This is a genomic window from Bacteroides hominis, from assembly GCF_033042785.2.
In the GTDB taxonomy this organism is placed as follows: Bacteria; Bacteroidota; Bacteroidia; order Bacteroidales; family Bacteroidaceae; genus Bacteroides; species Bacteroides hominis.
The window spans coordinates 3,282,697-3,340,367 of sequence record NZ_CP178829.1 but is presented as its reverse complement, the minus strand read 5'-3'; the positions used below and the strand labels follow the sequence as shown (position 1 = coordinate 3,340,367).

Annotated in this window: 45 protein-coding genes and 1 tRNA gene (2 of these 46 only partly in view); 23 read left to right on the top strand and 23 right to left on the bottom strand. The window is 46.5% G+C overall.

Annotated features, from left to right (window positions below; all coding sequences use genetic code 11):
- Positions 1 to 302, top strand: partial view of a helix-turn-helix domain-containing protein gene (locus tag R3O62_RS13905; RefSeq protein ID WP_005777027.1) — the 3' portion only. The gene continues 538 nt to the left of window position 1, outside the view; the window shows 302 of its 840 coding nt (coding positions 539–840); the start codon falls outside the window, past its left edge; it ends in the stop codon at positions 300 to 302.
- A 116-nt stretch (positions 303 to 418) separates the two neighbouring features.
- On the opposite strand, the gene R3O62_RS13900 is transcribed toward R3O62_RS13905, so the two are convergent.
- From R3O62_RS13900 to R3O62_RS13885, 4 genes are all read right to left on the bottom strand, one after another.
- Positions 419 to 2,629 carry a heavy metal translocating P-type ATPase gene (locus R3O62_RS13900; RefSeq protein WP_005805402.1) on the bottom strand — a complete coding sequence of 737 codons (2,211 nt, stop codon included), beginning with the start codon at positions 2,627 to 2,629 and terminating at the stop codon, positions 419 to 421.
- A gap of 51 nt (positions 2,630 to 2,680) precedes the next feature.
- Positions 2,681 to 2,992, bottom strand: a complete 312-nt coding sequence (locus R3O62_RS13895; protein WP_005777023.1) for a heavy-metal-associated domain-containing protein — start codon at positions 2,990 to 2,992, stop codon at positions 2,681 to 2,683.
- Positions 2,993 to 3,042: 50 nt separating this feature from the next.
- On the bottom strand, positions 3,043 to 5,259 hold the full coding sequence (locus R3O62_RS13890; RefSeq protein ID WP_032536132.1) for a TonB-dependent receptor: 2,217 nt from the start codon (positions 5,257 to 5,259) through the stop codon (positions 3,043 to 3,045).
- 180 nt (positions 5,260 to 5,439) lie between these two features.
- Complete coding sequence (locus tag R3O62_RS13885) at positions 5,440 to 5,835, bottom strand: hypothetical protein (RefSeq protein WP_080720314.1); 396 nt, start codon at positions 5,833 to 5,835, stop codon at positions 5,440 to 5,442.
- Positions 5,836 to 5,973: 138 nt separating this feature from the next.
- On the opposite strand from R3O62_RS13885, the gene R3O62_RS13880 reads away from it, so the two are divergent.
- The 4 genes from R3O62_RS13880 (at position 5,974) to gcvP (ending at position 11,093) form a co-directional block, all read left to right on the top strand.
- Complete coding sequence (locus R3O62_RS13880) at positions 5,974 to 6,828, top strand: RsiV family protein (protein WP_005777018.1); 855 nt, start codon at positions 5,974 to 5,976, stop codon at positions 6,826 to 6,828.
- 94 nt (positions 6,829 to 6,922) lie between these two features.
- Entirely contained in the window at positions 6,923 to 7,543 is a 621-nt protein-coding gene (gene rsmG / locus R3O62_RS13875; RefSeq protein WP_005777016.1) for a 16S rRNA (guanine(527)-N(7))-methyltransferase RsmG, read from the top strand.
- 19 nt (positions 7,544 to 7,562) lie between these two features.
- Positions 7,563 to 8,201: an MBL fold metallo-hydrolase gene (locus R3O62_RS13870; RefSeq protein ID WP_005777014.1), complete on the top strand. Its 639-nt coding sequence runs from the start codon at positions 7,563 to 7,565 to the stop codon at positions 8,199 to 8,201.
- Positions 8,202 to 8,243: 42 nt separating this feature from the next.
- Entirely contained in the window at positions 8,244 to 11,093 is a 2,850-nt protein-coding gene (gene gcvP, locus R3O62_RS13865) for an aminomethyl-transferring glycine dehydrogenase (protein WP_250716990.1), read from the top strand.
- 115 nt (positions 11,094 to 11,208) lie between these two features.
- Here the strand turns inward: gcvP and R3O62_RS13860 are convergent, their stop codons facing one another.
- The 16 genes from R3O62_RS13860 to R3O62_RS13785 form a co-directional block, all read right to left on the bottom strand.
- Positions 11,209 to 11,778, bottom strand: coding sequence for a nitroreductase family protein (locus R3O62_RS13860; RefSeq protein WP_032540654.1), 570 nt, complete (start codon positions 11,776 to 11,778; stop codon positions 11,209 to 11,211).
- A gap of 27 nt (positions 11,779 to 11,805) precedes the next feature.
- Complete coding sequence (locus tag R3O62_RS13855; RefSeq protein ID WP_005805387.1) at positions 11,806 to 12,894, bottom strand: HpaII family restriction endonuclease; 1,089 nt, start codon at positions 12,892 to 12,894, stop codon at positions 11,806 to 11,808.
- 60 nt (positions 12,895 to 12,954) lie between these two features.
- Positions 12,955 to 13,572, bottom strand: a complete 618-nt coding sequence (locus tag R3O62_RS13850) for an IMPACT family protein (protein ID WP_022012706.1) — start codon at positions 13,570 to 13,572, stop codon at positions 12,955 to 12,957.
- A gap of 25 nt (positions 13,573 to 13,597) precedes the next feature.
- Positions 13,598 to 13,999, bottom strand: a complete 402-nt coding sequence (locus R3O62_RS13845; protein WP_032530868.1) for an FKBP-type peptidyl-prolyl cis-trans isomerase — start codon at positions 13,997 to 13,999, stop codon at positions 13,598 to 13,600.
- Positions 14,000 to 14,137: 138 nt separating this feature from the next.
- On the bottom strand, positions 14,138 to 15,385 hold the full coding sequence (locus R3O62_RS13840; protein ID WP_032536128.1) for a DUF1015 domain-containing protein: 1,248 nt from the start codon (positions 15,383 to 15,385) through the stop codon (positions 14,138 to 14,140).
- 11 nt (positions 15,386 to 15,396) lie between these two features.
- Positions 15,397 to 16,317: an NAD(P)-dependent oxidoreductase gene (locus R3O62_RS13835; RefSeq protein WP_005777001.1), complete on the bottom strand. Its 921-nt coding sequence runs from the start codon at positions 16,315 to 16,317 to the stop codon at positions 15,397 to 15,399.
- Between the two features lie 93 nt (positions 16,318 to 16,410).
- Positions 16,411 to 17,478 carry a 3-phosphoserine/phosphohydroxythreonine transaminase gene (serC, locus tag R3O62_RS13830; RefSeq protein ID WP_005776999.1) on the bottom strand — a complete coding sequence of 356 codons (1,068 nt, stop codon included), beginning with the start codon at positions 17,476 to 17,478 and terminating at the stop codon, positions 16,411 to 16,413.
- A gap of 742 nt (positions 17,479 to 18,220) precedes the next feature.
- On the bottom strand, positions 18,221 to 19,540 hold the full coding sequence (locus R3O62_RS13825; RefSeq protein ID WP_022012704.1) for a DEAD/DEAH box helicase: 1,320 nt from the start codon (positions 19,538 to 19,540) through the stop codon (positions 18,221 to 18,223).
- 19 nt (positions 19,541 to 19,559) lie between these two features.
- A complete protein-coding gene (locus R3O62_RS13820) occupies positions 19,560 to 20,684 on the bottom strand; it encodes a BF3164 family lipoprotein (RefSeq protein WP_317473024.1) in 1,125 nt (374 codons plus the stop codon).
- Positions 20,685 to 20,774: 90 nt separating this feature from the next.
- A complete protein-coding gene (nqrF, locus tag R3O62_RS13815) occupies positions 20,775 to 22,046 on the bottom strand; it encodes an NADH:ubiquinone reductase (Na(+)-transporting) subunit F (RefSeq protein WP_032536127.1) in 1,272 nt (423 codons plus the stop codon).
- A gap of 22 nt (positions 22,047 to 22,068) precedes the next feature.
- On the bottom strand, positions 22,069 to 22,695 hold the full coding sequence (gene nqrE, locus R3O62_RS13810; RefSeq protein ID WP_005776993.1) for an NADH:ubiquinone reductase (Na(+)-transporting) subunit E: 627 nt from the start codon (positions 22,693 to 22,695) through the stop codon (positions 22,069 to 22,071).
- A 28-nt stretch (positions 22,696 to 22,723) separates the two neighbouring features.
- On the bottom strand, positions 22,724 to 23,356 hold the full coding sequence (locus R3O62_RS13805; RefSeq protein ID WP_005805372.1) for an NADH:ubiquinone reductase (Na(+)-transporting) subunit D: 633 nt from the start codon (positions 23,354 to 23,356) through the stop codon (positions 22,724 to 22,726).
- Between the two features lie 16 nt (positions 23,357 to 23,372).
- Positions 23,373 to 24,050, bottom strand: a complete 678-nt coding sequence (locus tag R3O62_RS13800) for a Na(+)-translocating NADH-quinone reductase subunit C (protein ID WP_005805370.1) — start codon at positions 24,048 to 24,050, stop codon at positions 23,373 to 23,375.
- A 14-nt stretch (positions 24,051 to 24,064) separates the two neighbouring features.
- Positions 24,065 to 25,243 (bottom strand): NADH:ubiquinone reductase (Na(+)-transporting) subunit B, encoded by a 1,179-nt coding sequence (locus R3O62_RS13795; protein WP_005776987.1) that lies wholly within the window; start codon positions 25,241 to 25,243, stop codon positions 24,065 to 24,067.
- Between the two features lie 33 nt (positions 25,244 to 25,276).
- A complete protein-coding gene (locus R3O62_RS13790) occupies positions 25,277 to 26,629 on the bottom strand; it encodes a Na(+)-translocating NADH-quinone reductase subunit A (RefSeq protein ID WP_220390001.1) in 1,353 nt (450 codons plus the stop codon).
- Positions 26,630 to 27,174: 545 nt separating this feature from the next.
- Positions 27,175 to 28,572: a C1 family peptidase gene (locus R3O62_RS13785; RefSeq protein WP_032542417.1), complete on the bottom strand. Its 1,398-nt coding sequence runs from the start codon at positions 28,570 to 28,572 to the stop codon at positions 27,175 to 27,177.
- Between the two features lie 162 nt (positions 28,573 to 28,734).
- Here R3O62_RS13785 and R3O62_RS13780 point away from each other — a divergent pair, with 162 nt between their 5' ends.
- From R3O62_RS13780 to R3O62_RS13700, 17 genes are all read left to right on the top strand, one after another.
- On the top strand, positions 28,735 to 29,952 hold the full coding sequence (locus R3O62_RS13780) for a BamA/TamA family outer membrane protein (protein WP_032536126.1): 1,218 nt from the start codon (positions 28,735 to 28,737) through the stop codon (positions 29,950 to 29,952).
- Positions 29,953 to 30,087: 135 nt separating this feature from the next.
- Positions 30,088 to 30,837 carry a TolC family protein gene (locus tag R3O62_RS13775; RefSeq protein ID WP_005820002.1) on the top strand — a complete coding sequence of 250 codons (750 nt, stop codon included), beginning with the start codon at positions 30,088 to 30,090 and terminating at the stop codon, positions 30,835 to 30,837.
- A gap of 13 nt (positions 30,838 to 30,850) precedes the next feature.
- Positions 30,851 to 33,070: a GumC family protein gene (locus tag R3O62_RS13770; protein WP_032536124.1), complete on the top strand. Its 2,220-nt coding sequence runs from the start codon at positions 30,851 to 30,853 to the stop codon at positions 33,068 to 33,070.
- A complete protein-coding gene (locus R3O62_RS13765; RefSeq protein WP_032536140.1) occupies positions 33,060 to 34,409 on the top strand; it encodes an O-antigen ligase family protein in 1,350 nt (449 codons plus the stop codon). The genes R3O62_RS13770 and R3O62_RS13765 overlap by 11 nt, the downstream gene beginning before the upstream one ends.
- A gap of 149 nt (positions 34,410 to 34,558) precedes the next feature.
- Complete coding sequence (locus tag R3O62_RS13760; RefSeq protein ID WP_032536123.1) at positions 34,559 to 35,449, top strand: glycosyltransferase family 2 protein; 891 nt, start codon at positions 34,559 to 34,561, stop codon at positions 35,447 to 35,449.
- A 43-nt stretch (positions 35,450 to 35,492) separates the two neighbouring features.
- Positions 35,493 to 36,704: a glycosyltransferase gene (locus tag R3O62_RS13755; protein ID WP_217736833.1), complete on the top strand. Its 1,212-nt coding sequence runs from the start codon at positions 35,493 to 35,495 to the stop codon at positions 36,702 to 36,704.
- Between the two features lie 845 nt (positions 36,705 to 37,549).
- Positions 37,550 to 37,729 carry a hypothetical protein gene (locus tag R3O62_RS13750; RefSeq protein ID WP_317473025.1) on the top strand — a complete coding sequence of 60 codons (180 nt, stop codon included), beginning with the start codon at positions 37,550 to 37,552 and terminating at the stop codon, positions 37,727 to 37,729.
- 71 nt (positions 37,730 to 37,800) lie between these two features.
- On the top strand, positions 37,801 to 38,745 hold the full coding sequence (locus R3O62_RS13745; RefSeq protein ID WP_317473026.1) for a glycosyltransferase: 945 nt from the start codon (positions 37,801 to 37,803) through the stop codon (positions 38,743 to 38,745).
- A gap of 122 nt (positions 38,746 to 38,867) precedes the next feature.
- Positions 38,868 to 40,328 carry a lipopolysaccharide biosynthesis protein gene (locus R3O62_RS13740; protein WP_005776896.1) on the top strand — a complete coding sequence of 487 codons (1,461 nt, stop codon included), beginning with the start codon at positions 38,868 to 38,870 and terminating at the stop codon, positions 40,326 to 40,328.
- 27 nt (positions 40,329 to 40,355) lie between these two features.
- The gene (locus tag R3O62_RS13735) at positions 40,356 to 41,471 is read left to right on the top strand and encodes a glycosyltransferase (RefSeq protein ID WP_005805316.1); all 1,116 of its coding nucleotides are present in this window, start codon (positions 40,356 to 40,358) and stop codon (positions 41,469 to 41,471) included.
- Complete coding sequence (locus tag R3O62_RS13730) at positions 41,468 to 42,628, top strand: glycosyltransferase family 4 protein (protein ID WP_269109692.1); 1,161 nt, start codon at positions 41,468 to 41,470, stop codon at positions 42,626 to 42,628. The genes R3O62_RS13735 and R3O62_RS13730 overlap by 4 nt, the downstream gene beginning before the upstream one ends.
- On the top strand, positions 42,625 to 43,536 hold the full coding sequence (locus R3O62_RS13725) for an SP_1767 family glycosyltransferase (RefSeq protein ID WP_269109691.1): 912 nt from the start codon (positions 42,625 to 42,627) through the stop codon (positions 43,534 to 43,536). Before R3O62_RS13730 ends, R3O62_RS13725 begins: the two co-directional genes overlap by 4 nt.
- Before the next feature lie 4 nt (positions 43,537 to 43,540).
- Positions 43,541 to 44,692, top strand: a complete 1,152-nt coding sequence (locus R3O62_RS13720) for a glycosyltransferase family 4 protein (RefSeq protein WP_186992550.1) — start codon at positions 43,541 to 43,543, stop codon at positions 44,690 to 44,692.
- 3 nt (positions 44,693 to 44,695) lie between these two features.
- Entirely contained in the window at positions 44,696 to 45,550 is an 855-nt protein-coding gene (locus R3O62_RS13715; RefSeq protein ID WP_005776892.1) for a glycosyltransferase family 2 protein, read from the top strand.
- Positions 45,551 to 45,569: 19 nt separating this feature from the next.
- On the top strand, positions 45,570 to 46,775 hold the full coding sequence (locus R3O62_RS13710) for a glycosyltransferase family 2 protein (protein WP_005776891.1): 1,206 nt from the start codon (positions 45,570 to 45,572) through the stop codon (positions 46,773 to 46,775).
- 12 nt (positions 46,776 to 46,787) lie between these two features.
- A complete protein-coding gene (locus R3O62_RS13705; protein ID WP_317473027.1) occupies positions 46,788 to 49,475 on the top strand; it encodes an ATP-binding protein in 2,688 nt (895 codons plus the stop codon).
- A 149-nt stretch (positions 49,476 to 49,624) separates the two neighbouring features.
- Entirely contained in the window at positions 49,625 to 50,710 is a 1,086-nt protein-coding gene (locus R3O62_RS13700) for an endonuclease/exonuclease/phosphatase family protein (protein ID WP_032540613.1), read from the top strand.
- Positions 50,711 to 50,927: 217 nt separating this feature from the next.
- Here R3O62_RS13700 and R3O62_RS13695 read toward each other — a convergent pair whose 3' ends face one another.
- From R3O62_RS13695 to ettA, 3 genes are all read right to left on the bottom strand, one after another.
- Positions 50,928 to 52,823: a choice-of-anchor J domain-containing protein gene (locus R3O62_RS13695; RefSeq protein WP_317473028.1), complete on the bottom strand. Its 1,896-nt coding sequence runs from the start codon at positions 52,821 to 52,823 to the stop codon at positions 50,928 to 50,930.
- 22 nt (positions 52,824 to 52,845) lie between these two features.
- Complete coding sequence (locus R3O62_RS13690) at positions 52,846 to 55,635, bottom strand: TonB-dependent receptor (RefSeq protein ID WP_022011057.1); 2,790 nt, start codon at positions 55,633 to 55,635, stop codon at positions 52,846 to 52,848.
- A 195-nt stretch (positions 55,636 to 55,830) separates the two neighbouring features.
- Positions 55,831 to 57,519 (bottom strand): energy-dependent translational throttle protein EttA, encoded by a 1,689-nt coding sequence (gene ettA / locus R3O62_RS13685; protein ID WP_005776885.1) that lies wholly within the window; start codon positions 57,517 to 57,519, stop codon positions 55,831 to 55,833.
- 116 nt (positions 57,520 to 57,635) lie between these two features.
- Here ettA and R3O62_RS13680 point away from each other — a divergent pair.
- Positions 57,636 to 57,671: transfer RNA gene (locus R3O62_RS13680), tRNA-Lys, on the top strand; it runs 37 nt beyond the window's last position.

The window sequence follows — 57,671 nt, the reverse complement described above, 5'->3', positions numbered from 1 at the left end:
GCCGCGAATTGGTAGGATTGGTCACAGAGCATTATGCGGAGGAACGCCGTGCCCAGTTCTATGCAGACAAGTTGGGAATATCACTGCAACACCTCAGTACCACAGTCAAACAAGTGACAGGACGCAACGTACTGGATGTGATAGCCTATGTGGTCATTATCGACGCGAAAGCCAAATTGAAATCGACTCACATGACCATTCAGGAGATTGCCTATTCGTTGAACTTCCCCAGTGCTTCTTTTTTCGGAAAGTACTTCAGGAGATATGTAGGCATGAGTCCGCTGGAATTCAGAAACAGCTGACACCTTTCGTGGCAAAAAGATTTTCACCACAGAGGCCACAGAGTATTCATGTTGATCATCCATGACTTGAAGTTTACTCTGTGTCCTCTGTGGTGAGTTTGTTTTGAAAGGACTTGTTATTTTCTGGCCAGACTCAATGAATTCAGTACTACACTAACACTTGAGAATGCCATTGCCGCACTGGCAAGCATCGGGTTCAGCAACAGTCCGTTGATAGGGAACAGGATGCCGGCTGCAATAGGGATACCTATGAGATTATAGATAAATGCCCAGAACAGATTCTGGTGAATCAGTTTCACAGTCTGTCTTGACAACTCGAAGGCGCGGGGGAGCAACAGCAGGTCGGATGTCATCAACGTAACCATTGCTACATCCATGGCTATATCCGTCCCTTTCCCCATTGCTATGCTGACATCGGCCAGTGCCAACGCCTGTGAGTCGTTAATTCCGTCACCTACCATAGCTACGGTTTTTCCCTGCATCTGGAGTTCACGCACAAACTCTTCTTTATCATCCGGCAAAGCATCTGCCACAAAGCGGTCGATGCCCAACTTACCCGATACGGCAAGTGCCGTGCGTTGTCCGTCGCCGGTCAGCATACAAATGTCGATCCCCTGACGTTTCAACTCTTTCACAGCCTCGGCCGAAGTCGGCTTTATCTGATCGGCAATGGCAATTACGGCAAGCACCTCACTGCCACGGCCAAAGTATACAATGCTGTTTCCATCCGATTCGTATTGCACCATCATTTCGGCAAGCACATCAGAGAGCGAAGCGCTGAAATCTTTCAGTAACTTGTGGCTGCCCACCCAATAAGTCTCCCCTTGATAAACCACCTTGATTCCTTTTCCGGTGATACTCTCAAAGCTGTCCAGTTGGGCAGGAACTATTTTCTCCACTTCCTGCAGAGAAGAGACAATGGCTCCGGCAAGCGGATGTTCGGATTTAAGTTCGGCCGCCAACAAGACATTCTTGAAATGTTCTTCCTGCACCTGTGCCCAAAGCCATCCGGAAACCGTGGGATGTCCCTCGGTCAACGTCCCGGTTTTATCGAGCACCACTACATCTACTTTACGCATCTGCTCGAGGGCAACCGCATCCTTAATCAGGATATGATTACTGGCTGCTTTGCCTATGCCCACCATCAGAGCGGTAGGTGTGGCAAGTCCCAGAGCACACGGACAGGCAATGACCAGTACGGATACTGCCGAAAGCAGGGCGTGTGAGAAATAATCGGTACCTCCCACCAAAAGCCAAATAACAAACGTCAGCACGGCAATACAAAGCACGACAGGCACAAAGATTCCGGTCACCCGGTCTACGATGCGCTGTACGGGCGCTTTACTCCCCTGAGCCTCCTGCACCATGCGGATGATGCGTGCCAGCACCGTCTCGCTTCCTACACTGGAGGCTTTAATCACAAAAGAGCCTTTCTGGTTGATAGTTCCCGCCAATACACGGTCGCCCGTTTTCTTTTCTACGGGAATCGGTTCGCCGCTGATCATACTTTCGTCTACATAAGATTCTCCTTCGGACAACCGCCCGTCTACGGGAATCTGCTCACCGGGACGTACCACCACCAAGTCGCCTGCCTGCAACTGGTCTATCAGGATATCTTCTTCAACTCCTCCCCGAAGCACACGGGCCACACGGGGTTGAAGTCCCATCAACTTCCGAATGGCAGTAGAGGTATTCCCCTTGGCACGCTCTTCCATCAGTTTACCGGTCAGCACAAAAGCGATGATGACTACTGCCGCCTCATAGTAAACGTGAGGTTCAAGTCCTCGGTTATACCAGAATTCGGGAAAAAATGTGTTGAAGACGCTGAACAGGAAGGCGATGGAGGTACTGAGTGCCACCAGGGTATCCATATTACTCCTCCCCAAGCGTGCCTGCCGCCAGGCATTGACATAGAAAGAACCTCCGAAGAAAATCATCACGGGAAGGGCGAGTATCAACTGAATCTCGTTAGAGAAGGGCACATGCATCAAGACCATAGAAAACAGCAACATGGGGACAACGAAGATCCATGCACCGATGACCTGCCGCTTCAGCAGTCGGTAATGTTTCTCCTGGGCCTCCTCCTGACGCTCCTCTTTCAGGGCCTCTTCCACTATCAGGTCATAACCTGCGGCAAGTACGGCCGCACGGATTTCTCCGGGAGTCAGCTTGTCGGCTTCGTACGAAACGGACAGTGTGTTTGTGGCGAAGTTGACCGATGCGTCTACCACACCGGCCAATTTCTTCACTGTTTTTTCCACATTATTAGCGCACCCCGCACAGTGCATGTTCAGTACAGGAAACGCTTTCTTTATAATATTACCCATAATCTATTATTATATATACTATCTAATAAACAATGAGGTAAAGAACAATGTTCACTTCTTGTCCGTTTCCTTTGCTTCCTTTATGACTACAGCTTCGTATTTAAATTTCCGAAAGCCTTCTTTCAGTTTTTCAACATTCGTCTTTTCCGCATCGTAAGTGATGGTGACGGTTTGAGTTTTCAAATCAGTCTTAAAGTTTTTAAGTCCTTTTTCGAACTTGATATTGTTCTTCACCTTTCGTTCGCAGTTGGCGCACTCCATCTGTGCCACTTTGAAAACAACGGTACGAAAGTCTTTTGCCGCAACGGCAGTCACCGAAAGTAAAGCCACCACCAGTGTGGCAATCATTTTTTTAGTCTTCATGAATGTAAGTATTAGTAATCAATAATTTTAGTCGTTCGTTCTACTCTCTTTCAATCTCGTGCCAGGTTAAACCTCACTCCGATATATCCCTTTGCTCCATGTACCGGTCCCCATATCATAGTCGAGTCAAAATGATCTCCCCAAGGATTGGCTGCATCGATAATCGGATTCTTTTGTTTGAAATTTGTCAGGTTCTCACCTCCAATGTATACCGACCAGCGTCGGAAATAGCGCGTCACCTGTGCACTAAGCTGACTAAAGCCTTTATAACGGGCATCCCACGAAGGAGTGCCGTCAGCAAGTGTATACGGATCGGGCATACGTCCTCCTCCATTCATCTGCCAGGTGGCATCAAACTGCCACAAGCCCAGCGGAGTCTGATAAGAAGCGGTTACAAGTCCTTTGTATTTCCCGGTCAGCGGCTTCTCCATCAACCGATGATTGTAAGTCGTCTTGGCGTCTGTCCAACGATAGGCAGCTGTCAGCGAAAAACCCTGAAAGAACGGATAGGTAGCCTCCACCTGAAACACTTGTGAATACGACCGTCCGTCGAGATTGTAGAACGCCACCTCATGGGGATTCGTATCCATATCGACAACGACCTGTTTCAGGAAGTCGGTGTAATAGTATTCCAGATTCAGGTTCAGCGTTTTCCCGAAAAGCGGAATGTAACCCGATATACTTGCGCCATAGTTCCACGCTTCTTCCTGGTCGAGGTGACCGGCAATACTTACCTTCCGGCTACTTGCCATCAGATAATTGTTTTCGGCAAGCACGTGATTCGTACGATACCCTTTTCCGGCAGAAAGACGGAAATGAACAAAGTCATTGGGGTTGTATTTAATGTGGGCACGTGGAGTCACGAAAAAGCCGTACTCACTGCTATGGTCGCCACGAAGTCCGGCCATCACCACCAGTTTATTCTCCAGATTAAAAGTGTACTGCGCATAAGCTCCTCCTACCGATTCGCGTGCAAAAGCCTTCGTCAACGGAGTGTCAGCATTGTTGGTCAAACGGTAATGCTGGTCATATCCGTCATAATTATAACTGAATCCCGCCGAAAGACTGTGTTGCTTTGTAAATTCGGTTTCAAACATCAGCGAAGCATAAGCGTTGGACTGGTCAACATCATAAATCTTACGTCCATAAAGCGCATCCTGGTTGTGCAGCGTACCGGACAGAATCAGCGCAAGATTCGTATTCTTCTCCTTATTAAATATATAGGCATTCTTGGCAAAAGCCTCGTAACGGCGGGTTTCAATATCGATAGCATAGCGATCGGCTGCCGGCACGCCGCTATGACTCACCTGACCGCCTTTTCTGCTTTCGTCCAGCGCTTTGATGCCTGCCTGAAACACATAGTGGTCACCCATATAGGCCCAGCGGTTCCAAAAATTATACTGCTCTATCCGGGGAATATCGGCAAAGCCGTCATCGTTGCCGTCATGTGCTTTCGTTTCATTTTCGTAATGTGCCAGCAACGAAGTACTCCATCGTTTGGAAAGTTTCACCGTGGCATCCGCATTCGCCTCATAACGATTGGTGGTACTGGCAAAAAGATTGGCCGAAACCCAATCCGCCTCAGGTAGTTGCGGCTTCTTAAATTCAACATTGATCTGTCCGGTAAGGGCTTCATAACCATTCTTCACGGACGAAATCCCCTTGGATACTTGTATGCTGTGCATCCAGGGACCGGGAACATAACCCAACCCGTAAGGAGAAGCAGCACCGCGATAGTTCGGAATATTCTCGGTCAGCATCTGTACATAAGTTCCCGATAGTCCGAGCAACTTGATCTGCTTCGCTCCGGTAGCGGCATCCGAATAGCTGACGTCCACTGAAGGATTGGTGACAAAACTCTCACCAAGATTGCAACATGCTGCACGACAGAGCTCGTCACTGGTAATGATCTCTTCGTTCATCACGCTGTTGCGCAGCTTCAGTGTGCTCAACTTACGACTGACAATATTCACTTCACTCAGTTCCATCCCCTCGCGAAGTACTACGTCCAGAACGGCGTTCTTGTCTTTCACTTGTATGGTATCGTTTTCGTAACCTACAAAACTTACAATGAGATGACTGCCCCTGTCGGGTTTGGATATGGAAAAAGTACCGTCCTCACGAGTGGCTACCCCACCGGGAATATTCTTCCAGAAAACGTTGGCACCGATAATCGGTTCGCCGGCCTGATCTTTCACCGTACCGCTCACTTGCGCTTGTACAGTCAGACTGCCGAGAAGCAGTCCGGTCAATAATATATATTTCATTAAATAACTTCGTTTGTCTTTTTTATTTGGTTTATATTCAATAAGAAATAAGTAGGATTCACCACAGATTACACAGAAGAACACAAGTTGTCCCGCTTCAATAATCAACGGTATTACCCCTTAAATAGTGAAAGCCTGTGCAATCTGTGATGCAATCCAAACAGTAAAATATTGAAGAAACTAAATAAGCAAGGTAGAATAAAGAGCTAAATAATGCCGGGAACTGGTTTTAGGTGGCGGTACTACATAAGGAGTTTCCAACACCCCGTCACGGAAAAGCGCACACAGCAGATCCGATACCTGGTCGCAAAGGAATACGCTGACAGGAGCAGGGACAGAAGATTCGAACGCCTGCTTCACCAGGTCAAGTTTATAGATAGTCGCCGTACATCCCTCACCCCGGCACGATTTATGGAATTCAAAATCGAACTTATCACAGAAGCCGCATTTGTCGGCACAACAGCAATTTGCCGTCTCACAACCACTGCAACAATATTGAACGACAGAGACTCCCGCCCCTACATACACTATAAGGAGGGAAAGAATAACAGCGAGTATATAGCGGAATCTCTTCATAACGGTTGCAAAGATAAGCAGATTTAACCAGCTCTCCTCATTCTTTTTTCTTTTTTTATGCTGCCGATTCACTAATATGAACTATATTTGTCGATAGTGAACGATTATATAAATGTTGAATTTAAAGAAGAACCCCTTATGAAAAAACAATATGTCAGTCTGCTTGCGATAATACTTGCTACAAGTGGCTTTTTATTTTCTTGTGGTGACAAGATGAATAAGAATACCGGTGCGCTGGAATTCGACAGCATACAAGTGAACGAAACGGCACATCTCTTCGGAGATACGGCAAAGCCGGCATGTAACCTGACCATCAATTTCACGTATCCGGTGAAGTCATCGGACAACAAATTGAAGGATAGCCTGAACAGCTACTTTATAGCTGCCTGCTTCGGAGAAGGATATATCGGTGAAAAACCGGCAAAGGTGGTAAAGGAATATACTGAACATTACGTAAAGGAATATCGCACAGACCTTGAACCCATGTATGCCGAAGACGAAAAGAACAAAGAAAGCGAAGGGTCCATCGGCGCATGGTATTCGTATTATAAAGGAATAGAGAGCCACGTGCAACTCTATTATAAGAACCTGTTGGTTTATCGCATCAACTACAATGAATATACCGGAGGCGCGCATGGCATTTACATGACAACCTTCCTCAATATGGATCTGATAAACCTGCGTCCACTGAAGCTGGATGACATTTTCACAGGTGATTATAAGGAAGCACTGACCGACCTGTTATGGAACCAGCTGATGGCAGACAAAAAAGTAACGACCCATGAAGCACTTGAAGATATGGGCTACGGTTCTACCGGAGATATCGCCCCGACAGAAAACTTCTACCTCGACAAAGACGGCATTACCTTCTATTATAATGTATACGACATCACTCCGTATGCCATGGGACCGGTAGAAATTAAGATTCCATACGAGATGATGGAGCACATGCTGGGCAGCAACCCGATCATCGGAGAGATGAAAGCTCAATAGATTAACCCTTTTTATTAAAATACAGATATATTACAACCTTATGGATACAACAGAACAAACTTCCTCCCTCCCCTCTACCGGAGGGGAAACCGGAGTGGAGCTTCTTCTTAAATACTTTCCTGACTTGACGGAAGAGCAACGCAAACAATTCGCAGCTCTTTACGAACTTTACATTGACTGGAATTCTAAAATCAACGTAATCTCGCGCAAAGACATCGAAAACTTGTACGAACATCATGTGCTCCATTCACTGGGAATTGCCCGTGTCATTCGTTTCCGTCCGGGTAGCAAAGTTATGGATCTTGGCACCGGAGGCGGATTCCCCGGTATCCCGCTGGCTATTCTTTTTCCGGATACAAAGTTTCACTTGGTGGACAGCATTGGAAAGAAAGTACGTGTAGCAACCGAAGTGGCCAATGCCATCGGTCTAAAGAACGTCACTTTCCGTCATGCCAGAGCCGAGGAGGAAAAACAAACATTCGACTTTGTCGTAAGCCGTGCCGTGATGCCCCTGGCCGATTTGATAAAGATAATCCGGAAGAACATTTCGTCCAAACAGCAGAATGCCCTCCCCAACGGGTTAATCTGCCTGAAAGGCGGCGAGTTGGAACATGAAGCAATGCCGTTCAAGCACAAGACAACCATGCATAGCCTGAGTGAGGATTTCGACGAAGAGTTTTTCCAGACCAAGAAAGTGGTATATGTAACGATTTAAACGATCAAACAACATAGTCATGAAAATAAAGAGATTTGAGTTCAATATGTTTCCCGTAAACTGCTATGTGTTATGGGATGAAACGAACGAGGCAGTCGTGATAGACCCAGGCTGCTTTTATGACGAAGAGAAACAAGCTTTAAAGAACTTCATCGTCACCAACCATCTGAACGTAAAACATCTGCTGAACACTCACTTACATCTGGATCACATCTTCGGTAATCCATTCATGCTCCGTGAGTTCGGACTATCTGCCGAAGCAAACCAGGCGGACGAGTACTGGATAGACGAAGCTCCCAAGCAGAGCCGCATGTTTGGTTTTCAGCTGAACGAGGCACCTGTGCCATTGGGAAAATACCTGCATGACGGGGATATCATAACTTTTGGAAATACAACGCTGGAGGCAATCCATGTACCCGGACACTCTCCCGGAAGTCTTGTATATTATTGCCAGGCAGAAAACTGCATGTTTTCAGGAGATGTATTGTTTCAGGGAAGCATCGGCCGGGCAGACCTGACCGGAGGCAACTTTGATGAACTGAAAGAGCATATTTGTAGCCGACTGTTCGTGCTGCCCAACGAAACAATCGTTTATCCGGGGCACGGCGCACCGACTACCATTGGGATAGAGAAGGCGGAAAATCCGTTCTTCAGGTAAGAGAATATCAACAAACCTTATTATAAATAAATCATTAATAACATGAAAACCGATTTATTAGCCTGCCGTCACATCGGCGTCAACAAAGCGGATGCCGAAGTAATGCTCCGGAAAATTGGAGTTGGTTCGCTCGACGAACTGATTGATAAAACCATTCCAGCCAATATCCGGCTCAAAGCACCTCTGGCACTGCCTGCGCCGATGACCGAATATGAATTTGCCCGCCACATTGCCGAGTTGGCAAGCAAAAACAAGTTGTTCACGACCTATATCGGCATGGGGTGGTACAACACAATCACTCCGGCAGTCATCCAACGCAACGTCTTCGAAAACCCCGTCTGGTATACTTCCTATACTCCTTACCAGACAGAAGTTTCGCAAGGCAGACTGGAAGCTTTAATGAATTTCCAAACCTCCGTATGCGACTTGACTGCCATGCCATTGGCCAACTGCTCTCTGCTTGATGAAGCAACCGCCGCTGCCGAAGCTGTGACAATGATGTACGCTCTGCGTTCACGCAACCAGCAAAAATCCGGAGCCAATGTGGTATTTATCGACGAGAACATCTTCCCACAAACCCTGGCTGTCATCACTACCCGAGCCATCCCGCAAGGAATTGAAATCCGTACCGGAAAGTTCCATGAACTTGAATTTACAGACGATCTCTTTGCCTGCGTCTTACAGTATCCCAATGCGAATGGTAATGCGGAAGATTACCGTGAGTTTACGGAAAAAGCACATGCAGCCAACTGCAAAGTGGCTGTAGCCACCGACATCCTGAGCCTCGCCCTGCTTACACCTCCGGGAGAATGGGGGGCAGACATCGTATTCGGCACTACACAGCGTTTGGGTACTCCGATGTTCTACGGTGGTCCCTCGGCTGGCTATTTCGCTACCCGCGACGAATACAAACGTAACATGCCGGGACGTATCATCGGATGGTCAAAAGACAAGTATGGCAAACTCTGTTACCGCATGGCACTCCAGACGCGCGAACAGCATATCAAACGGGAAAAGGCGACCTCAAATATTTGTACCGCACAGGCATTACTGGCTACGATGGCCGGATTCTATACCGTCTATCATGGACAGGAAGGTATCCGTAACATTGCTTCACGCATCCATAGCATCGCTGCTTTCCTTGAAAAAAATATCGGAAAACTGGGATATAAGCAGGTAAACAAACAATACTTTGATACCCTCCGCTTTATCTTGCCCGATAGCATCTCAGCACAGCAAATCCGCACCATCGCTTTAAGCAAAGAGGTGAATCTGCGCTACTTTGATAATGGCGATGTAGGCTTGAGCATTGACGAAACGACCGATATAGCAGCCGTTAACGTCCTATTGTCTATCTTTGCTATTGCTGCCGGAAAAGACTTCCAGAAAGTGGATGACGTACCCGAAACAAGTACCATCAGCAAAGAACTGAAACGCCAGAGCCCCTATCTGACACACGAAGTATTCTCTAAATATCACACGGAAACGGAAATGATGCGCTACATCAAGCGCCTTGACCGCAAAGATATTTCACTGGCACAGTCAATGATTTCACTTGGCTCCTGCACCATGAAGTTGAATGCAGCTGCCGAAATGCTACCGTTGAGTTGTGCCGAGTTCATGTGCATGCATCCGCTTGTTCCGGAAGACCAGGCTGCCGGTTACCGCGAACTGATCCACAACCTGAGCGAAGAGTTAAAGGTTATCACCGGGTTTGCCGGAGTGAGCCTGCAACCCAATTCCGGTGCTGCCGGTGAATACGCCGGACTACGCACCATCCGCGCTTATCTTGAAAGCATCGGACAAGGACACCGGAACAAAGTATTAATCCCTGCATCTGCCCACGGGACCAATCCGGCATCTGCCATACAAGCAGGCTTCACTACCGTGACTTGCGCTTGCGATGAACACGGAAACGTAGACATGGACGATCTCCGCGCCAAAGCTGAAGAAAACAAGGAGGATCTGGCTGCGTTAATGATCACCTATCCCTCCACACATGGTATCTTCGAAACGGAAATTGTGGAAATCTGCCAGATCATTCACGATTGCGGAGCACAGGTATATATGGATGGCGCCAACATGAATGCTCAGGTAGGATTAACGAATCCGGGATTTATCGGTGCAGATGTTTGCCACCTGAATCTGCACAAAACATTTGCTTCTCCTCACGGTGGCGGCGGTCCCGGTGTAGGCCCGATCTGTGTAGCCGAGCATCTGGTACCATTCCTTCCGGGACACGGACTGTTCGGAAACTCACAGAACGAGGTTTCTGCCGCTCCATTTGGCAGTGCAGGCATTCTGCCCATCACTTACGGCTATATCCGCATGATGGGAACCGAAGGACTGACAATGGCAACCAAAATAGCAATCCTGAATGCCAACTATCTGGCAGCCTGTCTGAAAGATACATATGGCATCGTATACCGGGGAGCCAATGGCTTTGTGGGACACGAAATGATCCTGGAATGTCGGAAAGTATATGAAGAGACAGGTATCAGTGAAAATGATATTGCCAAACGTCTGATGGATTATGGCTATCATGCTCCTACCCTCTCCTTCCCGGTTCACGGCACACTGATGATTGAACCGACTGAAAGTGAGAGCCTCGCCGAATTGGATAACTTCATCCATACGATGTTGACCATCTGGAATGAAATTCAGGAAGTGAAGAACGGTGAAGCCGATAAGGGGGACAATGTGCTTATAAATGCTCCACACCCCGAGTATGAAGTAGTAAGCGACCGGTGGGAACACTGCTATACGCGTGAAAAAGCTGCATACCCGATAGAAAGTGTACGTGAAAATAAGTTTTGGGTGAATGTAGCCCGTGTCGATAATACATTGGGCGACCGCAAACTATTGCCGACATGCTACGGCTGTTTCGACTGAAATTAATTTGATTCACCACAGAGTTCACAGAGTATCACAGAGTTTATCTCTTGTAATTTCTACTCCGTGATACCCTGTGTTACTCTGTGGTGAATTTAAACTTGAATCCGATACTCTATTCCACAATGGTTATTGTACCTTCTTTCACCGTTTTTTCCTTCAACGATACACCTTCTGCCTGATATCCCAAAGCTATGCAACCGTAAACTTTATGGTTCTCGGGTACTCCAAGAGAGGTCAGATACGCCCGGACTTCCGGATCATCGCAAGTCGTCCCGAGTTGATTGATCCAGCAAGAACCGATGCCCAAAGAACGGGCTGCCAAAAACATATTCTCAATGGCACAGGCACAGTCCATCCCGGCCCACCACTGGGTAGGGTCATTAGAAACAATGACCAAACTCGGAGCATGATAATAACAACAATAAGTCTCACTATGTCCACGCTCCTGAAGACGCTTGTCGTCACTTTTAGCAAATGCTCCCTTGATACGATTGTTCAGTTCTTCAAGTTTCGCCGCATTACGGACTGCCGTAAAATGCCACGTTTCATAATGCATGCCGCTCGGTGCATAGGTAGCTGCCTCCAGTATGGCATTCAAGTCTTCCGACGGTACCTGCTTTTTATCATAGACACGCACACTGCGGCGTGCCTTAATCGTTTCTAAAACTTCATTGGTTTTCATCATGAATATCTATTAATATTGTATTCCTTATCTTTTAATTAAACCAATCTTGGCATTCAGTTTGAAATAGTATACACCATTCTCCCTTTCAAGGAATCCATACTTATCTTTATCAACCGATCCTTTTTCAAGACGTGAATTCAGATAAAGGAAGTCTTCAAACGTTTTCTTTTCCGACTTATGATAGCACAACACCTCGCCACTGCCATCAACCAGTAATATACCTTCAACAGCCGAGTCCGTCCCGTTGTATATCTTTGCCGGGCGCATACCCAAAGCGAGCGCCAATAAGAATTGCTTCATTTTAAATTCATAAAAACCATGCTTACTGATCAACTCTTCTTTTATCTTGAGAGGATTTACTGTCTTCATCAGTTCGGTCAGTTCACTGATACGTGTGATGCCGTCCAGATGCATCGTACGCACCATCTCTGCCAACACACGGGGAAAATGCAAGTCAATCATCAGCAAGTTACAGCGAAACACACGGTCTGCCACATCCGAGTATTTCAACACGCCTCCCAGACGTTCGATCATCATCATGCGCTCGGCAACCTCCGTAGGCGATTCGGGAAGGGCATTAATTTTATTTACGGTAGGTGCAGCAAACTTTACACCGGATTGCTCCAATTTCAGGTTTGCAGCACGTCCCCCATCCAGCAACGGATTCATCGCACTCAGACGCGAACGGACATTGAAACCGGCTAACGGAGCTTCGGGATGCCAAAAGGCGATTGAGAAATCGGTACGATCTTCCGTCCGTGCTTCAAGATCAAAGATTCCGGCTTCGTCCAAAAACTCCTCCACCCCATCGGGAGAAGTGACTTCATCGGTAGACGAACCTTTTATCGCATTCAGAATCAGGTCAGCCACCGTTGCAAAATCTTCGCGGGGCAAGCTTTTTCCGACTTTCTCACCTTCCATCCGGATATCTTCTCCTTCGATATAATAACACCGGGTGCCATCATGCTCCTCACGCTGAATCATCGCAATGGGCCAGCACTTTTCATCTTCTTTCTTTGCTTGTGGAGTTCCGAGAGAAACTTTTCCGTCCGCCAGCAGACGAAAAAAAACATATAGCTCACTCCACTCTCTTTTTGTTGCTTCAAATGCCATTCTATCTATCTTTTTATTATGTGTGGGAAGAAAACCTCCCCCCTGTCTTATTTCTTTCTCTTATTCATTTCCTTCTTCTTCATCTAAAATACGTGCAGTTTCCACTTTTTCCAACCGAGACCTTAAGCGAGGCATCGCCGACTGTCGGATGCGAAGTGTCATGCTGCAATCCATATCATACGACTGGGAGAGAATTTCCGGTTCCTCCTCTTTCACAATCCGCATCACATCGTTCATAAACGGATATTCAAAAAGCACGGTTACTTCTTCATCCACCGTTTTCTCTACAACAGTGGCAGCGGCAATAGCCTCCGCGGCGGCGGCTTTATAAGCCACAATCAATCCACTGGTTCCCAACTTGATTCCCCCGAAATAACGAACCACGATAATCAGAATATCCGTCAGTTCGTTGGAATTAATTTGTCCCAGAATCGGTTTGCCGGCCGTACCGGAAGGTTCTCCGTTGTCGTTTGCACGAAAGTTTTTACGTTCGTGCCCCAACATATAGGCATAACAGACGTGACGGGCATCGTAATATTTCTTCTGATACGTCTCCAGATGATTCTTAATCTCTTCCAATGTACGCACCGGAAGAGCGATGGCAATGAACTTACTACGCTTCTCGGTATAGGTACCTTCTGAAACTTCAGTGATGGTTTTGTATGTATCTTCTGACATGATATCCGGAATCATTTTTAGTGGTTCAGGCTATACCTAACAACTGTACTTCAAAAACCAGGGTCGAAAAAGCCGGAATAGGACCACTGGTACGTGTCCCATACCCCATGGTATACGGGATGTAAATTATCCAACGATCTCCCACCCGCATTTTCTGCAAAGCGATCTGCCATCCCTCGATGACCTCACTCAAACGGAAAGCTTCGGGACAGTTCCGTTTCCAGGAATTATCAAATTCCCGTCCATTGATCAGTGTCCCCCTGTAATGGACAGACACCACACTGCCGGGCCGAGGAGTAGCGGTACCACTACCTTCCTCCAAAACCTTATATAATATGCCACAAGGCAATTCGCATACATCCGCTTCGGCACGTAATGCCTGCATGAATTGCTCGTTCTGCAACTTGTATTCTTCTTTTCGTCCCATAGATCTATTCAGATAATAATTACTTCGGTCACAAAGATACGGAAAAACGTACATATTTGGATAGCCCGGAATGCAAAACGAGGATGTTCCTCTGTTTTAGAGTAACATCCTCGTTCTTTTTCTACATCGATACGCTCTTTATTCCAACTCGTGTATCACCAGTCCGGAACGCAGTTTCGGCTCGAACCAAGTGGTTTTCGGAGGCATAATGTTTCCCGTATCGGCAATATCCATCAGTTGCTTCATTGAAACGGGATAAAGGGCCAGTGCCACTTTCATCTCTCCGCTATCCACCCGTCTGCCCAGCTCACCCAAGCCACGGATACCTCCCACAAAATCGATCCGTTTGTCCGAACGCAAATCTTTGATACCCAGAATTTCATCCAGAATCAGATTGGAAGAGATCGTCACGTCCAATACCCCAATGGGATCATTGTCGTCATAAGTTCCCGGTTTGGCTGTCAGGCTATACCATTTACCTTCCAGATAAAGGGCAAAATTATGCAATGCAGCGGGTTTATAAATCTCTTTCCCCTTCTCCTCTACCACAAAATTCTTTTCAAGAGCAGTCAGGAATTCGGCAGGTGTCAGACCATTAAGATCTTTCACCACCCGGTTGTAATCAATAATAGTCAACTGGTTCGCCGGAAAACATACAGCCATGAAGTAATTATATTCTTCGTCTCCGCGATGACCGGGATTCTGTTTCGCCTTCTCGGCTCCAACCAGAGCGGCAGCGGCCGAACGATGGTGTCCGTCGGCAATATAAAGTGCCGGCATAGCAGCAAACTCTTTTGTGATCACAGCAATGTCATCGTTATCATCAATCACCCAGAAAGTATGCCCGAATCCGTCACCGGGAGCAATAAAGTCGTATACCGGTTTTTGAGCCGTATACTTCCGGATGATAGTGTCGAGCACTGCATTATCGGGATAAGCAAAGAATACCGGTTCGATATTGGCATTGTTCACACGAACATGCTTCATACGGTCTTCTTCCTTATCACGCCGGGTCAGTTCATGCTTTTTGATAACGCCGTTCATGTAATCGGGCACATAAGCGCCTACCACCAGTCCGTACTGCGTCTTGCCGTTCATGGTCTGGGCATAGATGTAATAATTCTCTTTATCATCCTGCACCAACCACCCTTTATCGCGAAACAGACGGAAGTTTTCTGCCGCCTTGGTATAGACTTTCTCGTCGTGTTCGTCTGTTCCGACCGGAAAATCTATTTCAGGTTTAATGATATGATACAGTGATTTCTCGTTTCCGGCAGCTTCTGCACGAGCCTCTTCTGAGTTCAACACATCATACGGACGTGATGCGACCTGTTCTACCAAGTCCTGTGGAGGGCGGATGCCTTTAAATGGTTTTATTGTTGCCATAAAACTGGGGATTATTTGTTCACTCTAAATTTTTCGCAACCCTCTTTCAGGAAGCCTACAATCTGTTTCGCCGCAGCAATACCTGCATTGATATTTGCCTCGGCAGTCTGAGCACCCATCTTCTTCGGTGTTGAGAAATAACGTCCGGCAAAGAGTTCGGTAAACTTCGCATTGGCAGCAGGCATAATATCGGTGATGTATTTAAAGTCCGGACGTTCTTCCATCAGCTGAATCAGTTCATCCTCATTGATCACCTCTTTACGGGCCGTATTGACCAAAATAGCTCCTTTCGGCATATTCTTCAGTAAATCACGGTTAATGGAATTCTTTGTTTCGGCTGTAGCCGGAATATGCAGTGAGACGATATTACAAATTTTGTAAAGTTCTTCGGCCGAGTCGACGGCTTTCACTCCATCTTTTTCAATCACATCTTTCGGGCAGAAAGCATCGTAAGCGTAAAGCTCCATGCCGAATCCTTTGGCAATACGTGCCACATTGCGTCCCACATTGCCATAAGCGTGGATACCCAGTTTCTTTCCCATCAGTTCCGTACCCGACGTTCCATTATAGAAATTGCGGACGGCATAAACGAGCAGCCCGAACACCAATTCGGCCACGGCATTCGAATTCTGCCCCGGAGTGTTCATTACGCACACACCGTGTGCGGTAGCGGCGTTTAAGTCCACATTGTCATATCCGGCACCTGCACGGACTACTATTTTCAATTCCTTCGCAGCCTCAAGCACTTCCGCATCGATGATATCGCTGCGAATGATAATGGCATTCGCATCTTTCACCGCATCAAGTAATTGAGCCTTATCTGTATATTTCTCAAGCAGAGCCAATTCGAATCCGGCTCCTTCTATTTCTTTCTTTATACCATCTACGGCAATTTTGGCAAATGGTTTTTCGGTTGCAACAAGTACTTTCATTTCCTTTGTTATGTTTTGGGGATAATTCACCACAGAGGGACACAGATTTGTCTTTCTTCTTCAATTATGGCACTCTGTGGTGAAATCACATTATTAATGAAGTTTCTCAAATTCCTGCATGCAGTCAATCAGCGCCTGTACACTTTCCTTCGGCATCGCATTATAACAAGATGCACGGAAACCACCTACAGAACGGTGTCCTTTAATGCCGGACATACCTTTGTCCGTAGCGAATTTCAGGAAATCGGCTTCAAGATCTTTGTATTCCGGTGCCATTACGAAACAGATATTCATGCGTGAGCGGTCCTCTTTAGCAGCCGTTCCCACAAACATCTTGTTGCGGTCTATCTCGGCATACAGCATATCTGCCTTTTCGGTAGCCCGGCGATCCATCTCTTTCACGCCACCCTGAGCTTTGATCCAGCGCAAAGTCTGCATCGCAGAATATATAGGCAATACGGGAGGTGTATTAAACATAGATCCGCCGTCAATATGGGTTTTGTAATTCAACATACTCGGGATGTAACGTGACACTTTGCCCACTGCATCGTCCTTTACGATAACAAAAGTGACACCGGACGGAGCCAGATTCTTCTGTGCACCACCATAGATACAGATGTACTTCGAAACATCTACCGGACGAGAGAAAATATCAGATGACATATCGGCAACCATCGGAATCGGTGAATCGAGATCTCCCTTCAACTCTGTACCATAAATCGTGTTGTTGGTTGTCACATGGAAATAGTCTGCATCAGCAGGTATGGTAAAGTCTTTAGGGATAAACGTATAGTTTGCGTCAGCCGAAGAAGCTACCTCAACCACTTCGCCAAACCCTTTCGCTTCTTTCATCGCTTTCTTCGCCCAAACACCGGTGTTCAGGTAAGCAGCTTTCTTTTCAAGGAAGTTGTAAGGTACCATACAGAACTGCATACTGGCACCACCGCCCAAAAAAAGTACCGAATACCCTTCGGGAATATTAAGTATTTCCTTAAACAAAGCTACGGCTTCGTCCATGACTGCCTGAAAATCTTTGCCTCGGTGGCTGACTTCCAAAACAGAAAGACCTGAACCGTTGAAATCGAGAATAGCTTTCGCTGTTTCTTCTATTACTTCGCGAGGGAGAATGGAAGGGCCTGCACTGAAATTATGCTTTTTCATTTGATGAGTGTTTTTGGTTATACAATTTCGTTATTTTATGTCTACTGACATGGCGAATTTACGAATTTATTTCCTCTCAACAAACGTTTCTCTATAAAATTACAATCTCAGAGGGCATTTATCTTACTTTTTAATGGTTTATGCAGGAATTATACACCATTTTGTTATCTATACATGCCAAGATGGTAGAAAAAAGTTCAAACTGATATTATTACAAGGCTATCTATTTTGAAATGAAAGAGAGAGTGACTAAAAAGTGAATATTTATAAGAAGAAGAGGCAAAGACCGTAAAGAACCGGGGGCGGACAACCGGAGCGCCAGGGTACAATGTTCGGAGCGCCGGGGTACAATGTTCGGAGCGCCGGGGTACAGTGCCCGGAGCGCCGGGATGTAGGGAAGGAAGAGCCGGGATCCGAAAAGCTGTTTCACCACAGATTTCACAGATTGACACAGATTGATGATTTACCTTATCAGCAATAAAACTAAAAGTAATCGGTGTAATATGCGGTGAATGTTTCTTGCAATCTCACCACTGAATTCACGGATTAACACAGATTGATGATTTACCTTATCAGCAATAAAACTAAAAGTAATCGATGTAATCTGCGGTGAATGTTTCTTGCGATCTCACCACTAAATTCACAGATTGACACAGATTGATGATTTACCTTATCAGCAATAAAACTAAAAGTAATCGGTGAAATCGGTGGTGCCGTGCCCCCTCTATCAAATAAATCCGTTTTAATCCGCCTCTTCAATCACCGTCTTCATCCCTTTGATCTTCTCACCGCGTATAAGCGTCAGCAATTGCTTGACCTTAGACCGCCGCACGGCTACAAAAGCATAATGGTCCTTCACATCGATTGCTCCAACGTCTTCACGCGCCAGATTTCCTTTCTTATAGAGGAATCCGGCAATATCGATCTTACTCAATTTGTCCTTCTTCCCTTTACCTATATAAATAGTTATCCACTGAGGTTTAGACGGACGGGGCGCGTTCTCCGGTAAGTCAAAGATATCGAGTTCCGAAGGTATATAATCCGGCACGCGTTCCTCCGGATTCAATATCAGATAAGAAGTACCCGTCGCATCCCAGCGGGCAGTACGTCCGTTACGATGAGTAAAAGCTTCTTCATTCACCGGGATATGATAATGGATGATATGCTCCACCTCCGGGATATCAAGTCCGCGGGCAGCCAAGTCTGTAGACACCAGCACCGGACAGCTGCCATTACGGAACTTATACAGTGCCCGTTCCCGATCCGGTTGCTCCATACCTCCATGAAAGCGTTCATTGGAAACTCCTTTTTCCGTTAGCAAGGCACTCACACGGTCCACCGCATCCCTGTGGTTACAGAAAACAATACTCGAACTGCTTCCCAACGTACAAAGCAACTTATAGAGGGTTTCTATCTTATCTTTAGCAGGCGAAACCACCTTCATCAACCGCAAACGTGATTCCTCCACATCGTTTGTCAGGAAATCAAGCTTTATCGTACGGTTCAGTCCTGTAAATTGCGGAATCTCTTCCGCATCTGTTGCCGAAGTCAGAAAACGCCGTTTCAAGTCGGGCAACTGTCCGATAACCGTTGCCATCTCTTCCTGAAAACCAAACTCCAGGCATTTATCAAATTCATCGATCACCAACAGGGCCACTGTGCTTGCATCGAAGTTCTGCTTGGAGAGATGGTCGTTCATACGGCCGGGCGTACCGATGATAACCTCCGGCTGCATTCCTTTCATCGTCCGATGCTCTTCCATTGCCGGACGTCCGCCATAACAACTCATTGCCTTGAACTCGGTTCCCATCGCCTTGAACACCTGCTCTATCTGCAACGCCAACTCGCGCGAAGGCACCAGCACCACAGCTTGTACTCCTTTCACATCAGCCCTCAGACTACCGACCAACGGTAACAAGAAAGCAAGGGTCTTGCCCGAACCTGTGGGCGAAAGCAATATCAGGTCTTCGCCACCTTTATTAAATGCCTCAATAGATGCTTCCTGCATCGGATTGAGCTGTTCTATTTTCAACCTATCGAGTATCTCCTTCAATCCATTCATTGTTTCTTCTTTCTCTTGTTTAATCCTTTAATTGATATATAAAGTAAGGGTCATCATTATAATAAGTAATCAGCATCAGGCGGTTCAACCGTCCGTCCACCATCATAGAAATGCTGAAATTATCCAACTTATACTTTCGGACCGGATTGCCATTCCAATCGTATTGCTCTACGTGCATATAGCGATTTCCTTTACCAATGTCACTGCCCACTGCATAAGGCGTACGTCCCGAATAGGAAATATACACATAATCTCTCGTCGGAGACACCTGCATATAATGCGTTACGTTCGCATCCAATCCATCAGCAATGTTTAAAGTTTCATCATCAAAACCTTTTTGCTGGAAGTTCAGAGTCCGGACACTATCACCTTTCATATTCATGAACTTCACTATCTTGAAGTATTTATAAGCATAAACCATCCGGTTTCTCCGCGGATTGGCAGCCAAAGATCCCAAAACCGGTGATTTTCGAGCGGACCTCAATGTCAATGGATAGCGTTTTTCTTCTTTCAATGAATCACCCTCCACCTTGATTGTACGTATATAGCGTCCTGACTGATAAACAAATTCATCCTTGCCAATCTCTTGCAAATCGTTTACTCCCCGTTTTTCTGTAGGAAATAACGTATAGAGATACGTTTGGTTCAGTTCCTTATCCAACCGGTATATCTTTCCATTACTTCTTTCATACAGACAGCATAATGCTTCCTTTTCAACCAAAGGCACCACCTCCGGAGAAACAAACTCATCCGGTCCGTTACCCTTTACCCCCACAGTCTTTATGTAGGTCATGGCCGGATAATGGAAAACAAAGTAAGGTGCCCTATAATTTTTCTGCACCAAAATACTGTCCGAGCAGAGTAACATCCTGTCTCCGGACGTCTTGAATATAAAAGTATCGGGCTCAACGATCTGCCGCCCCTTCAGTTCGATAACTTCCCCAAACGGATCCTGATCTTTCAGAAAGACCTCGCCCGTCTCCAGTGGAGCTAAAGAAACGATATCCTTCTCCATTGCTTGGGCAATGACACTGTCCTGCACCTGTACTCCGTCTCCGGCTGCACTTTTCTGTCTTCCGCCACACGATAGTAAGTTCACGCCCAATAGAACGAAACAAACTGAACTGACAACTCTGTTTTTCATAGCTGTTTCAATTTTAACGATGACACAAAGATAAAAAAAAACTGCTTCCGGACAGCCGAAAGCAGTTTCTTTATTATAATTCCCGAAGGATTATCCACCGAAGTTATCAAACATCAGGTTCTTAGCCGGAACACCAAGATCGTCGAGCATCTTCTCAACAGCCTTGCTCATCGGGCCAGGACCACACATGTAATATTCAATGTCTTCCGGAGCTTCATGGTTCTTCAGGTAAGTTTCGTAAATCACGTTGTGTACGAAACCTGCTGTATACTTCACGCCGGCTGCGTCTGCTGCAGGGTCCGGACGGTCGAGTGCCAAGTGGAACTTGAAGTTCGGGAAATCTTTTTCAATCTGCAGGAAGTCTTCCAGATAGAACACCTCGTTCAGTGCACGGGCACCGTAGAAGTAGTTCATCGTACGGTCAGTGATATGCAGTGTCTTCGTCAGGTGCATAATCTGAGCACGCAACGGAGCCATACCTGCACCACCACCAATCCACATCATTTCGTTCTTCGAGTCGAGGATCGGGTGGAAGTCACCGTAAGGGCCACTCATGGTCACCTTGTCACCCGGCTTCAGCGTGAAGATGTAAGAAGAAGCGATACCCGGCATCACATCCATAAAGCCCGGTCCCTGGTCTTTCGGTTTGAAAGGAGGAGTAGCGATACGTACAGTCAGCATGATGCGGTCACCTTCAGCCGGATAGTTGGCCATAGAGTAAGCACGGATAGTCGGCTCGTCATTGCGGCACTTCAAGCCCAGCAGACCGAATTTCTCCCATGCCGGAAGATATTCGTCACCAATCAGGTTCTTATCGATATCCTTATCATAATCCATTGAGAAAGTAGGAATCTTGATCTGAGCATACGAACCCGGCACGAAGTCCATGTGTTCGCCCGGAGGCAGAGCCACGATAAACTCTTTGATAAACGTTGCCACGTTCTTGTTCGAGATCACCTCGCACTCCCACTCTTTCACACCCAGGATAGACTCGTCGATCTTGATAGACATATCCTGTTTCACCTTTACCTGGCAACCGAGGCGCCAGTGATCGGCCTGTTCTTTACGAGAGAAGAAACCGGTTTCGGTAGGCAAAATCTCGCCACCGCCTTCGAGCACCTGGCAACGGCACTGTCCGCACGAACCCTTACCACCACAAGCCGATGAAAGGAACACATTGTTGGCAGACAACGTACCCAGCAGTGTACCACCCTGAGATGTTTTCAGTTGTTGCTCTCCATTCATCGTAATCGTAACCTCGCCCGAAGGAGAAAGATAGCTCTTCGCAACGAGCAGTATAATGACAAGCAGGATGATCACCACAAGGAAGACTCCGATACTTGCTAATATTAAAGACGTCATTGTTTTATTCTTTTTACTTTAGTTATAACTTCAATCCAGAGAAACACATAAAGGCCATAGCCATCAGTCCTACCGTGATAAACGTAATGCCCAGACCTTTCAGCGGAGCGGGAACATCAGAGTAGGCCATCTTTTCGCGGATAGCAGCCAGACCGACGATAGCCAGTAACCAACCGATACCGGAACCGAGCGCGTATACCACAGCACTACCTACACCGGTGATGGCCTGCGGGTTCGACGGATCCATCGTGATTCTCTGCTGCATGAACAGTGAGGCACCCATGATGGCACAGTTAACGGCGATCAGCGGCAGGAAGATACCCAATGAAGCGTAGAGCGAAGGGCTGAATCGTTCCACTACCATTTCTACCAACTGCACGATACCGGCAATAACGGCAATAAAGAGAATAAAACTCAGGAAGCTGAGGTCAACACCTTCAATGATAGCATTGGCAGCCAGCACCTTTGTCTGAAGCAAGTAGTTGACCGGCAACGTAACGATCAAAACAAAAGTTACGGCGATACCCAGTCCTACAGCAGTTTTCACATTCTTCGACACAGCCAGATATGAACACATACCCAGGAAGAAGGCGAATATCATGTTGTCCACAAAGATGGAGCGGACGAATAAACTTAATAATTGTTCCATAATTTTTCTTTTACTTTCTTAGGTTGTATTACTTTTCCTGGAGTTCTTTGCAACGGCTGCGCTGATACCAGATGATACAAGCACAGATGATCAGTGCCATCGGCGGCATCAACATCAAACCATTGTTGATATAGCCCATCTTGTAGAATGCCTCAGGGATAATACGGAAGTTGAGCAACGTGCCCGATCCGAGCAATTCGCGGAAGAAAGCCACGATAATCAGAATCTTGGCATATCCCAGACCATTACCCACACCGTCGAGGAATGACTCCCACGGGCCGTTTGCCATGGCAAATGCTTCCAGACGTCCCATCAGGATACAGTTTGTAATGATCAGACCTACATATACCGAAAGCTGTACGCTTACGTCGTATGCAAATGCCTTCAGCACCTCACTTACTATAGTTACCAACGCAGCTACTACCACCAACTGTACGATGATACGGATACGGTTAGGAATCGTCTTACGCAGCAAAGAGATAACGACGTTTGCAAAGGCCGTAATCACAGTTACCGAAAGACCCATCACGATAGCCGGTTCCAGTTTGGCCGTTACAGCCAGCGCCGAACAGATACCGAGCACCTGCACGGTTACCGGGTTATTCAATCCCAGCGGAGTAGCGAATACTTCTTTATTCTTTTTAGAAAATAATTGGCTCATATTCTATCGTTCCTCCTTAATTATTAGTTAAAAATTTATCGTACTGGCTCAGACAAGCTTTGATCATGGCGTCCACACCTTTCGAAGTGATTGTACCACCCGAAATACCGTCCACCTGATAAGCAGGGTCTGTCACCTTTCCGTTTTTCTCTACAGCCAGTGCAACCTGTCCGTCTTTCAACACCTTCTTGCCCGAGAATTCACCCTGGAAAGCGGTTGTCGCAATTTCGGCACCCAAGCCCGGAGTTTCGCTGGCATGCGAGAAATAAACACCATAAACAGTGTCCTTATCAGCATTTAAAGCCACATATCCCCAGATAGCGCCCCAAAGGCCGGCGCCATAAACCGGTACCACATACTTGGTCTCTCCGTCTACCTCACATACGAAAACGTGCAAACGATTGTTCTCCTTTGCTTCTTTTTCGTAGCTGATAGAGAAACCATCCGTATTTTCTGTCAGAGTGCCATCTACGTTCATCAGCATGTCACCCTTTACATATTTATTATATTCAGCATCGGCGTCTTTCACATCTCTGATGTTCAAAGCAGCCAGAATTTGCTTCTTCGTATCCAGCTCCTGATTCTTGTTCTGAATCGCTTTCAGTGAAGAGCTGACGAATGCGAGCAGGAATGCCACGATAACAACCATTACCGAAGCATAAATGATAGTATAAGAATTACTATTTGTATTCATCTTTCTTGTTCGGTTTAATTGTTAGACTTAATAGCGCGTTTTTCACGCAGTTTGATGTTGCTCTGAACCACACAGTAGTCAATCAGCGGAGCGAAGATGTTCATCAGCAGGATAGCGAGCATCATACCTTCGGGATAACCGGGGTTCAGCACACGAATGATGATGGCCATCGCACCGATCAGGAATCCGAAGATATACTTACCGGTCTCCGTACGTGCAGAAGTCACAGGATCGGTAGCCATAAATACGGCACCGAAGCAGAAACCACCCAGCACGAGGTGTTCGTACCAAGGCATGTGAGCCATGGCAGTGTCCGGACCTACAGCATTGAAAATCCAACCCATGAAAGCACCACCTACGAATACGGAAAGCATCGTTTTCCAGCTTGCGATACCTGTCCACAACAGGATAGCAGCACCAATCAGAATAGCAATCACACTGGTTTCACCGATAGAACCCGGAATCAGACCGGTCACCATGTCCCAGGAGAAAGCCGGGAACCCGTTCGGATCGGTAGCAGTAGATGCTACACCCAACGAAGTGGCCGCTGTCAGTCCATCTACCGTATTACCCAGTCCGAAGATACTGTCTTGCGCCACCCAAACGGCGTCACCCGACATCTTGGTAGGATATGCGAAGAACAGGAAAGCACGGGTAACGAGCGCAACATTGAACACGTTCATACCTGTACCGCCGAATACTTCTTTGGCGAAGATAACAGCAAATGCAGTAGCTACCGCCAGAATCCACAACGGACAGTCCACCGGTACGATCATCGGAATCAGGATACCCGAAACGAGGAAACCTTCCTGAATTTCTTCTTTCTTCCACTGTGCTACGACAAACTCGATGCCCAGACCCACTACATAAGATACGATAATCTTAGGCAGTATGGCCAGGAAACCGTAAATGAACATTTCGATGAAACCACCCTGAGCTCCGGTGTGAGTGAAATGCTGGTAACCTACGTTGTACATACCGAACAGTAAAGCCGGTATCAACGAAATAACCACAATCGACATGATACGTTTGCTATCAATCGAGTCGTGGATGTGCGCTCCCGATTTCGAAGTGGTGTTTGGCACGAACAAGAATGTTTCGAAACCGTCGAACACCGAACGAAACGCGTGGAGTTTGCCGCCCTCTTCAAAGTTCGGCTTTATCTTATCGAGATAATTTCTTAACGCTTTCATTAATTATGAATTATATAAATTATGTGTTATGAATTACATCATTTCAGCACGAAGCATATCGAGTCCGGCACGAACGATGCGTTGCAATTCCAGTTTCGAAGAGTCGACAAACTCACACAAAGCAAAGTCTTCGGGCGCTACTTCGTAGATACCCAGAGCTTCCATGCGGTCGATGTCTCCGGCAATGATTGCTTTAATCAGGAATTCAGGCAGAATGTCCATCGGGAACACTTTGTCGTATTCGCCGGACATGATCATATGGCGTTCGCCTCCCTTGATACGGGCATCGAGCACATACTCTTTCTTATTTCCCATCAACCAGCTGAAATACGAACGGTTCACGCTGAACTGATTGAAACGGGGCATGATCCATCCCAACATTTCGTGGATGTCGTCGCCTTCGGGAATCACGGTCAACTGACTGTCGAAAGCACCGAGGAATCCGTTTGGTTTCACCTGCTTGCCTGTCAGCACATTACCGCTGATGTAACGCAACTCCTTATCTTTTGTCACGTTTCCGGCAAACACATTGGTCAACAATGCACCTACTTTCAGTTTGTAATAAGCCGGTTTCAGGACTTCAGAGCCTGTAACGGCTACAGTGCGTGTCAGATCCACCCGTCCGGAATTGAACAGACGTCCGATGAAGATCACAGCTTCTGCGCCGATGGTCCACACGGTTTCACCTTTCACCACAGGAGCTACATGATTGATTTGCACCCCTACATTTCCGGCAGGGTTCGGTCCGTCAAATACGGTTACCGTGACATTTTTAGCCTGTGTCAAGGCTGTCGTTTTTTGTTTGCTGCTAATACCGAGATACGTCTTGGCGATCTTAGCCAGGGCATCCAGTCCAGTCTGGAAATTAGCTTCTTCCCCTTTCAGAGCGAACTCAAAATCGGGTGCCAGCGGGTTGCTGTCGAAAGCAGAAATGAAAATAGCCCGCGGAGCGACTGTCGGATCGGCAATCACGTCATACGGACGCTGTCTCATAAATGCAAACATACCAGCTTCCAAGAGTGCAGCTTTCACAGCCTCACCGTCGAGTTTGGATACGTCCTTCTTGCCGAATTCTTCGTAATCCTGCTCAGCAGCGGCTTCAACCACGATGTTCAGCACCTTACGGCGTGCACCGCGCTCCACGCTTGTTACAACGCCGCTAACGGGCGAAACAAATTTAACTTCAGGATGGTTCTTGTCGATAAACAAGGGTCCCCCGGCCATCACATATTCCTGTTCTTTCACCACCACCTTCGGAGTCACTCCTGGGAAATCATCGGGTACGAGTGCGTAGAATCCCGGTTCTTTCACCGTTGAGAGCTCTTCAGCAGCTTTTCCTTTCAGGTTGATGTCAAGGCCTTTACGTAACTTTATTACATTTGCCATGTGATTATATAAAATAATGGTTTCATAATTTGCCCGCAAAAGTAATAAATAATAATGTGAATAAAGAGGAAATGTGAAAGGAATTAAGGAGATATTTCTTTAATTAGCATCGTTAACGATCACAAAGACACTAAAAAGGCTAAAATTATCACTGATGAACGGTCAACAAAGAACGAGGAACAGGCTATGCTGAATGAATTATTGACGACGAACAGGGGATGCCGGAAAGTATAAATTATGGGGGGACATAGCCATCCGGAAAGAAGGGTGTAGCCTTAGTTGCAAAAGGGTGTAGCCCTATGGATGAAAGGACGTAGCCCCAACAGCAAAAGGGTGTAGCCATCCGCGGAGGACAGCTACACCCTTTTTTATTTAGCGTCGATTGTTTGGAACCCTTCAATCGATATATAAAGATATGTATTCAATCTCCTCTCCCCCCAAAGGACGCTCCCCTTATAAACCGGGGGAGAATGAAGGCAATACCTACCTTATGGCACAAACCTGTTGACCGTTTATCATTCAGAGTTCATCGGTCAGCGTTCATTTCACTCTTCCGGAGCAAACATCGGGTCCCAGGCAGGCAAACGAACAGGTTTCTGCTTCAGAACTTCCAACACTTTGGGAGTTGCGAATTTCTTTTCTACCACCAGGCGGAACATATATTCGTTGAACCACTGATCCGTCATAATCAAGTGTCCCTGATAGCCATTGGCAGCTCCCCAACTGTTTTCCACCATCCATTTCACCGGTTTGCCATCCTTAATGTCTACCGCCATCAGAGTCATGGCATGGCTCGATCCACTGGCAAATGTCTGCACACGCTGTTTCTTATCCATACCGAAAGTGGTGCCCATCAACGAAGCATAGTCATAGTTGTTCACATCCAGCAACCCGCGTTCCGAGTTCAAGAATTTACCTACATCACACGAAAAATACATCATCGTACTATCCTTCAGCGAAGCGATGGCCATCTCCTTGATTTCATCGGCCGGCAGGTTAACATACGTCCAGTTGCGTCCGTCATAACGGTGACGGTCAAAGTCGATTTCATAACACTTATAATATTCACGGCTCGGATCGTTCATCAGCATCACGTAATTGTCCAGCAGATTCTTGTCGCCGTATTTTTCGAGGAACGACATCGGTGTGTATTGTGCAGTCTCCACCGGATTTCCTTTTTCATCTTTACGCGTCCAGGTAAACTCCGTAGGCGGAACCCCCAGATTCAGCACCAGCATGCGGTATACGGTGCCCAGCATTTCCGTTTTACTGTTTTCAAGCGCAGGCAGTTTGTCTCCATTTGCAGCCTGATCACGCAGTTGCAGACCAAATTCACGCAATTTTTCAGCAATCAGCCCAGCCATACGTGATGTATTCTCGCTGCTGTTCGTCTCAGGCATCACCTCTTTGGGCACCAGACCATATTTAGAAACGATGTCGGCTACACCTGTAAACGTACCTCCGTCACTCAGCGGATTACGGAACAGCCACTCCACCATTTTGTCGTCCATCGGCTTCTCACGGGTGTCGATGACACCTTGCAGGAAAAGATTCGCTTTCTCCAGTTGATCCCAGAAGAAGTTGTAATTCTGAGAAAACTCAAACGATCCGAGTCCGTACCGGGCAATGGCTTTGGCGCGCATCACATTCAGGCCGGTGAACAGCCAGCAACGACCGGACGATTTTTGGTCTGTAATTCCTTTTGAGTCTACTTTAATAGAAAAATGGGTATCCATTCCCTTCAGGTTGTCCTGATTCAGAGCCAGCTTACGGATATCGTTGTTACCGATCGCGTTACGGATGGCCTTGTCGGTTGTCGTGCCCAGGTAGTTTTGTTTAATCCGGTTCAGCATTTCGGGGCTGATACCTCCCTTGTCCTGCTGTGCATACACACTTAAGAATGCGGCACTCAGAACAAAAACAGATAATATTCGTTTATTCATGTGGTAAAGTAATTTGGTTAGTAAAGGAGCCTTCTCCTTTTTCTTTGCAAAAATAGCATCCTTTTCCGGATTTTTTGTCACAGTATTTAGATTTATTATCTATTCGAATGAAAACTAATCCAAATAAAATAGTTTCCTTTGCACCCATATTCGTACAAAGCAATGAAAAAATATATAATAGGTATATTGATGGCGATCATGCCCGCCACATTCACTGTGGCTCAAGAAGAAGGCACTACGCTCAGCACTGACACGACAAATCAAGACAGCATTCCCGCCCTATCCAAGCGCGAACTACGACGTCAGCGGGTGGCCCGCCGTAACCTTCACTACAATATTCTCGGAGGTCCCAGCTACACTCCCGATTTCGGTCTGCTGATTGGCGGCAGCGGGTTGATGACCTTCCGGATGAATCCCAGCGACACCACCCAGCAGCGCTCTGTAGTGCCCGTAGCCATTGCCCTGATGTTCAATGGCGGACTCAACCTGTTCTCCAAGCCGCAACTTTTCTTTAAGGGCGACCGTTTCCGTATTTTCGGACAGTTCAGTTATAAAAACACACAGGAAAACTTTTACGGCATCGGTTACAGCACCAATAAGGATTATGTGCGCAGCGACACCACCAGCCAGTATCGTTACAGCGGATTGCAGATCAACCCTTGGTTCCTGTTCCGCCTGGGCGAAAGCAACTTCTTTGCCGGTCCGCAAGTCGACCTCAATTATGACCACATGTACGATCCGGCCAAATACCTTGTCGACCAACCCTCTTATAAAGCGGCCGGCGGCACAGAGAAAGGCTACAAGAACTTCAGTTCAGGTGTCGGTTTCCTGCTGACTTATGATACACGCGACGTACCCGCCAATGCCTATCGCGGCATGTATCTCGACTTCCGAGGCATGATGTACCAAAAATTCCTGGGAAGCGACAACAACTTCTACCGTTTGGAGATAGACTACCGCCAGTACAAAACGTTGCGCAAACGCGGTGTGCTTGCATGGACTGCCCAAAGTAAAAACGTATTTGGCGACGTTCCGCTCAATAAATACGCGCTAAGCGGCACTCCGTTCGACCTTCGGGGATATTATATGGGGCAATACCGCGATAAATCGTCACACGTCGTCATGGCCGAATATCGCCAGATGATCAATACGGACAAGGGCAACTGGGTGAAACGCATGCTCAGCCATGTAGGCTATGTGGCTTGGGCCGGATGCGGATTTATGGGTCCCAATCCGGGAAAAATAGAGGGTGTTCTGCCCAACATGGGCGTGGGTCTCCGCATAGAAGTACAGCCCCGTATGAACGTCCGTCTCGACCTGGGACGCAACATGGTGAACAAACAAAACCTGTTCTATTTCAACATGACCGAGGCATTTTAAATAAATTATATTCAAATTCAATGCTATATTTATAAAAAAAAGGGGTATATTTAGGGCATTAGTTGCAGATTTGTCTTATATTTGCACAGATTTCACAAGCATACAGACAATATATACAAATAAATATACCCGTTTATGAAAAGAATCCTATTCATATTCATTAGTATACCCCTACTCTTATTTGGTGCAGCTTCTCTTGTATATGCGCAGGAAACCAGCGATTACTCTAAACTGACTACGGAAGACTATACTAATATTTCCCTTCCCCCACTCGACCTTCTGTTCGAAAATGCCAAAGGAGGACCGATCTATGAACTGGCCGGTGTAAAAGAGCAGATAGAGCGCAAACTGCTGGCCAAGGAAAGACGCGCGTTCCTGAAGTTCTTCAGTGCCCGGGGTACTTATCAATGGGGAAAAGTAGGTATGGATAATACCTTTACTGATGTATCTACGCCCATCATGTACAACTACAATACATCCAAACAAACCATGTATACGATAGGTGGCGCTATCAACATCCCCTTTGACGAATTATTCGATCTGTCTCCTCGCGTTAAACGCCAGAAGCTGAATGTAAAAGCCGCTGCCTTGGAACGGGAAGTAAAGTTTGAAGAGATGAAGCGGGAAATCATCGAAATGTACGCAACCGCAACCTCTCAACTCAATGTATTAAAACTGCGGGCGGAAGCCTTGGAATTGGCAACTATGCAGTATGATGTAGCCGAGAAGAATTTTGTAAACAACATCATTGACACGGGAAATTTGTCTGTCGAGAAGCAAAGACAATCCGCTGCATTAGAAGCTTTCGAAAAAAGTAAGTTTGAAGTAACCAAAAGCCTGATGATTCTGGAAGTCATCACCCGTACACCTATTTTAAGAAAATAAACAATTATACATTATGGACTATGTATTTTATCTGCTCCGTTCCCTCTATCGCGTGAAATGGTGGATCCTGTTGGGTACGGCCCTTATTACCGCTTTTGTATATTTCCGTATAGGACGGATGCAGGGAGGTTACAATGTGGAATCCACTCTTTATACAGGGGTTGTATCGGGCTATGGCATTGAAGAAGAGACTAAAGTAGACTGGGCGTTGGCTCAAAACTCAATGGACAACCTGGTCAATATCCTACAATCGGAAAGTACCCTGAAGCGTGTCTCCCTACGTCTTTTCTCACGCGTCCTGGTAAAAGGGAGGCCGGATAAAGACAACGAAGGAATCACCGCCTCCAGCTATAATTATACTTACAATCACATGAAGAACAGCAAGGATGGTAAAGCGCTGGTTGCCTTGATTGATCGGAACAGCGAAGACAAGACCATGGAGAACTTCATGAAATATGAACGTCCGGACAAAGAAAATTACATTTACGGATTGTTTTATTTTCAGCATGTATTTTACAGCTTTCAAGCCCTGAAGAAGATCAAAGTAGAACGTAAGGGAAACAGTGATTTAATCAAGACCAGCTATCAGTCCGGTGATCCAGGCATTGCCTATAATACGATTGACATCCTGATGAAGGAATTTGTCAACGAATATCAGGCACTCCGTTACGGAGGCACCGATAAAGTGATTGAATACTTTGAAGCTGAATTGAAACGCATCGGCAAAGAACTTGCCGGACAGGAAGATAATCTGACTCAATATAACGTGGACAACCGGATTATCAATTATTATGACGAGACCAAAGAGATAGCTGCCATCAATAAAGAATTTGAATTGCGCGAACAAGATGTCGAGTTTGCTTACAACAGTTCGAAAGCGATGCTTATGGAACTCGAGAGACAGATGGATGCAAACTCCAAGCTACTGATCCATAACGTGCAGTTAGTGGATAAGCTAAAGCAGACGAGCAATTTAACCGGAAAAATCACTGAGATGGAAACAATTTCATCGCCAAGTGACAGTACCGGAACCAAGCTCCAAGCCTACAAAGACCGCTTAGCGCAGAATCGGAAAGAATTGTCAAGCATTGCCAGCCGATACGTGAACGGACAACATTCCAAAGAAGGAGTTGCCCGAAACACCATCGTGGAACAGTGGCTCGACCAACTACTGCTTTTTGAGAAAGCAAAGGCCGAACTGAAAATCGTACAAAAAAGCCGTAATGACCTGAATGCAAAATACACTCACTTTGCTCCGGTGGGCACCACCATTAAGCGCAAAGAACGCATCATCAACTTTACTGAACAGAGCTACCTGACCAATTTAAAGAGCTATAACGATGCCCTATTGCGCAAAAAGAATCTGGAGATGACAGCCGCCATCCTGAAAGTGCTCAATCCGCCTGCCTATCCGATCAATCAAGAATCTGTAGGACGCCGGAAAATTGTAGCGATGGCATGTGTCGGCACCTTTATCTTTTTAGTGGCAGTATTCCTATTGATAGAACTGATTGACCGCACCCTGCGTGACACGACCCGTACGCGCAAGTTGACAGGCGGCATTGTACTGGGCTCCTATCCTGCTCCCATGAAGCCCGGTCCCGTCAATAAACAATGTGAGGATATGGCCACCCGTTATATGGGCACCGCTATTCAACGTTTCTTTACCGGACGAGCAGAAGGGCTTCCTTTTATTCTCAATCTTCTCAGTACCGAAGAAGGTAGTGGCAAGTCCTATTTGGCAGAGCGCCTTAAGAACTATTGGGAATCGCTTGGCCTGAAAGTACGACTGCTGACCGACGGGATTGACTTCGACTCCGGTTCACCCGGCTTCATATTATCCCAAAGTCTGAAAGACATCTATACGCCTCAGTCCGAAGAAATCGTGATTGTGGAATACCGCAATCTGAAGCAAATAAACATACCGACACCCTTGTTGCAAGAAGCTCAATTGAACTTATTGATTGCTTCGGCTATCCTTGGTTGGAAGGCGACTGACAAGGTATTACTCCAAAAGCTCAGGTTACAGATAGGAAAGCCTCCTTATTTCTACCTCAACCGCGCGCCGAAGTACGAAGTAGAGACTTACACCGGTATGCTTCCGCCATATACCTGGATGCGCAAACAGATGTATCGGATCTCTCAACTCGCACTGACAGAAAGGTCTCTATACCGCCTCCGCAGCAAGAAAACCTCCAAAGACAATCTCCAGGATGACGATGATGACGAATGATGAAGAAATCTATAAAGAACGGGATCCGGATACATCCGAGCCCGTTTTTTATCTTTTGTTTGCCTCTCAGTTGATACTGATGTTGATGGGGATGTTCATGTCTGTCAAAATGGGTCTGGTCACTCTTCCGATAGTTACCGTATTGGGTGTGATTGCTTTAGGCAGATGCAGCAGCCGGAGTACAGACTGGAAACGGGGAAGAAACTTAATGGCAGGACTTATCCTGATATGGGGGCTCTATTGCCTGTTCGAAATAGGCAATCCTAACCACGTGCAGGAAGCCTGGAACATAGCCATCACCCAATACTTTTTCTATCCGTTGCTTTGCGCATTCTTAGTGCCCCTGACCATCCGTAACTATAAAGGGATAGAAGCTCTGCTGCTGATTTGGTCTGTTTTCGTTTTAATAGCCACCCTGAAAGGTTACTGGCAAAAAAATCACGGCTTCAACGAACGGGAACTCTATTTTCTTTACGTATTGGGCGGATATCGCACCCATATCATCTGGTCCGGCATCCGCTATTTTTCCTGCTTTTCCGATGCAGCCAACTATGGAGTCCACGCAGCCATGGCCGCCACCACATTCGGCCTGTCCGCCTTCTTCGTCCGTAAAAAGTGGATGAAGATATACTTCGGTGTCATCACCCTTTGCGCTCTTTATTGCATTGGCATCTCGGGTACCCGGGCAGCCGTAGGCGTACCGTTGGGAGGAATCCTGCTGTATGTTTTAATCTCTAAAAACTGGAAAGGATTTGTGCTTGGAGTCGTTTCACTGTTTGCCGTCTTTTCATTTTTTTACTTCACTAATATCGGAGACAGCAACCAGTATGTCCGCAAAATGCGCTCTGCCTTCCGCCCCAACAAAGATGCGTCCTATCAAGTAAGGGTTGAGAATAAGAACAACATGAAAGCATTGATGGCAGTAAGACCCATCGGTTACGGGCTCGGCCTGTCGAAAGGAGCACGTTTTCAGCCCCGGGAGCTGATGCACTACCCGCCCGATTCGTGGTTGGTGAGCGTATGGGTAGAAACGGGAATCATAGGACTGGTGCTCTATCTGCTTGTTCATGGAGTACTCTTTGCCTGGTGTTCCTGGCTATTGATGTTTAAGGTGATGAACAAGCGCTTGAGAGGCTTGTTGGCCGCCTGGCTTTGTATGGCTGCCGGTTTCTTCGTTGCCGCCTATGTAAATGATGTGATGCAATATCCCAACTCCATTATCGTTTATACCGGTTTCGCCCTTTGCATAGCGGGTCCTTATATCGATCCCGTGATGCAGAAAGAAGAAGAGGAACTGAAAAAGAAGAAAAATAAGACAGAGCAAGAAGAATTTTATTAATAATTGAAATAGAAATGAATACGATTCACCACAGATTACACGGAGGACACAGAGTTTTAATCTCTTGTTTATTAAGATGTTTAAGAGAAAGAGATTCTCTGTGTTCTCTGTGTCCTCTGTGGTGAATAATACTCAAAACCGTTACATAAATGAAACAAACATCTCCTATCATCTCTTTTATCACCATCTGCTACAACGGCTTGAATGACACTTGTGAGCTGATAGAGTCGCTACGCACTACCATACACTCCGTCAGTTACGAAATCATTGTGGTGGACAACGCGTCCCGGCAAGATGAAGCCCGGATGATACAGGAACGATACCCCTTTGTGCGTACCCTCCGCAGCGAGAAGAACCTCGGATTCGCGGGAGGCAACAACCTCGGGATACAGATAGCGCAAGGACAATACCTGTTCCTGATCAACAATGACACTTACCTGACCGAAGACGGGTTGCCCGCCCTGATAGAACGGTTGGAGAGCAACCCCCGCATCGGGGCCGTATCACCCAAGATCCGCTTCGCCTTCCCACCGCAAAACATCCAGTTTGCCGGCTACACCAAGTTGAGCCCCTATACGATGCGCAACAAGGCTTTGGGTATGGGATGTCCGGACGATGCTACTTTCAGCACGCCCCGCCCCAGCGCCTACCTTCATGGAGCCGCACTGATGCTGAAACGGGAGGTCATCTGGAAAGCCGGGCTGATGCCGGAGATTTATTTCCTCTATTATGAAGAACTGGACTGGTGTACCAGCATGACGCGCGCCGGCTATCAGCTTTGGTACGAACCGCGCTGCACCGTTTTCCATAAAGAGAGCCAAAGCACCGGCAGGCAGAGCCCCCTTCGCGCTTTTTACATGATGCGAAACCGAATGCTTTACGCCTGGCGCAACCTGTCGGGAATGGAACGTTGCCTGTCCATCGTTTACCAGATGCTGGTAGTAGCCCCCAAAGACAGCCTGCGCTTCGCCCTGAAAGGACAGCCCAAGTTAGCAGGGGCCGTCTGGCGCGGAGTGAAGGATTTCTGGACGCTGTGCTGAATCGTCCGCATAAATGTTTAAACAATAACCCAATATCAGACTTATGATACTAACCTTGATCGACTGGATTTTATTCATTCCGCTGGCGCTCTGCGTCAGCTATCTGCTGGTATATGCCATCGCTTCCAAATTCTATCGTTCCCCCATCTATCCGGAAGCGGACAAGTTGCACCGCATCGCCGTATTCTTCCCCGCTTACAAGGAAGACAAAGTCATCATCGACTCCGTACGCTCTTTCCTTGAACAGGACTACCCCAAAGAGATGTACGATGTATACGTCATCTCCGACCACATGCAGGACTCCACCAACGAAGCCCTTCGGCAGCTCCCCATCCGCCTACTGACAGCCACCTACGAAGACAGTTCCAAGGCCAAAGCTCTCCTGCTGGCCATCCGTGCCATCCAGGAGGACGGAAAGGCAAGCGGGCTAAGCGACTACCGGCTGGCTTACATGTATGACATCGCCGTGGTAATGGATGCCGACAACGTAACCGTCCCCGGTTTCCTATCCGAAGTAAACCGTGCCTACTCTGCCGGAGTAAAGTCGATGCAAGCCCACCGCACAGGCAAAAACCTGAATACGGACATCGCCCTGCTGGACGGGGTGAGCGAGGAAATCAACAACGGATTTTTCAGGAAAGGGCACAATGTCCTCGGATTGTCCGCCGGCTTGGCGGGTTCGGGTATGGCTTTCCAGTATTCCTGGTATTACGAGGCTGTGGATCAACTCAAAACGGCGGGCGAAGATAAGGAGCTGGAGCTTCTGCTGATTGAGTACGAAATGCATACCGTCTACTTGGATCACCTGCCCGTCTACGACGAGAAGACGCAAAAGAAAGAGAACATCAAGAATCAGCGCCGGCGCTGGATGGCAGCACAATTCAGCATTCTGCTCAGGGCGCTGCGCTTCGTAAGAGACGTCAAGGAGGATGCGGGATGGTGGCGATGGTGGCCGGAACCGGATTTGACCAATAAAATCGTCCAATGGATGCTCCCCCCGCGCCTGGTGCAACTGACGGCCGTTTTCGGGCTGACACTGCTCGCCACACTGGTGAGCTGGCAGGCGGCACCCAAATGGTGGATATTGTCGGCAGCACAGGTGGCAGCCATGTTCATTCCCGTCCCCGCCCGTCTGCTCAACGGCAGACTGCTGAAGGCACTGATGCAAGTACCCTCGCTGGCACTGGGAACCATCGCTAACCTGTTCCGGCTCAAAGGAGCTAACAAGAAATTCATACATACCGAACACGGGTGAGTGATAAATCACCACTCCGTGACACTGAGTTTCACGGAGTTTCAGTTCGCCACAAATTTCACAGATGAACACAAAGAATTTATTTTCTTTTGGATACCCATAAACGAAAGACTGGAACTCTATGAGCTTCTGTGATAAATCATCCTCTGCGAAACTCTGTAAGCCTCTATAGTTAATTATCACTGAGTTTTGCAGTTCCTTCTGTTCCTCGTTCACCGTTCCTTGTTCAAAAACGCTCATCGTTGATGCAATAGACGCAATCACCGATTTGAGAATCAAGATCCATCTTTTAATCAAAACAGTTTCGGTCAATATGTTCATAAGATTTCATTTTAAAAAGTTGAGAGTATGCCTTCCTTTCGGGGAACGACCGGACAAAGCTAAGCATTGGAAGCAGAGAATACAAAAAAGTGGTGCAGATTGGTGCACTTCGGTGCAAAAGAGCACAGCGCTTTCCCGATGAAACACACCCTCTACCCAGGTTAAACAGAGCCTCTTTTACTCCCTTTTGAACCTTCCATTTCCACCATCCAGAGCCTCCAAAACACCAACACGGAGGCCAGCATGCTTTCACACCCGCAATACTCTTTCAATCAGCTATTTATAAAGACTGCATCGAAACCTGCCAACATGAAAACCTGCACATAAATAAATAATAAACAAAAAAGATATATTAAAATATATCAGCAGAATTTGCGATCGGAGGACGATTTTTCACTATCATCTGATCTCACTGCTCCCGAAACAAATCCAGGGCCCAGCATCATAAATCGCACCAGACTGTCCCGGAACTATTGGCAAGCTTACGAAAAAAAGCGAATTGATCTACCACACAGGCCTCGGAGATGATGGAAATAAGCCGCAGCTTGCTATGCAAACTGGAGCACGGCAAAAACATGTCGTCTGAAAAACTGGCAGACATCATCGCTTACTACATTGCTTTCATAGAAGAAAATTCGGAAGTGAAAATCAGTTGCCGGGAGATACTGAACGAAATCATCATGCAGGCCTCACCTTTTTCCTAAAGGAGAAAAAGACTTTATTTAAATCTTTTTGTGTATCTTTGCTCTATTGAACCGTACCTCATACAAACAACATGGAACAACCTAACGGGCACCCCAAGGTGAGTGTCATTATCCCTGTATATAACACCTGCGACTACGTGCAGGAAGCACTTGAAAGTATTTGCCGGCAGACATTGACGGACTTGGAAATAATCGTGATAGACGATGGGTCGACTGACGGAAGCCGGGAAGTTATAGACAAGATAGCTGCCACAGACAGCCGTATCCAGGTATACGGACAAACGAATCAAGGATTGTCTGTCACACGCAACGAAGGCCTCAAATATGCTGTCGGAGAATATATTTATTTCATGGATAGTGATGACCTCTTAGAGCCGGACGCACTTGAGCTTTGCTATAACAAATGTATAGCAGAGGCTCTCGACTTCGTCTTTTTTGATGCGGAAACCTTTAGCGGTGAAGCCAATACAGGCAATAAGCCTTTCGATTATAAAAGAACCTCAGGACTATCTGAAAAAACATATAAAGGCACAGATATATTGAAACAACAATTAGAAACCTACAAGTTTAAGTCATCAGTCTGCCTCAACTTATTCCGACGGGAATTTATCAGCACTGAAAAGCTTTCATTCTATCCCGGAATATTGCATGAAGATCAACTTTTCATGGCACAAGCCTATCTGCATGCTTCACACATAGGATTCATCTGCCGTGCGTTTTTTCACCGCCGTGTCAGAACAGACTCTATCATGACCCGAAAATTTACATGGAAAAACATGGAGGGATACCTTACCGTAACCAACGAACTATTGAATAAAATCCCAACTTATCCCAAAGAATGCCATTACATCATATCCCTCTTTTTGCGACAGATGCTCGATGCTGCCGTATGGCAAGCCCATACATTACCTTTACGACAGCGCCTCAAGCTATGCCTGCTCTGCCTGCGGCATTACAAACGATACGTCAGCACACGGACACTGATGGTGCTGATGCTAAAAAAACAAAAGTTATGAATCCATTTCACCACGGAGGACACTGAGGACACAGAGAATATCTTTCTCTTAATTTTCTTGATAAATAAAAGATTAAAACCCTGTGTCCTCTGTGGTGAACCAAACTCAAAAACACCATAAGAATGACGTCTATCAAACATCAACTTTTCTCCGGAGTATTCTATACCGCCCTTGCCAAATACAGCGGCATAGGGGTGTCACTCGTCGTCGCGGGCGTATTGGCACGCCTGATTTCGCCGGACGACTTCGGCGTGATGGCCATAGCCACGGTGATCATTGCCTTTTTCAACCTATTCACCGACGTAGGCCTGTCACCCGCCATCATCCAGCACAAAGGATTGACCCGGGAGAACCTGTCCGGACTCTTTTCTTTCACCATCTGGACAGGCATCGGCCTGGCACTGCTTTTCGCCGCTGCCTCGTGGCCCATTGCCGCCTACTACGACCGGGAAATACTGCGGACGCTGTGCCAGTTGCTGGCCGTCAACCTGTTTTTCGCCTCTGCCACCATCGTTCCCAACGCACTGTTCTACCGCAACAAAGAATTCAAATTCATCGCCCTGCGAAGCTTCGTCATACAGATTGCCACCGGTGCGGCAGCCGTCGTGGCGGCTCTGTGCGGAGCCGGATTGTATGCGCTGGTCATCGGGCCCATCCTGTCGGGCATCCTGATTTTCGTGGTCTCCATACGACGCTATCCGCAGCGCCTGAGGCTTACGTTGGGGCTGGACGTGTTGCGCCGGATATTCTCCTATTCTGCCTACCAGTTCCTGTTCAACATCATCAACTACTTCAGCCGGAACCTCGACAAACTACTGATCGGCAAGTACATGGGAATGTCTCCCCTGGGTTATTATGAAAAATCGTACCGCCTGATGATGCTGCCGTTACAAAACATCACACAGGTGATCACCCCGGTGATGCACCCCATCTTCAGCGAATACCAGAACGACCTTGAACGCCTGGCATCGGGTTACGAACGCATTGTCCGCTTTCTGGCCTTCATCGGACTGCCGCTGAGCGTGCTGCTGTACTTCACGGCCGGCGAGGTGACCCTGATCCTGTTCGGCGACCAATGGATGCCCTCCATCCCTATATTCCGGATACTCACGCTGTCGGTAGGCATACAGATCGTCCTCTCCTCCTCCGGGTCCATCTTTCAGGCGGCAGGCGATACGAAAAGCCTGTTTGTGTGCGGCCTGTTTTCATCGGTACTCAACGTGGCGGGCATCCTGCTGGGCATTTTCCGGATAGGCACACTCCAAGCCGTAGCCACGTGCATCACACTGACGTTTACCGTCAACTTTGTGCAATGCTACTGGATGATGTACCGGGTGACACTGCACCGCAGCCTGCGGCATTTCGCGGTTCAGCTTGTATCACCATTAGCGGTCAGTGTGCTGCTGATAGCCGTACTCTATCCGCTCAGCCTGCTGACAGAAGGAGGCAACATTTTTCTGACCCTGATTGTAAAAAGCATTATATTTTTCTGTATATTTGGGTGCTACATACAGTTGACCGGTGAATATGACATCATCGGCAAGGCAAAAGGCATCCTGAACAAACGTAAAAGCAGGGGGTGAAAGCCCATCTTAAAAACAAAACAAACAATGAAAGCACTGTTTCTTATCTTCCACGGATTCGAAGAGGCAAACGGGATCAGCAAGAAAATCCGTTACCAGATAAAGGCACTCAAAGCGTGTGGCTTGGAAGTAGATACCTGTTGGCTGGATGACGCCCACGACCACAAACGGCGGATGATAAATAACCATGTCCTCCGGGATTATGGCAACGGAATCCGGGGAAAGATTCTGAAACGCACCGAATTAAACAGCATCGTCCATTATGTAAAGACAAACGGAATGCAACTGGTTTATGTAAGAAGCGACCACAATACAACTCCTTTTTTGATCTGCATGTTGTGGCGCCTCAAGCGGGCCGGCGTAAAAGTTGTCATGGAAATACCCACCTATCCCTATGACCAGGAATACAAAGGTCTTCCATGGGCATATCGGCGTGTATTAATGGCAGACAAGTGCTTACGTGGATTAATGGCCACGCAAATCGATAAGTTTGTCACTTTCTCAGACCACAAAACCATCTTCGGCCGCCCTACGATACAAATATCCAATGGAATCGATTTTGACTTCATTCCCCTCAAACAGAGCACTGCCACTACCCGAGAACTGCACTTGATAGCCGTAGCCACCATACACCCGTGGCACGGATTCGACCGTGTCATCCGGGGATTGACACACTACCTCCGGCACGAGCATCGGGAAGATGTCAAGCTACACATCGTAGGTCAGGGCGTACCGGCAGTCGTCGACGAATACCACGCCCTGGTGGAGGAAGGGGCAATAGAACAAAACGTTATCTTCCATGGCCCCTTGTTCGGAGAACCTCTGAACCGGGTATTCGACCAATGTCAAATAGGAATAGGCAGCCTGGGGCGCCATCGAAGCGGAATCACAGACCTGCGGTCACTGAAAAATCGCGAGTACGCTGCCAGAGGTATCCCTTTCATCTATTCAGAAACAGATGCGGACTTCGAATCGATGCCCTACATCCTGAAGATACCGGCAGACGAATCTCCGGTAGACATCGGACAAGTGGTCCGGTTCTACCATTCGGCAAAAGAGATCCGACCGGCTGACATACGAGCCTCCATCCGGAATAAACTTTCGTGGGAAGTGCAAATGAAACATGTAATTGAGGAACTATGAAACAACCCATAAAAATAGCCTACTGTATCCCCGGACTCTATGCCGCAAGTGGCATGGAGAGGGTACTTACATTAAAAATAAACTATCTGGCCGACGTTTTGGGCTATGATGTATACGTCATCCTGACTGAGGAAAAAGAACTGCCTCCTTATTATCCTTTATCAGAAAAAGCCCACATCATCCATCTGGACCTCAATTTCGACCGCATGCACACAGTTACTAAGCATCTGTGGCAGCGATTGTGGAAATACAGCCAACTACAAAGAATCTATAAGAAACGGTTGACTGAGGCATTGATGCAAATCCGTCCGGATATTGCAATATCCGTTTTGCGGCGAGAGATTAATTTCTTAACTTCCATCAAAGACGGCAGCCTGAAAATCGGCGAGTTCCACTTCAGCCGGCATAATTACCGCAGCCTGGAACACCAGAAGTTCCTTCCAAGCTTTGTCCGCCGGAAATTATCAGAATTATGGATCGGGCAACTGATTAATAAACTGCGTAAGCTGGACCGTTTTGTCGTGTTGACCAATGAAGATAAAGAGATGTGGCCGGAACTGGACAATGTCATTTGCATATACAATCCTGCTTCTTTCAAAGTAGAGCATACAGCCGAAGGGACGGCACACCGGGCTATTACCGTCGGGCGATACACTTACCAAAAAGGAATCGACTTACTGTTGCCTGCATGGCAGATCGTCAGCCGTAAACATCCGGACTGGGAACTGGAGATATTTGGTGCAGGTGACCGAGCTGCTTATCAAGAACAAGCCCGGAAACTGGATATAGAAAAAACATGCCATCTGAACGGCATTACCAATGACATAGCAACAGAAATGCGCCGAAGTTCTATTTTCATACTTTCATCACGATATGAAGGAATGCCAATGGTAATCGGCGAAGCAATGGCATGCGGGGTGCCACCAGTATCTTTTACATGTCCCTGTGGTCCACGCGACATTATTACAGACGGAAAAGACGGGTTATTGGCCGAAAACGGCAACATCGAATCCCTGGCCGAGAAAATCATCTACCTGATAGAACATGAAGGTCAACGACAGCAGATGGGACAACAGGCACAGCAAAGCATACGAAAATTTCATTTGGATACGATCATGCAACAATGGGATGAACTCTTTAAAAAACTACTATCATGAACATAACGCAGCTTATAACCCGGATATACCATAAATTGAAATATGGCAGTACGGTGGAGTGGTATAACTTTTGGTATATAGTTCTCCGCAGACGGCAAAAGATTATCCCTCAAGTGGCATCAATAGATGAAACGATCCGGAAAATAATACAAGACCGATGCTCCGTCAGCCGCTTTGGTGACGGAGAAATGTTATTGACCAACGCCCACAAAAGAATTGGTTTCCAAGAAGGTAATCCCCAACTGGCCCAGCGGCTCAAAGAGGTGTTGACCAGCGATAATGATAAACATTTAGTATGCATATCCGATGTTTTTCAGCATTTGGAACGCTACAACCGGAAAGCGCGAAGATTCTGGCGCACTCACTTCTTTATCTACGGCCCGTGGTGGGACCGGCTATTACTTCCCGGACGAACCTATTATAATACATTTGTCACACGTCCTTATATGGATTTTAAATCGAAAAGAGAATGCGGGAAATGGTTCCATGACATGAAAGGCATTTGGGAAGGCAGAGACATCATATTTATCGAAGGCGAAAAAAGCCGTTTAGGGGTGGGCAACGACCTCTTTGACAATGCACAGAGCATCCACCGGATTTTATGCCCGCCCTGTAACGCTTTCAACTCTATAAATCGCATCCGGGCAGAAGCATGCAAACAAAACAAAAACGTGCTCTTCCTGATCGCATTGGGCCCCACAGCTACAGCATTGGCCTACGATTTGTTCAAAGCGGGATACCAAGCTATCGACATCGGGCACGTGGATGTGGAATATGAATGGTGGCGTATGGGTGCGCGACGCAAAGTGAAACTTGAACGCAAATATGTGAACGAAGTTCCTAATGGAAATCTGGTAGCTGACGCGGGAGAAGAATATAACAAACAAATAATCGCAAAAATAAGTTGATAGCATGAGAATCGTCTATTATCTTCCGTCGCTCTATGCCCCAGGTGGACTTGAACGTATCATTACGTTCAAAGCCAATTACTTTGCAGAACATCTGGAAGGTTACGAAATCTATATCCTCACATCAGAGCAAGTGGGACGCCCCATCTATTATGATTTGTCGCCCAAAGTGAGGCACATTGATCTGAACGTACCTTTCGACTGGCCTTTCAATCAATCACGTGTCAGTAAACTTTTAAAGTACCCATATCGCTACAGGCTTTTCAAACAACGCCTCAGTAAAACACTGACAGAACTAAGACCCGACATCACAATTTCAACCCTGAGAAGAGAACTCAATTTTATCTCAGGTATCTGTGATGGAAGTACAAAAATCGGAGAATTCCATGTCACACGCCATTCGTATGGAGTGGGAAGCAAAGAGTATGGTAAATCAATAGTAGGGAAACTCAGAAGATATTGGGAAAAAGCATTTTTAAAGCATCTACAACAACTCTCTAAAGTAATAGTATTAACTCTTGAGGAAAAGGATTTTTGGCCGGAACTTACCAATCTTTGCGTCATACCCAATCCTATCATTACTCCGACTGATCTACAATCGGACTGCACTCAGAAATATGTAATAGCGGCCGGAAGATACGCTCCGCAAAAAGGGTTCGACTTACTAATAAAAAGTTGGTCCATCGTATCTCAAAAACATCCGGACTGGACGTTACGCATCTATGGTGAAGGCATACTGCATGACAAATTGCAACAGCAAATAAATCAGGAGGGCATTGACCGGACTTGCTTTCTGGAGCCTACCACCCCCAACATAGCTGATAAATATTGCGAAAGTTCAATCTTTGTACTCTCCTCCCGGTTCGAAGGGTTCGGAATGGTCATAACTGAAGCGATGTCGTGCGGAGTCCCACCCGTGGCATTCGCATGCCCCTGCGGGCCCCGTGACATCATAGAGCACGGACTGAACGGACTCTTGGCACAACCGGAAGACATAAACGATTTAGCCACGCAAATAAACGACCTGATAGAGCATGAAGACAAACGAAAAGAAATGGGACGAAATGCCCGCATACGTTCAGAACGCTTCCGAATGGAAACTATCGCGCAGGAGTGGAAAACATTATTTGAAACATTAAAAGTAACAAAAGAGTAAATGATGAAGTGGTATACAAAATATTTGCAAGTATACGAAAAACCTTTTGCTGAAGCACCGCAAAATGTCATTGACGAAGTTCGTGAGAATTTGAGAAAGCTACAGTCGGATTCTCCGGTTGTTACAGTCTCCGTCATAGGATATAACGAAGAGAAACGTCTATTGGCAAGCCTGTGGTCCTTAAGTGAGATGAAGTGCAAATATCCGGTGGAGATTATCGGGACAGACAATGATTCTAAGGACCGGACGGCAGAAATCTATGAAGCGACAGGGGTACCATATGCGATAGAATATCAACACAGCTGCGGACACGCCCGGCTTTGCGGATTAAATCGTGCGCGGGGAAAATATCACATTAATATTGATTCCGATACTTTGTACCCTCCGCACTATGTCGAGACAATGGTTAACGCATTAGAGCGTCCCGGAGTTGTGGCGGTAAGTTCACTATGGAGTTATATACCCGACAAAGAACACTCCCGGACCGGATTAAAAGTATATGAGTTTCTCAGGGATATTCATCTATGGATACAATCAATCAAACGCCCGGAATTAAGTGTAAGAGGACTGGTATTCGCATACCGCACGGATTACGCCCGCCAAACAGGGATACGCACAGACATCAAACGGGGTGAAGACGGATCGTTGGCCTTACGGCTCAAAGAGTATGGAAAAATATACTTTATACGTAAAAAGAAGGCACGTGCGGTCACAGGATATGGCACCATAAGTGCTGACGGATCATTAGCCGGCAGTTTCAAAGTGCGGGCGATCAATGCTCTCAGAAACATAGGAGGAATATTCACCTCCCGAAAAGAATATAAAGATGAAGACGACAACCTGATTCAACCTAAATAAAATTAAAATAAAAAATACTATGATCACCGTACAAATTCTTTTCTGGCTTGCCCTCTTCCTCGTATTCTATACCCACTTGGGATACGGAATACTGCTTTACACACTGGTCAAGCTCAAAGAACTCACTGTGAAACCCGTCAAGCGGCAACTCCCGCCCGACAAGCTGCTGCCGGACGTGACACTTTTTATCACTGCCTTTAACGAAGAAGACGTTGTGGACGAAAAAATGCGCAACTGCCTGAAGCTGGACTATCCCGAGGACAAATTGCACATTGTGTGGACCACCGACGGAAGCAACGACTCTACCAACGAACGACTGAAGGCATGGCCGCAAGCCACCGTCCACTTCCAACCCCTGCGGCAAGGAAAAACCGCTGCCATGACACGGGGGATGACACTGGTGGACACGCCACTTGTGGTATTCACCGATGCCAACACAATGCTGAACCGGGAAGCGATACGCGAAATCGTGTTGGCTTTTGAGGATCCGGGGGTGGGATGCGTGGCCGGAGAAAAACGCATCGCCGTGCAAGAAAAGGATGGAGCCGCAGCCGGTGGCGAGGGCATATACTGGAAATATGAATCGACACTGAAAGCACTGGACGCACGTCTCTATTCGGCTGTGGGAGCCGCAGGCGAGCTGTTTGCCATACGCCGGGAGCTGTTCACGGTGATGGAACCGGATACACTGCTGGATGACTTCATCCTGTCGCTGCGCATCGCCATGCAGGGATATAAGATAGCCTATTGCACCCGGGCATATGCCATCGAAAGCGGATCGGCAGACATGGGCGAAGAGCAGAAAAGAAAGGTGCGCATTGCCGCCGGCGGACTGCAATCTATCTGGCGGCTGAGGGAACTGCTCAATCCCTTCCGTTACGGAGTGCTGAGTTTCCAGTATATATCACACAGGGTGCTGCGGTGGTCGGTGGCCCCGGTGCTGCTGTTCGCCTTGCTCCCGCTCAACGTTGCCATACTGCTGATGGGGGGCTCTCCTATCTGGTACGGCACCATTCTGGCACTTCAGGTATTGTTCTACATTTTAGCGATGGGAGGCTATTACCTGTCTGCCCGGCAAATAAAAAACAAGCTGTTATTCATCCCATATTATTTCCTGTTTATGAACATTAACGTGATGAAAGGTGTTAACTACCTTCGTAAAATGAAAGGAACAGGAGCATGGGAAAAAGCCCAAAGAACGAAAACAGAATCCTTAAACCAATAAACCGAACGAAGCATGGATAGAATACTGCATGACGTAAACAATGCCCATAAGATATTGCAACTGACAGCTGACACACTGATCTTGGTGGACAAAAACGGCACGTGTCTGGACATCGACCCGCACAGCGATTTGTGGTTCCTGCAAGAAGACAGGCTCTTGGGAAAAAATCTGTTCAATCTGCTTCCCGACCATACCTTCCAGAAACTGCTGCCGGACTTCCGCCGGGTGACCCAACAGGGGATAACGGTGAACCGCAACTACAGGCTGCCGCTGGAAGGAGGCGAAACGTACTACTTCAAATGCATCATGCAGCCGTATGACGGCGACAAGGTGTTGTGCCAATATCGTGACATCACGGCACGGAGCAACGTAAAGCTGCAACTGGAACGTACGAATTACGAACTGAAAGAGATACAAAAAGCGGCACAGATAGGGCAATGGAAATATTCATCGCGCGAAAAGACATTCTATTATCGGGGATACAACGGAATAGTATGTACGGAAGAAGAGCGGAGCATCAACTTTCAGGATTATTACGAGACCATTCTGAGCGAAGATCTGCCTGCCGTGAACACATGGATGGAGGCAAACCGCCGTAAACTGGTAAAGGAGTACATCGAATACCGCATTCTGCTGGAAGGACAGGTATACTATATGCGCCAGCAATGCTACCTGAGGGGTGAAGAAGAAGACGGTAACATCATTCTGGAAGGATATATACAGAACATTACGGACATCCAGCGGAAGAGGAATGACATCAACACGCTGACGCATGCCATCAACAATGCCAAAGAAAGTATTTATGCGGCACGGAAAGACGGCACGCTGATATTTGCCAACAGACAGTTCAGGCTCAACCACCGGATCGCGGAACAGGCGGACCTATCGCAAATACGGATTTTCGACATTGTAGGCGACATGGACAGTCCGAAGGATTGGGAAGAACGTTACCACAGCATACGGGAAGGACAGAATTTCAACTTCCTGGCCTACCACCCGCTGAAGGATGATAAAAACACATTGGCGTTTGAGGGTACGATGTACAGCGTGACAACGGATGACGGAGAGGAAACCTTTTGGTCGTTTACACACGACATATCGGAACGTATACGGTACGAATCGCAGATAAAACGGCTCAACCGCATCATGGATACCACGATGGAAAACCTCCCGGCGGGGATCGTTGTGAAGGATATAGAGAATGATTTCCGGTATATCTACCGAAACCGGGAATCGTATAACCGGGATATCAGCGCGGAAAACGCCATCGGTATGAACGATTTCGATTATTATCCGCTGGAAATGGCACAGCAGAAACGGAAAGAGGATATGGAAATTGCCAATACCGGAAAAGGGATGCACTGGATCATGGAAGGTAAAGACAAAAATGGCAATCTGCTGATTCTGGACAAACAAAAAATCATAGTAGAAAGTGAAGACTTCTCGCCCATCATTGTCAGCATCGAATGGGACATTACTCAGCTGGAACTGATGCGCCGCGAACTGATGGAATCGAAAGAGAAAGCAGAGACGTCGGATAAACTGAAGTCGGCCTTTCTTGCCAATATGAGCCACGAAATACGGACACCGCTCAACGCCATCGTAGGATTCTCACGCATCATCTCGGAGAGCGAAAACCCGGAAGAGCGAAAAGAATATTATGAAATAGTGGATGCCAACAACGAACGGTTGCTGCAACTGATCAATGAAATACTGGATCTGTCGAAAATAGAATCGGGCATCGTGGAGTTCACTTACGGACCGGTAAAGCTGCACACGCTTTGCAAAGAGATTCATGATGCACATGTGTTCCGCTGCCCGCAAGGAGTGGAACTGAAATTCGACTCGCCGGACGAAGCTTTGAGCATTCACTCGGACAAGAACCGGATTTTCCAGGTATTCTCTAACCTGATAGGAAATGCATTTAAGTTCACGACACAAGGCAGCGTGAGCTACGGCTACAGGCAAGAAGCCGAAAAAGTGGTATTTTACGTAAAAGACACCGGACTGGGCATCGAACCGGAGAAGTTGGGACGGGTGTTTCAGCGCTTTGCCAAGCTCAATAACTTCGCTCAGGGCACGGGGTTGGGACTGTCGATATGCAAGACTATCATCGAACGTCTGGGAGGAGAAATATCCGTTTCTTCGGAAGTGGGGACAGGTACTACATTTACCTTCTGGCTGCCTCTGGAAAGCGTAATGCAAGATGTGAAGGCCGATAAGGAAGAACGTCGGGACGGAGAAACCGACGACCGGCAATATCCGGAAGCCGACGACCGGACAAAAGAGCCGGCGGGAAGCAAGGAGGAACGTAAATCCATGGAAGTAACGGAGGCGGAAACCGATAAGGCTACCATCCTGATAGCAGAAGATACCGACAGCAATTATGACTTGCTAAATGCGATTCTGGGCAGGAAATACCACCTGGTACGTGCCAGAGATGGCATGGAAGCTGTAACCATGTACGATGAAGCGGAACCAGACCTGATATTAATGGATATAAAAATGCCCAATCTGGATGGGCTGGAGGCTACCAGGATCATCCGGCAATTGTCCGCAGATGTACCTATCATCGCACAGAGTGCTTATGCTTATGAATATGACCGGAAAGCTGCCGAAGAGGCAGGATGCAACGATTTCATCTCGAAACCGATTGCTCAGGAAAAGCTGAAGGAGATGATAAAGAAATGGTTGAGATAAAGAACCTCACCACAAGTTCACCACAGAGGACACAGAGGACACGGAGTTTTTATTTTCCAGGTTTATAGAAAGATCTTAAATTCTTCCTCTGTGAACTCTGTGTCCTCTGTGGTGAACTTATGGTGGACTAAAATGCAGAATTTAAAACAATGGGAAAGAAAGCCGTATCCAAATTATTTTATTATACCTCTGTCGCACTGACTTTTGCTTTGGCTGGTGTCACCGTTACCGGAGCATTTGCCGGGCATGTTCCCCCGGAAAGTTCGACTTTAATACCTTTTATCGGGCTCTTGCTGTCGGGGCTCTTGCTGATCAACCTCGCTGCGGCCATCTATTGGGGCATACGCCGCCGGTTCTGGATAGTCATTCCGCTGATAGCCATAGCTGCCAACTGGCAATATCTGGGACGGATATTCCAACCACCCTTTCCGGCGGAAAAAGGAAATGGAAGAACTTTGAAAATAGCGACGTATAACGTAGACAGTTTCGGTAACGAGCAATCGGGGTACTCGTGCAAAGAAATCGCGAAATACATGGAAGAGCATCAAGTGGACATCGTCTGTCTTCAAGAGTTTGCCGCTAACCGATATTTCACCGCAGACAGCATACGAAACACTTTTGCAAACTGGCAATACGTCATTATCCCGCAAGCTCCGGACAGCATCTCCATCCTGCAGATAGCTTTATTCAGCAAATATCCGGTGAAGGACAGCAAACTGATCACTTATCCGGACTCAAGGAATTGCAGTATGTGGTGCGACCTGGACGTAGACGGACAAACGGTTCGTGTTTTCAATAACCACCTGCAAACAACGGAGGTCAGCCAAAATAAGCGCAGACTGGAAAGGGAACTGGCTAAAAACGAACTGACAGGCAGAGAGGAAGCAGCGGCCAGGCAATTGTTGGAGGGACTCAACGAGAACTTCAGGAAACGTGCGGCACAGGCAAAGACTTTGGAACAATTAATCCGCACCACCCCCTACCCTATACTGGTTTGCGGTGACTTTAACTCTCTCCCATCGTCCTACACATACAGTACCGTGAAAGGTGACAATCTTCAAGACGGATTCCAGACTTGCGGACATGGGTACATGTATACGTTCCGGTACTTTAAACGCCTGCTGAGAATCGACTATATTTTCCATTCCAAAGAATTTAAAGGGGTAGACTACTATTCGCCTGACCTCGATTTGTGCAGTGATCATAATCCGGTAGTGATGGAGGTGAAGATGTAAACGGGAGTGTATCAAAACGCCTTTTCACCACAGATCACACAGATTATCACAGATACCATAGATTAAAAATATTAATAATCAACGAATTAAGCTCGTTCTATGTTACTCTGCGTCCTCTGTGGTGAGTTTCACCCCCATAACTCTCTCGTTATAATATAAAAGAAGGCCATCCTGATTACTCAGAGCGGCCTTTCTTATTATAAATGAATTAGTTTCCTTATTCTACTTTCTTCAAGGAGTCTGCAACATATTCAAACTGTCCTTTACCTGTCACTTTATACTTAATGGTATATTGTGTGGTAGAAGAACCGTCGTAAATGGCGAAGTTAATTGTATAGAACACATCTACACCTTCCACAACATCCGCACTACCATAGATTGCTTTCAATCCCGGAAGGAATGCTTCTGGCAAACGTTCGAACATCAACTTAGTAAGATCGGCATCTGACATCGAGCCATAAGCGGCAGCATTTTGTTCTCTCCACTTCGCCGGGCGGAAATCAAAATTGTTCTGATAAGCAGAGCTACCATAATAATATTCGTTATTACTCTTACCGTTAAATATAGGTGCATATTCTTGTCCCTTATTGGCAATCACCCAATCGGTAATGGTCTGATAGAATGCAGCAGTTTCTGCATCGCCCTTTTCTGCCTTCAAAGTAACCACAGTGCTCGGGTCAAAGTTCCACTTACCGTCAGACAGTACAAACTGCTCTGTCTTATCAACAATACGTGTATTCAGTGACCACCTTGTAGTTTCAGCCGAGTATGTGTATTCATCGCTATAAATCTTCAATTCGGTACCATTATAATATCTGTAAATCACTACACGTGCATCGCCATCAACAGGATATGCTACCATCTTAGACAAATAAGCAGGCAGATAAGTAACAGCCGGAACTTCTGAAGTAAAGTAACGTTTGCTCTGTCCCATATCTCCGTAATCAGCGTATGTCGGAACATATACGTTATTGTTCTTATCTTTCCAGCTCTTACCATCGTACACTTTCACTGCGTAAGCAGGAGTAGAAAGACTGTTAGCCGGGATAGAAGTACCTACCATGATGTTATCAATCTGATAAGTAGTAGTCTTTTTATTGGCACCATCACCTACATACTTAAAGGCTACATAAACCTTCTTGCCCGCATAAGCTGATAAAGATAGCTTACCGGCAGATGCAAATGTACCGTAACCGCTTGTCGGCTTGGTAGGGATGTTGAAATCCGAAGTTACGTCAGTCCAACTGGCGGCATCGACATTCTTACCATCGAAATTCTCTGAAATAAGAACGGACAAGCAGCTGGCATTATAGTATCCCACGGTCACATCAAAACCAAGATAATCACCGGCAGCAACAGAAATAGCAGGAGTAACCATCCAGCCGACGCATGCTCCTTTCGTACCGTTTGCCGAATACTGAACATACTGGTTATCATCATAAGAAGTGACTTTCCACTGAGTGCCACCGGTAGAGCTGATAAACCATCCATCCAAGGATTTCAGTTCACCCGTCGCAACAGCCTCAAAATTCTGCCACATCAACGGATTCTCCAACTGTCCCTCGCCCAACTTATAGTCAACGAAAACAGCAGTTCCTTTTTCAGCATCTTTAAACTTCTCGTTCAATATCTTATACATTTGGCCTTCAGTCTTTTCATTCAGATAAGGCGCAAACGCATCCTCACCATAAACCAACTTGTATTCGGCATCCGTCGGTTTCAGATATTTCACCGAAGCATACTCAGACAGCAAAGAAGACATCGCTTCTTTGTACTTATAAGTAATCTTTGCACTCGAGCCCTTATCGGCGGTGTAATACTTATCAAGCAAGAAAGCAGGGATATAGGTAGCTCCTGTAATCTTCTCTGTCAGATAAAGATTGGTCTTGATGTTCTCAAGATCTTTAGATACACCACCTGCTTTGGCGATATCTTTATTAGTAGAGTTCGTACTGATAGTTGCATAATCAGCATCAGTCAGCGTATATTCTATCTTCATCAAATTCGTCGGTTGGGTCATCTCGTCCAATCCTTCGAAGTTGTCATCATTATATTTACAGCCGGACAGCAGAATCAACGATACCGCTACAGGCATTAATAGATTTCTATTCATAATTTAAACTTCCTGTTTTAGATTAGAAATTAACTTTTAATCTCAAGCTATAAGTACGGCCAAATCCGTAGAACACATTATAAGCGGTCTTCCAGTCGTGATTGCTACCATCTGTAGCATCAGAAATATAAGTCTGATCGAATAAGTTGTTCACGTTACCTGACAGCACTGCATTCAACTTACCAAAATTGAATTTATAACTTGCGTTCAAGTCGAATGTGCTTGCTGACGGAATACGCCAGGGAGTAGAAAAGTCTTTTTCACTGTTCATCACCAGGTCGTTTGAGGTTAATGCCCAGTCAGCATAGTTACGTGCGTATAAATTCCAGTCGATACCCAGACGAATGGCCTTATCAATCTTGAAAGTAGCACCCAAAGCAGCAGTAGTCTGTGCCGATCCTCCCACTTTCACATCTTTCAGGTTCAGTTTCATTGTACCCGGTTCCAACCCATTGGCTGCGGCATTAACAAGAACTGTTATATCCTTACCATCATTTCCCTTAATAGATGCACTGTTTACAAATTGACCTTCAACAGTGAAACTTCCTGATGCATTGCTATCCCAGCGCCAGTTACCGATAGAGAACATACCGCTCAAATCCAGCCATTGGAAAGGTCTTGCAACAAAATCAAGTTCAACACCCTGGTGTAAGGCGTTTACACCTTGCATATTGATAACAGATTTGGTAGAAACCAGCTTACTTGCATCATAAGGCTCGCTAAGACTACCTTCGTAGTAATTATTAATATCTTGCGAACGAGTAGTAGTCTTATCCATCCAGCGAGTGTGGTAAGCATTGACATTCACCGTCAAATACGTTGAACGGTAACCATATCCGATTTCGAAAGAGAAAACTTTTTCGTTTACTGCATCCGGATTAGTCGCATTGCTGGTAGTTGAATTCAGAAAAGCACCGCCCGAGAAGAAAGGAGCACGGCTGATATAACCGATATTAGCAAAAACGTTATGATTTTCGGTAAGGTTATAATTCAAACCTCCTTTTGCATTCCATCCGATAAAGTTGGTGGTTTTTGATTTAGCGTGTGCCTTGTCATAATAGAAGCGGTCATAACGCCAGTAACCGGTATTAGAAACCGAACCGGAAATGAAAGCACTCAGCTTATCTCTGTTGTATTCACCCTGGGCAAACACACCTTCAGACATTACATAACCATCGTAGTCACGATAAACCACATCACCCACTTTCAACTTCTGATTTACGAATGCCGAACCGGCAGCAGCAGCGGCATTGTTGGAAGTAAGCACATTGGTTCTTGAACTGGAATCTACATAAAAGTCCCCCCCATAGAGGTCAACCAATTCATTCGTATGCGTACCTTTATAATAACGGTAGTCTATACCACCATAAAAATCAAAATAGTCACCAATCTTGGTTGTATAAGTAGAGAGCAGACCATACCAGTTATGGAAGTTCTTAGACTTCGACATAGCCATAACCGAACCGTTCTCGCTGGCTTCGTTCAAAGCATAGATTTCATCATAAGCAAATGTTCCGTCAGCTTTACGGAATGTCATATTCAGCTTTCCACTGTTACTACCATACCAGTTGCTACGATCAGCACTGGTCAATCCCTGACCGGAATAACCATATCCACGACCGATAGAAGCATACAAGGCTGTACTTAAGCTTGATTTATCATTAATCTGCCATAAGTGGTTCAACGACAACTGAGGTTTATTATATACATTATATGCAGATGATTTTCTTTGTCCATTCAATCCAAAACCGTAAGTAGGATTATAACGATAAGGCTTTTCACCATTCATATAGTTTTTAGCAACTTCTTGCCATCCCTCGATAGTAAGTCCGTCTTTATTTCCACGCTGATTGTGCCACTGAGGAGCAGCAAAAGCAGTAAATGACAATTGATGATTGTCGTTGAAACGTTTTGTGATATTCACAAACCAGTTATAAGCCTCGTAGTCGGTTCCCTGGATATAACCATCTGCCCAGGTCTTACCTCCCAAAAGGGTCATAGCCCAACCTGACTTAGTCAATCCGGTAGATACCTTGAACAGGATCTTGTTTAATCCGTCATTACCCATACCATAAGATACGAAACCGCCCTTATTGGCATCAACTGTATTTGTCACGATGTTGATAGAACCACCCACAGAAGGAGCTGCTACCTTTGACGCACCCAAACCACGCTGTACCTGCATGCTACGAGTCACATCACTCAAACCGGCCCAGTTAGACCAGTAGATACCACCCCACTCCATATCATTCATCGGAACACCATTAATCATCATAGCAGAGTTCTCAGTCTTGAAACCACGTATGTTTACTTTGGAGTCACCAAAACCACCACCTTGCTTAGTTGCATAGATACCCGGAGTTGACTTCAGAACTTCAGGAAATTCCTGCGTTCCGAGTTTTTCTTCGATAAAGACGGGGTCAACTGTTGATACAGCTACCGGAGTTTTACGCGAAACAGCAACGGAAGATGTAATGATAACGTCGTTCAATACCATTGCATCCGGTGCCATTTTAATCACGCCCAAATCTTCAGTACCCCCTTTGTGGGTGATCTTCTTACTGAAGTCTTTGTAGCCAAGGTACTTGATAAGCAGTGTCGAACCGGAGGCAGCTTTCTGTGTAAACTCACCATCCAGGTTAGTCACACTACCTTGGGTAGTACCGACAATCGTTACGGCTGCACCAATCAATGGCTCACCTGTTTCCGCATCCACAACTTGACCTTTCACTGTTACCTGGGCAATAGCCGTAGCGGCAGAGCATACCGTCAGTACTGCAACCAGCAGGAAATGAATTAGATGTCTTCTCATAATTCTCTTTGTTAGTTAATAGAACTTGTTAATTAATAAATTGTAAATAAACGTTTTGGAGCACAAAGGTAATTAATATTCTTTATATATACATTACAAAGATGCTACAATTTTTTAAGAGAGATAAACATATTATAGCTCTATGAAACAAAAAAGCCCCGCAATTAATTTGCGGGGCTTACACATTGTTAAGTATTAGTCAGCTATCAGCTTTCTATATCTCACGCGCTTAGGCTCTTCGTTGCCAAGCCGTTTCAATTTATTCTCTTCGTATTCCGAGTAAGAACCTTCAAAATAGAACACGTTCGAATCGCCTTCAAAAGCAAGAATATGAGTACAGATTCGATCGAGAAACCAACGGTCATGCGAAATCACAACGGCACAACCGGCGAAATCTTCCAAACCTTCTTCAAGTGCACGCAAGGTATTGACATCAATATCATTGGTCGGCTCGTCGAGCAATAATACATTTCCTTCTTCCTTCAATGCCATGGCAAGGTGCAAGCGATTACGCTCACCACCGGAAAGTACTCCACAAAGCTTTTCCTGATCAGCACCCGAAAAGTTGAAGCGTGAAAGATAGGCGCGTGCGTTAATGTCACGCCCTCCCATGCGGATCAAATCATTTCCGCCGGAAATTACCTGATAAACACTCTTATTCGGATCAATATCTTTATGTTGCTGGTCTACGTAAGCCACCTTCACGGTCTCCCCTACTTCAAATTCACCCTTATCAACTGTTTCCAGTCCCATAATCAAACGGAAAAGAGTTGTTTTTCCGGCACCATTCGGACCGATAACTCCCACAATACCATTGGGAGGAAGCATGAAGTTGAGATCGTCAAACAACAGTTTATCACCGTAAGCTTTAGCCACATGTTTAGCCTCGATCACCTTATTACCCAAACGAGGACCGTTCGGTATGAAGATTTCCAGTTTCTCTTCTTTTTCTTTCACGTCTTCGTTCAGCAATTTATCGTACGAGTTCAAACGGGCTTTGCCCTTAGCCTGACGTGCCTTGGGTGCCATACGTACCCATTCGAGCTCACGTTCCAGAGTTTTGCGACGTTTGCTGGCAGTTTTCTCTTCCATTTCCATCCGCTTGGTTTTCTGCTCCAGCCAGCTGGAATAATTACCCTTCCAGGGGATACCTTCGCCACGGTCAAGTTCAAGAATCCATCCGGCCACATGGTCAAGGAAATAACGGTCGTGTGTCACAGCAATTACCGTACCTTCGTATTGCTGCAAATGCTGTTCCAACCAGTCGATAGACTCAGCATCCAGATGGTTGGTCGGCTCGTCGAGCAATAAAATATCAGGTTTTTGCAATAACAAGCGGCAAAGCGCCACACGGCGACGTTCACCACCCGAAAGATTAGCCACAGACTGATCTTCGGGCGGGCAACGGAGAGCATCCATTGCACGTTCCAGTTTACTATCCAGATTCCAGGCATCCGTCGCATCAATAATATCCTGCAATTCCCCTTGCCGTGCAAAAAGTTGATCCATCTTGTCCTGATCTTCATAATATTCAGGCAAACCGAACTTCTGATTAATTTCTTCGTATTCGTTCAGTGCATCAACAATGGGTTGCACACCTTCCATTACGATTTCTTTCACTGTTTTAGTGTTATCCAGATAAGGCTCCTGTGCCAGATAGCCTACTGAATATCCGGGAGAAAAAACCACCTCTCCCTGATAAGACTTCTCCAGACCGGCAATAATCTTCAGCAAAGTAGATTTACCCGAACCGTTGAGACCGATAATACCAATCTTAGCTCCATAGAAGAAAGAAAGATAAATGTCTTTTAGCACATTCTTGTTAGGTTGGAAAGCTTTGCTTACTCCCACCATCGAGAAAATTATTTTTTTATCGTCAGCCATATATAAATAATGTGTATTGATATTTATGGCACAAAGATAACAAAAATGTTCGGAATTTATTTGCAATTATAAAAAATAGCTCTATCTTTGCACCCGCTTAACAGCAATAAAGGATTGATTCGCTAGCTCAGCAGGTAGAGCACAACACTTTT

Excerpts from the sequence above, each read along its gene's own strand:
- R3O62_RS13900 (WP_005805402.1), bottom strand. The coding sequence starts at position 2,629 with ATGGGTAATATTATAAAGAAAGCGTTTCCTGTACTGAACATGCACTGT.
- R3O62_RS13895 (WP_005777023.1), bottom strand. The coding sequence starts at position 2,992 with ATGAAGACTAAAAAAATGATTGCCACACTGGTGGTGGCTTTACTTTCG.
- R3O62_RS13890 (WP_032536132.1), bottom strand. The coding sequence starts at position 5,259 with ATGAAATATATATTATTGACCGGACTGCTTCTCGGCAGTCTGACTGTA.
- R3O62_RS13885 (WP_080720314.1), bottom strand. The coding sequence starts at position 5,835 with ATGAAGAGATTCCGCTATATACTCGCTGTTATTCTTTCCCTCCTTATA.
- R3O62_RS13880 (WP_005777018.1), top strand. The coding sequence starts at position 5,974 with ATGAAAAAACAATATGTCAGTCTGCTTGCGATAATACTTGCTACAAGT.
- R3O62_RS13870 (WP_005777014.1), top strand. The coding sequence starts at position 7,563 with ATGAAAATAAAGAGATTTGAGTTCAATATGTTTCCCGTAAACTGCTAT.
- gcvP (WP_250716990.1), top strand. The coding sequence starts at position 8,244 with ATGAAAACCGATTTATTAGCCTGCCGTCACATCGGCGTCAACAAAGCG.
- R3O62_RS13860 (WP_032540654.1), bottom strand. The coding sequence starts at position 11,778 with ATGAAAACCAATGAAGTTTTAGAAACGATTAAGGCACGCCGCAGTGTG.
- R3O62_RS13855 (WP_005805387.1), bottom strand. The coding sequence starts at position 12,894 with ATGGCATTTGAAGCAACAAAAAGAGAGTGGAGTGAGCTATATGTTTTT.
- R3O62_RS13850 (WP_022012706.1), bottom strand. The coding sequence starts at position 13,572 with ATGTCAGAAGATACATACAAAACCATCACTGAAGTTTCAGAAGGTACC.
- R3O62_RS13845 (WP_032530868.1), bottom strand. The coding sequence starts at position 13,999 with ATGGGACGAAAAGAAGAATACAAGTTGCAGAACGAGCAATTCATGCAG.
- R3O62_RS13840 (WP_032536128.1), bottom strand. The coding sequence starts at position 15,385 with ATGGCAACAATAAAACCATTTAAAGGCATCCGCCCTCCACAGGACTTG.
- R3O62_RS13835 (WP_005777001.1), bottom strand. The coding sequence starts at position 16,317 with ATGAAAGTACTTGTTGCAACCGAAAAACCATTTGCCAAAATTGCCGTA.
- serC (WP_005776999.1), bottom strand. The coding sequence starts at position 17,478 with ATGAAAAAGCATAATTTCAGTGCAGGCCCTTCCATTCTCCCTCGCGAA.
- R3O62_RS13825 (WP_022012704.1), bottom strand. The coding sequence starts at position 19,540 with ATGAATGGATTGAAGGAGATACTCGATAGGTTGAAAATAGAACAGCTC.
- R3O62_RS13820 (WP_317473024.1), bottom strand. The coding sequence starts at position 20,684 with ATGAAAAACAGAGTTGTCAGTTCAGTTTGTTTCGTTCTATTGGGCGTG.
- nqrF (WP_032536127.1), bottom strand. The coding sequence starts at position 22,046 with ATGACGTCTTTAATATTAGCAAGTATCGGAGTCTTCCTTGTGGTGATC.
- nqrE (WP_005776993.1), bottom strand. The coding sequence starts at position 22,695 with ATGGAACAATTATTAAGTTTATTCGTCCGCTCCATCTTTGTGGACAAC.
- R3O62_RS13805 (WP_005805372.1), bottom strand. The coding sequence starts at position 23,356 with ATGAGCCAATTATTTTCTAAAAAGAATAAAGAAGTATTCGCTACTCCG.
- R3O62_RS13800 (WP_005805370.1), bottom strand. The coding sequence starts at position 24,050 with ATGAATACAAATAGTAATTCTTATACTATCATTTATGCTTCGGTAATG.
- R3O62_RS13795 (WP_005776987.1), bottom strand. The coding sequence starts at position 25,243 with ATGAAAGCGTTAAGAAATTATCTCGATAAGATAAAGCCGAACTTTGAA.
- R3O62_RS13790 (WP_220390001.1), bottom strand. The coding sequence starts at position 26,629 with ATGGCAAATGTAATAAAGTTACGTAAAGGCCTTGACATCAACCTGAAA.
- R3O62_RS13785 (WP_032542417.1), bottom strand. The coding sequence starts at position 28,572 with ATGAATAAACGAATATTATCTGTTTTTGTTCTGAGTGCCGCATTCTTA.
- R3O62_RS13780 (WP_032536126.1), top strand. The coding sequence starts at position 28,735 with ATGAAAAAATATATAATAGGTATATTGATGGCGATCATGCCCGCCACA.
- R3O62_RS13775 (WP_005820002.1), top strand. The coding sequence starts at position 30,088 with ATGAAAAGAATCCTATTCATATTCATTAGTATACCCCTACTCTTATTT.
- R3O62_RS13770 (WP_032536124.1), top strand. The coding sequence starts at position 30,851 with ATGGACTATGTATTTTATCTGCTCCGTTCCCTCTATCGCGTGAAATGG.
- R3O62_RS13765 (WP_032536140.1), top strand. The coding sequence starts at position 33,060 with ATGACGAATGATGAAGAAATCTATAAAGAACGGGATCCGGATACATCC.
- R3O62_RS13760 (WP_032536123.1), top strand. The coding sequence starts at position 34,559 with ATGAAACAAACATCTCCTATCATCTCTTTTATCACCATCTGCTACAAC.
- R3O62_RS13755 (WP_217736833.1), top strand. The coding sequence starts at position 35,493 with ATGATACTAACCTTGATCGACTGGATTTTATTCATTCCGCTGGCGCTC.
- R3O62_RS13750 (WP_317473025.1), top strand. The coding sequence starts at position 37,550 with ATGATGGAAATAAGCCGCAGCTTGCTATGCAAACTGGAGCACGGCAAA.
- R3O62_RS13745 (WP_317473026.1), top strand. The coding sequence starts at position 37,801 with ATGGAACAACCTAACGGGCACCCCAAGGTGAGTGTCATTATCCCTGTA.
- R3O62_RS13740 (WP_005776896.1), top strand. The coding sequence starts at position 38,868 with ATGACGTCTATCAAACATCAACTTTTCTCCGGAGTATTCTATACCGCC.
- R3O62_RS13735 (WP_005805316.1), top strand. The coding sequence starts at position 40,356 with ATGAAAGCACTGTTTCTTATCTTCCACGGATTCGAAGAGGCAAACGGG.
- R3O62_RS13730 (WP_269109692.1), top strand. The coding sequence starts at position 41,468 with ATGAAACAACCCATAAAAATAGCCTACTGTATCCCCGGACTCTATGCC.
- R3O62_RS13725 (WP_269109691.1), top strand. The coding sequence starts at position 42,625 with ATGAACATAACGCAGCTTATAACCCGGATATACCATAAATTGAAATAT.
- R3O62_RS13720 (WP_186992550.1), top strand. The coding sequence starts at position 43,541 with ATGAGAATCGTCTATTATCTTCCGTCGCTCTATGCCCCAGGTGGACTT.
- R3O62_RS13715 (WP_005776892.1), top strand. The coding sequence starts at position 44,696 with ATGAAGTGGTATACAAAATATTTGCAAGTATACGAAAAACCTTTTGCT.
- R3O62_RS13710 (WP_005776891.1), top strand. The coding sequence starts at position 45,570 with ATGATCACCGTACAAATTCTTTTCTGGCTTGCCCTCTTCCTCGTATTC.
- R3O62_RS13705 (WP_317473027.1), top strand. The coding sequence starts at position 46,788 with ATGGATAGAATACTGCATGACGTAAACAATGCCCATAAGATATTGCAA.
- R3O62_RS13700 (WP_032540613.1), top strand. The coding sequence starts at position 49,625 with ATGGGAAAGAAAGCCGTATCCAAATTATTTTATTATACCTCTGTCGCA.
- R3O62_RS13695 (WP_317473028.1), bottom strand. The coding sequence starts at position 52,823 with ATGAATAGAAATCTATTAATGCCTGTAGCGGTATCGTTGATTCTGCTG.
- R3O62_RS13690 (WP_022011057.1), bottom strand. The coding sequence starts at position 55,635 with ATGAGAAGACATCTAATTCATTTCCTGCTGGTTGCAGTACTGACGGTA.
- ettA (WP_005776885.1), bottom strand. The coding sequence starts at position 57,519 with ATGGCTGACGATAAAAAAATAATTTTCTCGATGGTGGGAGTAAGCAAA.